Genomic DNA, 57671 nt, shown 5'->3' on the forward strand with positions numbered 1-57671 from the left:
ATCGTGCTTCTGATTGCGAGTCTTGTCCTTAAACCTCTGCAAATCATCGTAATGACCCATAGTTATTCTCATGATTTACAAAATAAAATTGCGTCCATCACCGTCAGGATCGGTATCCTGATAGCATCAAGTGATGGGTTTTTTTTAATTGCGGCGGTGCTGTTTTACGCGGGTACGAAGTCATGCTTCAGCGATGGTTTTCAGCGTGGTTTTACGCGCTAAAGTTTAGTAGTGCTAACACGCTGTTTAATTGCAGCAAATATATAAACATTGGCTATACATGCGCCATCTTTTTTTTGCACAAAATCTATTAAAGTAGAAATATCTACACAGAAAACAAAATGACATAGAAAAACATACGCTTAAGGCAAATTAATCCATTTAAATAGCATGGTTAATTAAATTAAAAGAATAACAAGCTATACCTCATTAAATTGCCGTTAATTTTCTCTTATCAGTAGAAATATCCAGAAATAAATATTACTGCCATATATCGCAGATATTTCTCTAACTCATTATTCCCGTTGGAATTATTTCACGACGGCGTTTCTGGCTATTTTATTGGAAATTTCTAAATAAAACCGGAAGGTTCATAAAGGAAAGGCACCAACGATAATGCCTGATGACACCACGATTGCCGGACCTACAACAATACGTAGATCCAGTAAACGCCGTGCCACCAGGCATAACGTGGGGATTAAACGCGCGGTTTTTCGCCGTTTTCATCCTGGTCGACCGCGAAACAAGCAACCAACTGCCCGCGGTAGTCTTTCAACTGCGGTTGCAACTGCGTGCAAGGGCCGAAACGACGGCTGCAGCGGGCGTTAAAGGCGCAGCCCGGTGGCGGGTTAAGCGGGCTTGGCAGCTCGCCGGTCAGTTTGATACGTTCGCGGCGCTCGTCCGGGTTCAGGCGCGGCGTCGCGGAAAGCAGCGCCTGAGTGTACGGATGACGCGGATTCGAGAAAATCTGCTCTTTGGTGCCTTTCTCTACGCAGCGGCCGAGATACATCACCATCACTTCATCGGCAATGTGCTCAACCACCGACAAGTCATGCGAAATAAAGACGTAAGAGAGCCCTAAATCCTGCTGCAAATCCATCATCAGGTTCAGCACTTGCGCACGCACGGAGACGTCCAGCGCGGATACCGGTTCATCGGCGATCACCACATCCGGATCCAACATCAGACCACGGGCGATAGCGATACGCTGGCGCTGACCGCCAGAAAACATATGCGGATAGCGATCATAATGTTCGGTTTTCAGGCCGACTTTCGCCATCATCGCCAGCGCTTTTTCCCGACGCGCTTCTTTGCTGAGCGACGAGTTGATCAGCAGCGGCTCTTCGAGGATCTGTCCCACTTTTTTACGCGGGTTCAGCGAACCGTACGGGTTCTGAAAGACGATCTGGATTTTCTGTCGACGCAGCTTCTGCGCATGGGGATCGTGCTTCAGCAGATCCTGACCCTGGTAGTAAAGTTCACCGCCGGTCGGGGTTTCAATCATTGTCAGCAGGCGACCCAGCGTGGATTTGCCACAACCGGATTCGCCCACCACCGCCAGCGTTTTGCCGCGCTCAAGGGTAAACGATACACCGTCCAGCGCTTTCACCAGGCGTTCCGGGGCAAAAAAGCCCTTCTTCACCGGATAGTGTTTTTTCAGGTCGATAGCCTGCAACAGCGGCTGTTGCGTGGTGGCCTCGTGCGTACTCATAGTGTCGGCCTCCCGGCGTCATCGAGTGGGTAGTGACATTTGGACTGACGGCCGCCATCGACGGTGTTCAGTTCCGGTTCCTGCTCGCGGCATTTGTCCGTTGCATACGGGCAGCGCGGGTTCAGCAAGCAGCCAGTTGGGCGGTCATATTTGCCCGGCACCACGCCCGACAACGAGGCCAGACGCGCTTTATCCTGCGCAAACTCCGGCAACGCACGCAGCAGCGCCTGAGTGTAAGGATGGCGCGGCGCGCGGAAGATATCCTTCGCTTCACCGGTTTCCACCACCTGGCCTGCGTACATCACAATGATTTTGTGCGCCGCTTCCGCCACCAGCGCCAGATCGTGAGTGATCAGGATCAGCGCCATGTTTTCCTTTTGCTGCAGCTCCAGCAAAAGCTCGATGATCTGCGCCTGGATAGTCACATCCAGCGCGGTCGTTGGTTCGTCGGCAATCAGCAGTTTCGGCTGGCAGGCAATCGCCATCGCAATCATTACGCGCTGGCTCATACCGCCGGAAAGCTGGTGCGGGTAAACGTCCAGACGCGAAGCCGGATCGGGGATACCCACCTGGTTCAGCAGGTCAATCGCCCGCTGACGGCGGGTTTTCTTATTCCCGCCCTGATGCACCTTAATGGCTTCCATAATCTGGAAACCGACCGTGTAGCACGGGTTCAGGCTGGTCATCGGATCCTGGAAAATCATCGCCACTTCGGAACCCACCAGGCTGCGGCGCTCTTTTTCCGAAATGCGTTTTAGATCCTGGCCGTTAAACTCCAGTTTTTCCGCCATTACACGACCGGGGAAATCAATCAGCCCCATGATAGCCAGCGAGCTGACTGATTTACCGGAGCCGGACTCACCCACAATACCGACCACTTCGCCCTGGCTTACGCTATAGCTCACGCGGTCTACAGCGCGGAATTCGGAGCCAACGTCGCCGAAATGCACCGATAATTTATCTATATTTAATAACGCCATCTCGAGCCTCTTACTGCTTCAGTTTGGGGTCGAGCGCATCACGCAGGCCGTCACCCATCAGGTTAAATGCCAGCACCGTCAGCAGAATCGCAACACCGGGGAAGGTCACGACCCACCAGGCACTTTGTGCGAACTGCAAAACGTCGGAGAGCATGGTGCCCCACTCCGGCGTTGGCGGCTGCGCACCCATGCCAAGGAAGCCAAGGGCGGCCATATCGAGAATGGCGTTGGAAAAACCGAGCGACGCCTGAACAATCAGCGGCGCAAGGCAGTTAGGGAAAATATTGACGAACATCTGGCGCATCGCGCCTGCGCCCGCCACGCGGGAAGCGGTGACGTAATCACGGTTCACTTCCACCAGCACCGCCGCGCGCGTCAGACGCACATAATGCGGCAAGGCAACGAACGTTAGCGCCAGCGAGGCGTTAACTATCGACGGGCCAAAAATAGCCACCAGTACCAGTGCCAGCAGCAGGCTTGGCAACGCCAGCATGATATCGACGATACGCATGATGATGTTGTCGACAATACCGCCGAAGTAACCGGCGACCAGACCGAGGACAATCCCGGCGATCAGCGACAACACAACCACCAAACAGCCGACCAGCAGCGACAGACGTGCACCGAACATCAGGCGCGACAGCGTATCGCGGCCAACATCATCGGTACCGAGAATGTGCGTCCAGGTGCCGCCATCCTGCCAGACCGGCGGCGCAAGTAGCGCATCGCGGAACTGATCCGCCGGGTTGTGCGGAGCCAGGAAGTTGGCGAAAACGGCGATAATCAGCATGATCACCACGTAAGCCAACCCGACGACCGCGCCTTTGTTGCGTTTGAAATAGTGCCAGAACTCCTGCAGCGGGGTCATCGGCACCGGTGCGGAGACAACTTTATTTTCAGTGACTTGTGACATGATGGCCCCTTACTTCTTATGCCGAATACGCGGGTTCACCACGCCGTAAAGCAGGTCGACCAGCAGGTTGACGAGGATAATCATCGTCGCGACCAGCAATACCCCGCCCTGCACGACCGGATAGTCTCGGCGTTGCAGTGCATCAATCAACCAGCGCCCCAGGCCAGGCCAGGAGAAGATGGTTTCCGTCAGGATCGCGCCCGCCAGCAGCGTACCGACCTGTAAACCAATCACCGTCACCACCGGCAGCATCGCGTTGCGCAGGGCGTGAACGATGATCACGCGCATACGGGTCAGCCCCTTCGCGCGCGCAGTGCGGATATAATCTTCACCCAGCACTTCCAGCATCGAAGAGCGCGTCATACGCACAATCACCGCCAGCGGAATCGTACCGAGCACGATGGCGGGCAGGATCATGTGCGCAACGGCATCGATGAAGTTTCCATCCTCGCCCCAAATGGCGGTATCAATCAGCATAAAGCCGGTCAATGGGTTGCTGTCGTCGAGGAACACCATATCGCTGACGCGCCCGGAAACCGGGGTCAGGTTCAGTTGTACCGAGACCAGCATAATCAGCATCATGCCCCACCAGAAGATAGGCATGGAGTAACCGGTCAGCGCGAGGCTCACGGCGGTGTGATCGAAGATGGAACCGCGCTTCACAGCGGCCATGACGCCCACCGGAATGCCTACGGCCACCGCAAAAATCATGGCGCAGATGCCGAGTTCCAGCGTCGCTTTAAAACGCGGTACGAACTCGTCCCACACCGGAAGACGGCTTTTCAGCGACATACCTAAGTCACCATGCAGCACGCCCCACACATAGTTGACGTATTGCTCCCACAGCGGCTTATCGAGACCAAGCTCGGCCAGCAACTGGGCGTGACGCTCAGGAGAGATACCACGCTCACCCGCCATGATCATTACCGGGTCGCCGGGGATCATATGGACAAAGGCAAAGGTGAGAAGGGTGATACCGATAAACGTTGGGATAACCAGCCCCAAACGTCGGAGAATGAACTGCAACATAACCCGGATTCTCAGTAGTGACGCTACGCCTGGCGACGGCGCGTCTGTATTGCTCACAAATGTAAATTCCCCCTCCCCAAAGGGGAGAGGGAAAAGGCACCGTGCTTATTATTCAACAGACACGTTTTCGAAATGGTGTTTGCCTAACGGATCAACCACATAGCCTTTGACTTCTTTACGCACTGGCTCGTAAACGGTGGAGTGAGCGACGATCAGCGCCGGAGCCTGGTCATGCATCACCACCTGAGCCTGTTTGTACAGTTCAACACGCTTGTTGTGGTCGTCGGTGGCGCGAGCCGGTTGAATCAGATCTTCAAACGGCTTGTAGCACCAGCGAGAGTAGTTGGAACCGTCTTTTGCCGCAGCACAGCTGAACAGGGTCGCGAAGAAGTTATCCGGATCCCCGTTGTCGCCGGTCCAGCCCATCATTACCGCCTGGTGTTCGCCCGCTTTCGCGCGCTTCAGGTATTCACCCCACTCATAGGTAACGATTTTGGCTTGTACGCCCACTTTCGCCCAGTCAGCCTGAATCATCTCTGCCATGCGGCGAGCGTTCGGGTTGTACGGACGCTGTACCGGCATTGCCCACAGTTCAACGGTAAAGCCTTTATCCTGGCCGGCTTCTTTCAGCAGCTGTTTCGCCTTCTCAGGATCGTAGGTGTAGTCTTTAACGTCGTCGTTATAGCCCCACATGGTCGGCGGGATCAGGTTTTTCGCCGCAACGCCTGCGCCCTGGTAAACCGCTTTGATGATCGCTTCTTTGTTCACCGCGTAAGTCAGCGCCTGACGCACTTTCACGTCATCAAACGGTTTCTTCTCGGTGTTGAAGGACATGTAACCGACGTTCAGGCCAGCCTGTTCCATCAGGTTAATGTTTTTGTCCTGCTTCATACGCGCGATGTCAGCCGGGTTCGGGTACGGCATAACCTGGCACTCGTTTTTCTGCAGTTTGGCATAACGTACGGACGCGTCAGGGGTGATGGAGAAGACCAGGCGATCGATTTTCGGCTTGGTGCCCCAGAAACCTTCAAACGCTTTGTACAGAATGCGGGAGTCTTTTTGGTATTGCAGCAGCTGGAACGGACCGGTACCGATCGGGTCCAGGTCAACTTTATCCGGCGTGCCCGCTTTCAGCATGTTATCTGCGTACTCTTTGGACAGAATGGATGCGAAATCCATCGCCAGGTCAGCCAGGAACGGTGATTCCGGACGAGTCAGCACGAACTGAACGGTGTTGTCGTCGACTTTCTTCACTTCGCTAATCAGGTCTGGCAGACCCATGCCTTCAAAGTACTCATAGCTGCCGCCAGAGATTTTGTGGTACGGGTTCTGATCGTTTTTCTGACGATCGAAGGAGAAGACGACGTCATCGGCATTGAAATCGCGCGTTGGTTTGAAATCTTTGTTGTCCTGCCACTTCACGCCTTTACGCAGGTGGAAAGTGTAGATTTTGCCATCGGCGCTGATATCCCACTTCTCAGCCAGACCCGGAATCACTTCCGTGGTGCCGGTTTTGAATTCTACCAGGCGGTTATAGATTGGCACGGAGCTGGCATCGTAAGTGGTACCAGAGGTGAAAAGCTGTGGGTTAAAGCCTTCAGGCGAGCCTTCAGAACAATAAACCAGGGTTTTAGCCTGCACGCTTGCCGCGACGGTCATGGCCACCAGGCTAAGACCGAGCTTCAGCATCCCTGACTTCTTCAAGGAAATACTCATTGATTCTGCTCCAATGTGATATGTGTTGTTACCCATGCAGTGGGTATATCCGACAGGCCTTTATTAGATTTTTACCGGTCTGGTCGGTTGTGCCCGAAGGCGTTATGAGAGATGGGGATTCCTTTCACAAGGTTGACTGAGTTGCAGTGCAGATTCTCCTTGAAATGCCCCTCACGCCCTACAATCTGTCAACAGAATGTCAAAACGTCAATACAGGTAACCGGGATTTACAACGACGGTGAGAATCGGTAAACAAAGTTAAAAAAAACTTCAGGCACCTGTTTTCAGCAGGGAAATTTGTGCTAGCGGCAAGATGCCAGAATAATTCGCTTATTAATTCACCGTAATCAGTGATTAACATTCATGCATATAATGAAAAAATTCTTACGAAATGCTGAATATCTGAGCGATTAATGCCACGAACGTTAAAACGCACAGGTGAAAATGCTGCCTCTATCCATAAGCAACGCGAAAAAAGATTCAAACATATATAAAAAAATACAATGGAATATCGCACAAAAGAGTGATCTGGCAGCGGGAAATGGGGATAAGGGAGATTTTGGATAAAATTACAGGTTTCGCTGTTATGGTCGCATCTCTTCCCTGGGATGCTTATCCTCTTTCGGGTTCGAATGCAGAAAGCAAAAAACCCAACCTTACGGTTGGGCTTTTTTGAATTTGGTCGGTGATGGAGGATGATTCGCCACTGCGTGGCTCACCCTGCGGGCCGTTGCTGAAGCAACGTTCTCTCGCTACGCTCGAGTCGAACCTCTGCCCCCGGAGGTTCTCATCCTCTTTCGGATGCAGAAAGCAAAAAACCCAACCTTACGGTTGGGCTTTTTTGAATTTGGTCGGTGATAGAGGATTCGAACCTCCGACCCCTTCGTCCCGAACGAAGTGCGCTACCAGGCTGCGCCAATCACCGAATGCGGGGCGCATCTTACTGCCGCCGACATGCCCCGTCAATCCTTTCATGTAAAAAAGCTAACTGACTGGTGATAAAGCCAGCAAGCGGCTTATTTCGCCGCCTGTGACGGCAAATGGCACCAGTTGTTGTTCTCATTAATCCCGCCGTTCGGCGAGGTATAACCCAGGCATCCCATGATGGTGTCATACAGCTCAACATGGCGGCGCGGCGTTTTAAATGCCGCCTGCTGCTTGAGCTGCGCGAACATTTGCGCCTTCTGCGGATCCTGCAAATATTTGTCCGACATCCAGACCATCATCGGCACACGGAATTGCTCCGGCGGTGCCATTTTGCGCGGAGTACCGTGCAGATGCTCTTTCTCATTGATCGACTCACCATGATCGGCCGCATAGAACACAATCGCTTTGCGATCGCGCACCTTATCAATCACCGTATCGATAAAGTTGTCCACATACGTCACCGAGTTATCGAAGGAGTTAATCAGCTCTTCCTTACTGCACTTATCATCCACGCTGACACACTCCGGCGTCCATTTCGCAAAGCTGCGCGGATAGCGTTGCGTGTAGTTAAAGTGCGAGCCTTTGGTATGCATAATAATCAAGCGTTTACCGCGAATACCTTTATCCAGAGAAGCCTGCATCTCATTAATCAGCAGCATGTCATCGACGTTTTTGCCACGGTTGCGCGGCTCGGCGCCAATCTGCTCGCGGTACGCGATGTTATCGGCCATGGTGTTGCTGTAGAACCACATCTCGCTCTGCATGGCGTATAAATCGCTGGAAAAGCCGAGCTGTTTCAGCACCGAGAAAACGTTTTGCTCTTTCAGCGTACGCTGCGGATTATCTTCCACACCGCCCTGGCGCACAAACATACAGCGCAGAGAGAGTTTGGTCGCGGTATCACAGGAATAACCGCGGAACGCCACCAGGTTTTTCTCCTGTGACAGTTTCGGCGTGGTATCGCGGGAGTAACCCAGCATTCCCATATGATCCCAACGCGTCGTCTCGCCGATAATAAACACCACCATGGTGTCATCAATATCTTTCGGCGCAACATAGGTAAACTTTTTCGCCGGGTTGATCAGCGATCTGTAGTCGGAAGATTCGTCCACCTGCGCCCAGGCGTACAGGCCCAGCGCTGAAAGCCAGTTCGACGGCAAGTAAGAGTTTGCCACCACACCGCCATAGCTCGGCATATCGACGCCTGAGGTCCGCTCCGAGTTTTTCTGCTGTAAATCAAGCAGGCGAATCGGCCCCCAGACCATTAAACCCGCCAGCAGCACTATACCGACACTGCGAATGCGCACGCCTGGTGTGCTTACCTGGCGCAGCAACGTATCGCGGCAGCGGTTACTCCAGATGAAAAGCAACGGCAGCGCACTGACCAGCACGACCCACACGATAAGCTGCCAGCCCACCACTTCTTTGGAGAGATCGATATCCGTGGTCATGACCGAGGCAATAATGCCGTAACCAATCACCACGTTGAGAAACGTCATGTAATAGCTGGCCGCAGCGGAGAAAATAACAACCAGCGATGCCAGCATCCGCCAAACCCGGCGGCCCAGCAACGACAAAATGCGTAGCAAAAAGAAGGTGACCAGCACCGTACCAATGAGTTCGACAGCCGCAGAGAGTCCTTTCAAAACGGTGAACGCTTGTGCATAGCCATCAAATCGACGGTAGAACACAGCGCTATTCATAAACAGACCGATATATATCGCCAACAAGAAGCTCAGCTTCTGCTGCGTCATCGCTTTGATATAAGTCATGCAAGTACTCTGAAAAAAGAAAAAAACACCAGGCGACGCGTTGTTCGATAACGTCCGCAGGGTGGTAAGTCGCGAAGGAAGTTTTTCCAGGAAACTTCAAATGCGCGCTAAGTAGACCATAGCGGCAAAGAAAAGTGTCATGAGGAAGTGCTAACCGGCCATATATTTACAAAAAAATATGGCCGGGGTCAGAAAACCGTAATAGAGATGAGCTATCAGGAGGTGATCACGTTTAACTTCACATCAATATTGCCGCGGGTCGCATTCGAATACGGGCAGACGATATGCGCTTTCTGCACCAGTGCTTCCGCTTCCTGGTGATCCATGCCAGGCAGGTGAATATCCAGTTGCGCTTCAATGCCAAAACCGGTCGGCAACGGGCCAATGCCTACTTGGCCTTCAATATAGGCATCTTGCGGCACTTTCTTTTTCTCTACCGACGCAACATGTTTCAGCGCCCCGAGGAAACAGGCGGAGTAGCCTGCGGCAAAAAGCTGCTCGGGGTTGGTCACTTCACCGCCCGCACCGCCCATCTCTTTTGGCACGCCCAGCTTCACATCCAGCACGCCATCAGAGGAGGTTGCATGGCCATCGCGTCCCCCGGTTGCTTTCGCTTTCGCACGATAAACCACTTTTTCTAAAGACATTTGAGACTCCTTTAGTAGGTAGAACCTGACCAATAAGGATAGTCGCTCTGGCGGGAGTGTGCGGCAGATACAGAAAAACCGCCGACGTTGCGGCGGTTTCTGCACAATTTTACCTTCAGGCGTGCGCTTCTTTATAAACGCGGCGTTGCGGCTGGCGAATGGTGGTAGAGAGCGCCAGAGAAACAATCAGCAGCGCGAAGATGACGCAGAAAGTGACATAGAAGCCGCCAAACAGCGAAGCAATAATCGACCCGCAGATACTGCCGATACCAAAGCCCAGATAAATCACACCGTAGTTTTTCGCCAGATTGTTCAGGCCGAAGAATTCACTCACCAGCGACGGGAACACGGTGAGATTACCGCCAAAGTTAAACGCTACGCAGGCGATAGCGGCGAAAAAGGTCATGGCGTTCAGCGGTGCGAACAGCAGCGCCGCCATACCGACCAGAGAAATCACCTGGCCCAGCGTAATTACACGGATGCGGGAAATTTTGTCAGACAGCACGCCCAGCACCAGACGTCCACTCAGGTTAGCGATGGCAATAACGGTCACCGCACTTGCCGCTGTCAGCGAATCTAAATGCACCATGCCCTGTGCGATATCTTTCGCCACACCAATCACATACAGGCCGCTCATGCAGGAGGTCAGGAACATCACCGCCAGCATCCAGTACTGCGGTTTACGCATTGACTGGGCCAGCGTGAAGTCGTTTTCCACCACGCCATTAACCGTCGAGACTTTTTGCAGCGGCGCATCGGTCATCAGCATCGCGCCAAACACGATCATCACCAGCACAATCGCGCCCCAGATCATAAATGTGCTTTCCAGGCCAACGGTGGCTAATAGCTGGCTGTCGATAAATTTAAAACCCAGGCTGCCAAGGCCGTAAGAACCGATGGAGAACGCGGAGATCAACCCTTTGCGCTCCGGGAACCACTTCACGCAGTTGGAAAGCGTCAGCAAGTAACCCGCGCCGTCCGCCAGCCCCACCAACACACCGGCGCTCAGCCACAGCATCAAAAGGTTGCTGGAGTGCGCAGTCAGGAAGAAACCCAGCCCCAGCAGCAGGCCGGATGCGATGGTGACGCGTTTTACGCCAAAACGTTCCTGTAATTTCCCGGCAACCGAAGAAGAAAGCGCCAGACCAAGGCTCAGCAGGCCAAACGAGAAAGCCACCTGGCTTACCGGCTCACCCAGCTTTTCCGAAAGCGAGCTATTAAACAGGCTCCAGGTATAAACGGACCCTAATGCAAACTGCGTAATAATGGTGCCGAACAGTGTCAGCCAGCGAGTGCGATTAGCAGATGGTGTATTCATGGCAGTCGTCCTGCAAAGAAAGAGAAGGGATTCACTGCCGACAACAATAACGAAGCGCATTTCATGCCTGGCTAAAAAAGGCATGAAATGCGCGTCAGAAGGAATGAAATGCACGTAAGCGGGAATGAATGGCACGGGCATCGCTTCCCGCGCCGAATCGTAAATGTGAGTTAGTACATACTATCGTGATAAAACGCGCGGGGATTGTTTCTTAAGTGTAAAAAGTTTGTTTTAAATAGAATCAGAACCGCGCGCTTACGCCCATGCTATAGAGGTAATTTTGCCCAAAGGTGGCATTTTCCGACTGCGACATCGCAGCATAAGCCGCCAGGTGCGGATTCAGCAGCATGTCCGCGCCGAGTGTCACATCCATCCAGTTACCGTATTGGTTGGCGGCGGTTAAGCGGTAAAGCCCGGACTGGCTCTTCCAAACATTTTCACCAAATTGCTGGTTGAAACTGAGTTGTGCCCACGGGCGAAGGTCGCCAAAGCGGCTATTCACGCGCCAGCCGAGCGAACTCACGCTGGCGTGCCACAGCGGATCGCTGTACTGGATGGTGGTCGCGCTGTCGCCAAATTCGTTATACATTGAGGTCATTGAGCCATCGTAGTGCCACGCCGCAACCGGGCCGGTAGTCACGCTGCTTGCCAGCGGAATATTCAGGCCAATGCTCATGGTGCTGATGGAATCCAACGGGGTTTCATCGGGCAGATTAAACGCCACGCCGGGCAAATTTTGCGTCGAGCGGATGCGCTCTTCGAGAACGTCGTTATAGCGCGGCTGCCGATCGCTATCCCAGATGTAGCGTTCGGCGGTCACATTCAGTTTGTCGCTGCCACTGTATTCTTGTTGCCAGGCCGCCGCCGTCTGGCAAAAAAGCAGACAAGCAGGCAGCAGCACCAGCGAAAGGCCACTGCGGGTTATTTTCATCAAGTTGCGACTCCAGAGAAGAGCCGAATTCGGCGTAATTGTTATCGTTGTTTTTTAGGGTCAAGACCCTTTAATAAATATTGTCTTTCTGGGGTGCGCGTCAAGACAAGCAGAGGTTTATTTTACATATCACAGACGGAGTAAGGATATGCAGCGTTGTGGTTGGGTTACTCAGGATCCGCTTTATCTCGCTTACCATGATACCGAGTGGGGTGTTGCGCAAAAGGACGGGAAAAAGCTGTTCGAGATGATCTGCCTTGAGGGGCAACAAGCGGGGTTATCGTGGATTACCGTTTTGAAAAAAAGGGAAAACTACCGCAAAGCTTTCCACCAATTTGATCCTGAACGCGTCGCGGCGATGACGCCGGAAGAGGTGGATATTCTGCTGCAAGACGCCGGAATTATCCGCCATCGTGGCAAGATTGAAGCCATCATCGGCAATGCCCGCGCATACCTGGCGATGGCGCAAAACGGCGAGCCATTTTCAGAATTTGTCTGGGGTTTTGTTGATAACACCCCGCAACTCACTCAGGCCGCCACGCTTGCGGAAATCCCCACCTCAACCCCGGCGTCAGATGCGTTATCAAAAGCGCTGAAAAAACGCGGCTTCAAATTCGTCGGCACCACGATTTGCTACTCATTTATGCAGGCATGTGGGCTGGTCAACGACCATATTACCGGCTGTTTCTGCCACCCTGGAGGAAAGCATGATCCGCGCGTGGCATAGCAAAGATCTGTCGCCGCTGCTCACGCTGTGGATGGAGAGCACAAGCTTTGCCCATCCGTTTATTGATGTGCGCTACTGGCAGGACAGCGAAGCGCTGGTGCGCGACGCTTATTTGCCGGTCGCAAAAACCTGGGTCTGGGAAGAGTACGGCGAGCTGCAAGGCTTTATCAGCGTGATGGACGCACAGTTTATCGGGGCGCTGTTTGTGCGCCCCGCCGCGATTGGCCGTGGCATTGGCAAAGCGCTGATGGATCACGCCAAACAGCGTTTTAACTGGCTAAGCCTGGAGGTGTATCAGAAAAACGTCCGGGCAGTGAATTTCTACCATGCGCAGGGCTTTCGTATCGAAGATAGCGCCTGGCAGGAGGAAACGCACCACCCGACGTGGATCATGAACTGGCAGGCGGATCAAACGCCGTCAGCGTAAGCGCCGGTCCCTGATATTTTTCCACCCATGCAAGCGCCGTATTCCCGGCGCAACCATTGCCCAGCCGCGAGCTGGGCAGATCTTTGGTGAGCACATTCACCGCGCCATTTTTACAGATGCCGCCCGCTGCGTGGTCGAGATCCGGCCACGCGCCTTCGTGAATACAAATCACGCCGGGTTTAATCCCTTCAGTCACTACCGCGCCGGCCAGCACTTGCCCGCGAGAGTTCCATACGCGCACCACATCGCCCGCAACAATCCCTCTAGCCTGCGCATCAACAGGATGCAGCGTGACAGGTTCGCGGCCAGAAACGGCATACGTTTCCCGTAAGCGGGAATAGTTAAGCTGGCTATGCAGGCGATGCGCCGGATGTGCGGACAACACCTGTAACTGCTGCGGCTGTGCGTTGCCGTGCCATTCGTCCGGCTCCAGCCACATCGGGTGCGGCGGGCAATCGGCATAACCGAAGCTATTAATCCGCTCGGAGAAAATTTCGATTTTTCCGCTCGGTGTTTTTAAGGGGTTGGCTTGCGGATCGCGACGGAAATCCGCAAAACGAACGAAGCGCGCGTTCTGTTCACTCTCCGGCATTTCGATAAGCTGGTTCGCCTGCCAGAACTCGGCAAACGGCGGTAGCGTTACCTGCTGGCTGGCGCCACGCTCGGCAGCGATGTTGTAAAACGTCTCCAGCCATTGCAGATCGTTTTTGCCTTCGGTAAAACGCTCGCGACCGCCCGCTTCCCAGCGCTCGCTCAGCTCGGCAAACACCTCCCAATCATCGCGCGCTTCATATTGCGGCGCGACGACGCGCTTCATCGGCACCAGATGCTGATTGCTGTAATCACCGGTCATCGTCAGATCGTTACGTTCAAACGAAGTGGTCGCCGGCAACACAATATCCGCGTGTTTCGCCGCGGCTGTCCAGAAGCATTCGGAAATCACCACCAGCTCCGGTTTCTGCCAGGCGCGAATCAGCCGGTTGGTATCCTGATGATGGGTAAAGTTAGCGCCACCCGCCCACCAGACAAAACGAATATCCGGGAAGTGGCGGTCCAAACCGTTGTGCTGATACGGCGCGCCGGGGTTTTCCAGCGCTTCGACAATGCGCGCAACGGGGATTTTATCCACCGCGTCGATGCCGTCTTTCACCGTGCCCTGCATGGATGCCAGCACCGCCGCGCGGCGCGTTGGGTTGCCGCCGTTGGCGAAATGGTAAGAAAGACCAAAACCGCCGCCGGGTGTGCCGATTTGCCCCAGCATGGCCGCCAGCGTCACCAGCATCCAGTGTTTTTGTTCGCCGAACTGCTGGCGCTGCATTCCCCAGCCGGACATCAACATGGTGGTGTTTTCGTGGAAAAGTGCCGCCAGTTCGCGAATTTTGTCCGCATTAACGCCACAAATCTCTGCGGCCCACTCGGCGGTTTTTGCCACGCCGTCACGTTCACCGGTCAGGTAAGCGGCGAAGGTGTCGTAACCGACAGTGCAGCGGGAGAGGAAATCCGCATCCTGCCAGCCATTTTCCACCAGCGTATGCGCAATACCGAGCATCAGCGCCACATCCGTTCCCATGTGTGGCGCAATCCACTCCATGCTGTCGCCAAAGAAATCAACGGTTTCCGAACGCATCGGATCGATGCAGATCACCCGTTTGCCGCTTTTGCGCAACGCATCGAAATAAGGGATGCCTTGCTCGTCGGTGGCGTTCCAGGCAATTTTCAGCGTGTTGAGCGGGTTGGCGCTCCACAGTACGACCACTTCGCTATGCTCAAGAATAAGCGGCCAACTGGTCTGCTGCTGATACACTTCGTTGCCGCCAACGACATGCGGCATGATCGCCTGCGCCGCGCCGGTGGAGTAATCCCCCAAATGGCCGGTATATCCTCCCGCCAAGCTCATATAGCGTTGCAGCAAGGTCGCCGCTTTGTGCAGCACACCGTTGGAGCGCCAACCATAAGAACCGGCGAAAATCGACGAGGGGCCGTAGGTTTCGCGAATGCGCTGATGCTGCTGATGAATCAGCGTCAGCGCATCATCCCAGCTCACTCGCACGAACTCATCCTGGCCGCGCACGCCCTGTGGGCTGGAAGGCGACGCGAGAAAACCTTTACGCACCATCGGGTAGCGCACGCGCGTTGGGCTGTGCACCTGATCCTGCACAACAGTTTGCAGTGAGTTGGGGTGACGCGTCGGCAGTGCACCGCGCGAAGCGAGCACGTTTTCGCCGTCAGTGTCGACCAGCATTGGCCCCCAATGGGCAGCCGTGAGAACAGTTTTGATTGCAGAGTTTGCCAACGCGCGCTCCTGGATTGATTGCAGGTGGTGTCGATTTTGTTTTGCGCTCTATCATCCACAGCAGCAGCGCGATCGCAAAGAATTAAACGTCATTACGCTCTCACTGCGGGTGATAAGCCTTGCTTAGTGCTTGATTGCGTGCCATTTCGCGCTAAGGTGTGGGCAACCATTCACGGCGAGGGAAGCAACCATGGCGAAAACGGCGCGGCCAACAATCAGCGATGTCGCGAAAGCGGCAAAAACAGGGAAAACAAGTATTTCACGCTATCTGAATGGTGAAAAACATCTGCTTTCCGCCGCGTTGCTGGCGCGTATCGAGCAGGCTATTGCCGATCTCGACTACCGCCCAAGCCTGATGGCGCGCGGCTTAAAGCGCGGTCGCACCCGCTTGATTGGCCTGATCATTGCCGATATTACCAACCCCTACTCCGTGCATGTGCTGAGCGGCATTGAAGCCGCCTGCCGCGAAAAAGGATTTACCCCGCTGGTATGTAATACCAACAACGAAGTGGATCAGGAGCTGCATTACCTCGACCTGCTGCGCAGTTACCAGGTGGAAGGCATTGTGGTTAACGCCGTGGGGATGCGTGAAGAAGGGCTAAACCGCCTGCAACAATCCTCGCTGCCGATGGTATTGATTGACCGTAAAATCCCCGATTTCGCCTGCGATGTGGTCGGGCTGGACAACACCCAGGCAGCGACCACCGCCACCGAGCACCTGATTGAACAGGGTTTCGAAGCGCTTCTGTTCCTGAGCGAACCACTGGGTTCGGTGAATACCCGCCGCGAGCGGCTGGCTGCGTTTCGCGCGACACTAGCCCGCTACCCAGGCATGGTGGCGGAAAACGCCGAAATTGTGCTCCATGAAGCCGCGCAGCTCGACAATACTCTGCGCCAGTTCCACGCCAGCCACCGGGGAATGCGCAAAGCCGTTATCTCCGCTAACGGCGCACTCACGCTGCAAGTGGCGCGTTCACTAAAACGCATCGGCCTGAACTGGGGCAGCGATATTGGTCTACTCGGTTTCGATGAACTGGAGTGGGCCGAGCTGGCAGGTGTGGGCATCACCACCCTCAAACAACCGACCTGGCAAATCGGCTTTGCCGCCGTTGAGCAAGTCGTGCGGCGCATTGAAGGCCACAGCGATACGGTTCGCGAACAGGTTTTTTCCGGCGAACTGATTGTGCGTGGTTCGACGGCGCGTTAAATAACCTTCGTGATGACGATCATACTTCCGGCACAGTGACCTTTTCTTTGGAACCGGTTCCATCTAGCGTTAAAGACACACGAAAGCGAGATAATCGCCCGGGAGTCGAACAATGCAGAGAAAAATTATCGTCGTCACCGCCGCTTACGGCCACCCGCAAATCGAGGCGCTGGGCGGGCAAATCGCCTTGCTGCCCATTATCGCCGAAGCCGGAGCCGACGGTGTTGAGATCCGCCGCGAGCTGTTAAGCGAAGACGCGTTAACCCATCTGGCCTCACTGGCCTTCGCCATCGACCTGCATAACCTGCAAGTCTGTTACTCCGCGCCTGAGGCGCTGTTCGAACCGGACGGCGTACTGAACCCGCGCTTACCGGCCTTGCTGGCAGAAGCGCAGACGTTGAAAGCCCAGTGGCTAAAAGTTTCGCTCGGCCACTTTCGCCATAACAGCGAGCTGGAAACACTGCGCGACTGGCTGGCGACCAGCCCGGTGCCGCTGGTGGTGGAAAACGACCAGACCATATGCGGCAAACTCGCGCCAATGCTGCGCTTTAAAGCTGCCTGCCACACGCTCGCTTTACCGGTGAGTTTGACGTTCGACACCGGTAACTGGCTGTGGGTTGGCGAACATCCCGAAGAAGCCGCACGCCAGTTAGCGCCTGCGGTCAGTTATATCCATGTCAAAGCCGCCGTGACGCATGGCGACAGTTTCCGCGCCGTACCGCCGGACTCTGCCGATGCCCGTTGGCTGGCGCTGCTGAATAACTTACCTGCCGATGCACCGCGCGGTATCGAATTCCCACTGGAAGGCGAAGATCTGACCGCCGTTACCCGACATTACGTTAATTTGTTACGCGAGGAGCCGCATCATGCATAAACCGCTGGATGTCATCACGATTGGCGAAGCGATGGCGATGTTTGTTGCCTGCGAAACAGGCGATCTGGCCGATGCCGGTCAATTTATCAAGCGGGCGGCAGGCGCGGAGCTGAATGTCGCCACCGGGCTGGCGCGCCTGGGTTTGCAGGTGAGCTGGGTAAGCCGCGTCGGCGATGACAGTTTCGGGCGCTTTATCCTCAATACGTTGCGTAAAGAAAACATCGATACCACTGGTGTGACACTTGACGGGCGTTATGCCACCGGCTTTCAGCTGAAATCTAAAGCCGAAAATGGAACCGATCCCATTGTGGAATACTTCCGTAAAGGCTCGGCGGCAAGTCACCTCTCGACAGAAGATTTTCATGCGGCGCTGTTTAACGACGCCCGCCATTTGCACCTTAGCGGCGTGGCGGCGGCACTGTCGGCATCGTCTTATGCACTGCTTGAGCATGCGGCGCTAAGCATGAAAGCACAGGGCAAAACCATTTCGTTTGACCCGAATCTGCGACCGGTGCTGTGGAAAAGCGAAGCGGAGATGGTGGAAAAACTCAACCGTCTCGCCTTCCAGGCTGACTGGGTTCTGCCTGGGTTAAAAGAGGGATTCATCCTCACTGGCGAAAAAACGCCGGAAGGGATTGCCGATTTCTATCTACAACGCGGCGTAAAAGCCGTGGTGATCAAAACCGGTGCCGATGGTGCGTGGTTTAAAACCGCCAGCGGTGAACAGGGCGCCGTTGCGCCAGTAAAAGTGGAGAACGTCGTCGATACGGTCGGAGCCGGGGACGGTTTCGCCGTAGGCGTGATTAGCGCCCTGCTGGAAGGCAAAACCTTGCATGACGCGGTGCAGCGCGGTAACGCCATCGGCGCACTGGCTATCCAAGTGCCGGGCGACAGCGAAGGATTGCCTACCCGTGCGGAGCTGGGCGCGTTGTAACGCACCCTGCCGCCAAAACATGACTCACCGCCCTGTACCCTACAAACAGGCGGTCACCACCTCAACCACAGAGGCAACCTTATGAACGCTACAAATTCAACAAAACGCTGGCTGTATATCATGCCGATCGTGTTCATTACCTACAGCCTGGCCTATCTCGATCGCGCCAACTTTAGCTTTGCTTCCGCTGCTGGCATTAACGATGATTTAGGCATTACCAAAGGTGTTTCCTCACTGTTAGGCGCGCTGTTCTTTCTTGGTTATTTCTTTTTCCAGATCCCGGGCGCGATGTACGCTGAACGGCGCAGTGTACGCAAACTGATCTTCATCTGCCTGATCCTGTGGGGCGGTTGTGCCTCGTTAACCGGCATGGTGAGTAATATCCCGATGCTTGCCGCCATCCGCTTTATCCTCGGTGTGGTGGAAGCGGCCGTGATGCCCGCGATGCTTATCTATATCAGCAACTGGTTTACCAAATCCGAACGTTCACGCGCCAATACCTTCCTGATCCTCGGTAATCCGGTCACTGTGCTGTGGATGTCGGTGGTTTCCGGTTACTTGATCCAATCCTTTGGCTGGCGCGAAATGTTCATTATCGAAGGTATTCCGGCGGTGATTTGGGCGTTCTGCTGGTGGGTGTTGGTAAAAGATAAACCCGCGCAGGTGAACTGGCTGTCGAGTGATGAAAAAACCGCGCTGCAAACCCAGCTTGATAAAGAACAGCAGGGCATTAAAGCGGTGCGTAATTACAGCGAAGCCTTCCGCTCACGCAATGTCGTGCTGCTGTGCCTGCAATATTTCGCCTGGAGTATTGGCGTCTATGGGTTTGTCCTGTGGCTGCCGTCAATTATTCGCAGCGGCGGTGAAAACCTGGGCATGGTCGAAGTTGGCTGGCTCTCCGCCGTACCTTACCTGGCGGCGACGCTGGCAATGATCCTCGCCTCGTGGGCATCCGATAAGCTGCAAAACCGTAAACTGTTCGTCTGGCCGCTGCTGCTGATTGGCGCGTTTGCCTTTATCGGCTCGTGGGCAGTTGGCGCGAACCATTTCTGGGTCTCTTACTCACTGCTGGTGGTGGCTGGCGCGGCGATGTACGCCCCTTATGGGCCTTTCTTCGCCATTATTCCTGAAATGCTGCCGCGCAATGTCGCCGGTGGGGCGATGGCGCTCATCAACAGCATGGGCGCGCTGGGCTCCTTCTGCGGCTCCTGGGTGGTGGGTTATCTCAACGGCGCAACCGGCAGCCCGTCCGCGTCGTACATTTTCATGGGGGTAGCGCTTTTCGCCTCCGTGTGGCTTACTTTAATTGTTAAGCCTGCTAACAATAAGCAGATTCCGGCAGGCGCACCATCACAAGGGAGAACCGCATGAAGCCATCCATCATCCTGTATAAAGCCTTGCCCGATGATTTGCTGCAACGTCTGGAAACGCATTTCACCGTGACCCGCGTGGCGAACCTGAAACCGGAAACGGTGGCGCAACACGCCGACGCCTTCGCCAGCGCGCAAGGGCTGCTAGGTTCCAGCGAAAAAGTGGACAGCGAGCTACTGGAAAAAATGCCGCAGCTACGCGCCACGTCGACTATCTCGGTAGGCTATGACAACTTTGATGTGGATGCGCTGAACGCACGTAAAATCCTGCTGATGCATACCCCGACCGTGCTCACGGAAACCGTCGCCGATACCATGATGGCGCTGGTGCTGAGCAGCGCGCGCCGCGTGGTGGAAGTTGCCGAGCGGGTGAAAGCGGGCGAGTGGACATCGGGTATCGGCGCAGACTGGTTTGGCATTGATGTGCACCATAAAACGCTGGGCATTATCGGTATGGGACGTATTGGTCTGGCACTGGCGCAGCGCGCGCACTTCGGTTTCGGCATGCCGATTCTTTACAACGCGCGTCGCCACCACACCGAGGCGGAAGAGCGCTTTCAGGCCCGTTATTGTGATTTAGAGACGCTGCTGAAAGAGTCCGATTTTGTTTGCCTGGTGCTGCCGCTGACGGACGAGACCCATCACCTGATCGGTAAGGCGCAGTTTGAGATGATGAAAAAATCGGCCATCTTTATCAACGCCGGCCGCGGCCCGGTGGTTGATGAAGCAGCGCTGATCGACGCGCTGCAAAACGGTGAGATCCACGCCGCCGGGCTGGATGTCTTTGAGCAAGAGCCGTTGCCGGTTGATTCGCCGTTGCTGTCGTTGCCAAATGTTGTGGCGCTGCCGCACATCGGTTCTGCAACTCATGAAACCCGCTACAACATGGCGGAGTGCGCGGTAGAAAACTTAATCGACGCGCTGAACGGCAAGGTCGAGAAAAACTGCGTCAACCCGCAAGTGGCGAGCTAACGCAAAGCGCAATAAAAAAGAGGCGAACATGTCGCCTCTTTTTTTTGCCTGCGCCGGATTACTGCTGCGTGGCGGCGACGGTTGCCGTCCAGGCCTGATTGAACGCCTGATGCTGCGCCGCCAGCGGGGCAATCAGCGCGTTATACTGGCTGGCCTGCTGCGACGTCGGGAACTGAATGCCGTTGGCAACAAAGCTCACCTGCGTGTCCTGTTGAGCAATAAAATCACCCACCTGAACCAGTTGCTGTGTGAACACCTGTGCTGCCGGGATCAGCGGTTGCAACGCGTTGGCCGGGTTGGTGACCACTTTGGTAAACACCTGATCATAAACGGGTTTAAGATCATCAGCCTGTTTTAACGCAGCATGAGACGCATCGGCCTGCATTTTTGCGTTTTGCAGTTGCTGGCTCAGCACACCCAGCGAACCATTAGCCTGGCGAAGCGGTTCACGCTGCGTCATATAATCCTGCGGTACGCGGATAGCATTAACGCTGTCCACCACCGGACGCAGACCAGAATCCATCGCCTGGTTAACCTGCTGGGAATAGCCATAAATCACAGCGTAGTCAGAGACAAACGGGCCAAACTGTTTTTTCTGATCCGCCGTCAGCGCGGGCAGTCGTTCGCTGCTGCGCATGGCCGTATTTTGCAGGAAATCGATAAACGCCTTGCGCTGATCGCCCTCTTTGTCAAAACACCCACTCAGGCTTACTACCATTAATAACGCCGCAAGAGACGCGAACCAGCGAGAGCAGGACTTTCCTGTCGCCATTTTGTTACTCCTTTCACCCATAAAAGCGCATACCGGCACACGCGTGCCTGAAGGCTTACAAGGATAGTCCAGGTCTGCTTCGCAAGATACCCCTTCAATGCATTCTTAAACGCGCGAAACCGACCTGGCATGAAATTTTCCGCGAATCGGTACAGATTATTCTTAATCGAAAATTCTGCTGAAGGTTTACAAAAATATACTGAATAAATGCAGCCTGAGAGTAATCAAGCAATTAAGCGGTAACCCAGTGTCAAAACGTGTATTTCAACAGCATCAAAACGTTTCGACGCATAAATAATCACTGGCGCAACCACCACACCAGGAATTTTCACGACTATTCTTAATGAGCTGTATCACGATCCCGCTGTGTGATTTTACGAGGAGTGCTCGATGGAATATAAAGATCCAGAATTTGAGCTGCTAAGCAGCCTGGAACAAATTGTTTTTAAAAAAGACGTAACGCAGCCGGTAACCCTGAGCAAAAAGCCGAATTTCTTTAGTGACTTTGAACAATTGCGACGTGGAACCGGGCTTAAAATTGATGACTTCGCTCGTGCCATGGGAGTCTCTGTATCGATGGTGCATGAATGGGAATCACAACGAATAAAACCCACAGTCACCGAGATGAAACTGATGCGTCTGATTCATGCGAACCCAACGCTCAGTAAGCAGTTAATTGAATAAATAGTGATGTTAGAACCCCCGATAATCCGGGGGTTAATAGCCACCTTACTCCGCTTCGCAGTGCCAACCCTCTTCCCGCCATACCAGACTGTGCGTAAGCGTTAATCCCTGAAGAAATGCCTCGTCATGAGACACCACCAGCATCGCGCCAGGAAATGTCGCCAGCGCGGCTTCAATCGCCTGCGTTGATGCCAGATCGAGGTGGTTGGTCGGCTCATCCAACAGCAGCAACTGCGTGGCATCGCGCCGCCACAATACGCACGCCAGCGCCGCTTTTAACCGCTCGCCGCCGCTGAGCGCCGCCAGCGGCAGCATCACTTTATCTGCGCCCAGTTGCAGTTGCGCCAGGCGGCTGCGCAGTGCGCCCTCCTCCATCGGCGTATCGCCAGAATTGAGATGCGCCAGCACCGACAGCGAGAGATCGAGCTGTGATAAATGCTGATCAAGATACGCGCAGGTGACCGCGCGCTGACACAGACCGGCGCGGGGAGCCAGCTCGCCAAGGATCACTTTCAGCAGCGTCGATTTACCGCAACCATTCGGCCCGCGCACTGCCACGCGCATTGGGCCATCCATACGCCAGTTAAGCGGAGCAAGCGCCACGTGTGGCAGCAGCAAATCCTCCGTAACCAGCACCTGCTTACCGTCGGGAAGATGGCTGCCGGGCAGCGTAAACAGGACCGGCATTTCCTCTTCCACCCGCTCGCGCGCCTGGTTAACAGCGGTGTTAAGCGCTTCATTCTGGTCGCTGTGCTGCTTGCGCCAGCTCGCGGGCCGTTCTTTCGCCGCGTTCTTGTATTTCACGCGTTCAAACGAGGCAATATTTAACGTATCAACGGTTCGCAGCGTCTGCGCCGAGCGTCGCTGGCTGGCATCATGCTCTTTTTGCATCCTGCTACGGGTACGCCGACGCTCATTGGCGGCGTGTTCAAGCCCTGCTCGCGCGGCTTGCTGCTCCGCATCGCGTTGCCGCTGGTAGTCATCATAATTGCCGCCATAACTACGCAGCCCACCGGGTGTGAGCTCCAGAATGCGCAGCATCAGCGCCAGTAATTCACGATCGTGGGTCGCCACCAGCGTGCCACCGTTTCGCTGCGCCAGTTGCGCGTAAAACCACTCGCATCCCTGTCTGTCGAGGTGATTTGTGGGTTCATCCAGCAGCAAATAATCCGTCCTGGCGATAAACGCACTGCACAATAATGCCCGCACACGCTCGCCGCCACTGAGGGTAATGGCAGGTCGATCCGGGGCGAAAGTGGGAAGTCTGGCGTTTGCAAACGCTACATCCAGGCGTTCTGGCAGATCCCAGTGCCCTTCAAGCCTGTCGAGATCGTCGGGTTGGTAAGCGCCCTGTTCGATGCGCTGACGGGCAGCGAAAACATCGCCGTAACCAAGCAGTTCCGCCAGCGTAGTCTGCACAGAAAGCGCGTGCTGCTGTGCAATATACGTATGCGTACCGAAGCGTTCGATATGCCCGTGGGCGGGTGTTGCCAGGCCGGCCAGCAGACGGAGTAATTGCGTTTTGCCCACACCGTTGCGCCCCACCAGGCCGCACAGCGACGGTTCAAGGGAGAGATTAAGCGGGCCAAAAAGCGTCTCGCCCGTCGCAAACTGACAGGTGAGCTGATGCAAAATAAAAGCGGGGACTTGGGCGCAATGAGCCATAAGCACTCCTGAATGAAATCAATACATCCCCTGCCGACGCCTGCGCGTTTAGCAAGGATCCGAGTTCATCAGTCGTGTTTGTTCATTTTTAGAGAGCGCTCCGGTGAGACGAGATATTCGTCGGCGCAAAGGATAGCCGCATCATTTCTCCTCTTCAAGATTAAATTTTCATCACCTCGTCATAAAGACGCTAATCATTTGCATGTTATTGCCGATGAATAAGGTGACTTAACTAAAAGTAGCAGGCCGTGCGTGTAAACCGGGAAGAGAATTTCACAAAGGAAACAACGAAACAGCGCGTGATGTGAAAACACAACGATGTTGAAACGTTAAGCCGCATTCATCAGGGAAGAGAGCGACCCGGGCGCTTTGCATTGTCCTTTTTAGACAATGAATAACCAGACGAGAATGAATGATGTCGAAATATATCCTGATTGTCGATGACAGCCGCCTGTCACGCATGATTTCACGCCAGTATGTGCTCAACCTGCACGGGGACTGGAAAATCGACGAAGCCGGGACGGGCGAAGAGGCGATCGAACTGGCATCAGCAAACACACCTTATGCGATTTTACTGGATGTAAACATGCCGGGTATTGGCGGCATGGAAACCGCTTCGCGCATCCGCCAGACACACCCAGGCACACATATCATTCTGCTCACCGCCAACGTTCAGAACTCTATACAAACCGCTGCACAAGCGCTTGGTGTTGGCTTCCTGCCAAAACCGCTGAAAGAGCCGCAACTCCACGTGTTGTTGAACGGACTGGAGGCACATCCATGAGTGAATTGCCGGATATCAGCGAAATTGAAACCGACAGCCTGATGGAGATCTTCAACATCGGTGTCGGCCAGGCCGCCGCCGCGATGAGTAATATCGTTAATGAAGAAGTGCGGATGTCGGTGCCGACAATCCGCTTTACGCCACGCTCTGAAGCCGCTGATGAGCTGGGGGCGGGCATATCGTTATTCGGCATTAGCCAGCATTTTGAGGGCGCTTATGCTACCGAAGCGATTTTGATGTTTCCTGAAGCCGCCAGTTTTGAAATTGTGCGCATGATGGTGGGCGATCTGATCCCAGCGCATGAACTGGGCGAGATGGAACGCGAAGCGATGAGCGAAATTGGCAATATTGTGCTCAACGCCTGTGTCGGGACGCTGGCCAATATGTTCCAGAAAGAGCTACAAGGTTCGCTACCCGTGGTTCGCGTGGGCAGCAGCAAGCAGATCCTCAACCCAAACAAAGATGACAACGACCCGCTGGTGATGATGTTGCGCATCGATTTTGCGCTTGAGCGCCAGCAGATTCAGGGATACCTCGCCTTTATCCTTGATATGTCTGCGCTGCGTGACTTACGTGAACAGATCCGGCTTTATATCAGCCGTTTAGAAACAGGCAGTGTTCCAGACGGAATGCATTGAAAATGAAAGATAAGTTGTTGTTTGATGCCTTTTCATCCTTAAGCCTCGGCGTGATCATTGTTGACGCGCAGTACCGTATCGCCCTGTGGAACGCGTGGTTAGAAATGCACACCGGGCGTGCAGCCTGCGACACGGTTGGCGAGGATTTTTTTAGCGTATTCCCCGATCTGGCCTGTCACCGCGTCGGCGATGCGATTCGTCAGGCTATTGACCACAATTTATCTGCCCTGCTTTCGCAATCTTTGCACCGTTCACCCTTCCCGCTCTACGCCGAACCTTCACGCCCCGGCGCGCGCCTGAGCCAGGCGGTAACGATTGTGCCATTAGGCGATAGTGAACGGTATTGCCTGATTCAGATAGCCGATGTCACCGCCGCCGTGCGCCGCGAATCATTACTGCGCGAACAGGCGCATGAGCTGCTGTCACAATCGCTTTCGGATGGGCTTACCGGCGTTGGCAACCGCCGTTATTTCGACCTTTGCATTGAGCGTGAATGGCGCGCCAGCAAGCGCAATAACAAGCCGCTGTCGCTGCTGCTGATTGATGTGGATTACTTCAAGCTTTATAACGACTGCAATGGCCACCAGCGCGGCGATGAGTGTTTACAGCAAATTGCTATGGCGATGCGCGGTGCGCTGAAAAAACCTGCCGATGTCCTGTTCCGTTATGGTGGAGAGGAGTTCTGCGCCCTGCTACCCGAAACCCGCTGTGCCGATGCCGTTGAGCTCGCCGAGACACTCCGCACCAGCGTACAGCTACTGGATTTGCCCCACACCAGTTCCCCCGGTGGTATCGTCAGCGTCAGTATTGGTGTCGCCAGTCTCTGCCAGAAAAACCACACCGAGTACGGGCAGCTTATCCAGAGCGCCGACAATGCGTTGTATGAAGCTAAGCGCGCAGGCCGTAACAACGTTCGCGTCAATTCCACGTTTACGCCGTTCGTCCCTTACCCCGGCGAGCAAAACACGCCGTAACCCTGATTCCAGACATAAAAAAACCCGCCGCAGCGGGTTTTTCATAGCAATGATAATTACTGCAACAGAGAGATATCCGCAACTTGCAGGAACAATTCACGCAGTTTAGACAGCAATGTCAGACGGTTGATACGCACGTCTTTGTCGTCAGCATTCACCATCACGTTCTCAAAGAACTCATCCACCGGCTCGCGCAACTGCGCCAGTTCGATTAATGCGTCCTGGTAACGGCCTTCAGCAAAGTACGGCTGCAGTTTATCGCGCAGCACCACTAAGTTGCCCGCCAGCTTGATTTCCGCTGCTTCTTTCAGCACCGAGGCGTGAACGATGTCGTTCAGCGTCTCGTCGGATTTCGCCAGGATATTGGAAACGCGCTTGTTTGCTGCCGCCAGCGCCGCCGCTTCGTCGAGCGTACGGAAGTGCGAAACCGCCTTCATACGCGCATCGAAATCGGCCGGTTTGGTCGGACGACGCGCCAGCACCGCCTGAATGGTATCAACGCTGTAACCTTCGTCCTGATACCAGGCACGGAAACGACCCAGCATAAAGTCGATCACATCATCGATCACTTTCGCGTTGGTCAGCTTGTCGCCGTACAGACGCACCGCTTCTTCGGTCAGGGTTTGCAGATCCAGCGCCAGGTTCTTCTCAACGATAATACGCAGTACGCCCAGCGCGGCGCGCCGCAGTGCGAACGGGTCTTTATCGCCTTTCGGATGCTGGCCGATACCGAAGATCCCCGCGAGGGTATCCATCTTATCGGCAATCGCCAGTGCGCAAGCAATCGGGTTCGACGGCAGTTCATCACCGGCAAAACGCGGCTGGTACTGTTCGTTCAGCGCCACAGCAACGTCTTCTGCTTCACCGTCGTGACGCGCATAGTGCATGCCCATCACGCCCTGGGTGTCGGTGAATTCGAACACCATGTTGGTCATCAGGTCGCATTTGGAGAGCAGGCCCGCGCGCGTGGCGTGATTTACATCCGCGCCAATCTGCCCGGCAATCCAGCCCGCCAGCGCCTGAATACGGTCGGTCTTATCGCGCAGCGTACCCAGCTGTTGCTGGAACAGCACGGTTTGCAGACGCGGCAGATGATCTTCGAGGCGTTTTTTGCGGTCGGTATTGAAGAAGAACTCGGCATCCGCCAGACGCGGACGCACCACTTTTTCGTTACCAGAGATAATCTGTTGCGGATCTTTCGATTCGATGTTAGCGACGAAGATAAAATTCGGCAGCAGTTTGCCGTCATTGCCATACACCGGGAAGTACTTCTGGTCACCCTTCATGGTGTAAACCAGCGCTTCCGCCGGAACGGCGAGGAATTTCTCTTCAAACTTCGCGGTCAGCACCACTGGCCATTCAACCAGAGAAGTCACTTCTTCCAGCAGGCTGTCGCTCAGATCGGCATTGCCGCCAATCTTACGCGCCGCTGCTTCAGCATCCGCTTTGATTTTCGCTTTACGCGCATCGTAATCGGCAACCACTTTGCCGCGCTCCAGCAGAATTTGCGGGTACTGATCGGCGTTGTCGATGGTGAACTCCGGCTCACCCATAAAGCGATGGCCGCGAATCACGCGATCGGACGCAATACCCAGAATGGTTGCCGGAATCACGGTGTCGCCCAGCAACAGCGTGACGGTGTGAACCGGACGGACAAAAGTCACGTCCGACGCGCCCCAGCGCATCAGTTTCGGGATCGGCAGCTTGCCAAGCGAGTTGGCAATCATGCTCGGCAGCAGCGCTTCTACGTTTTCGCCTTTAACATGCGCGCGATAGAGCAGCCATTCACCTTTGTCGGTGGTCAAACGCTCGGCCTGATCGACAGTGATGCCACAACCGCGCGCCCAGCCTTCAGCCGCTTTGCTGGGCTTACCTTCAGCGTCAAACGCCTGGGCGATCGCCGGGCCGCGTTTTTCAACTTCGCGATCCGGCTGGGATGCCGCCAGTTTGGCGACTTTTACCGCCAGACGCCGCGGCGCGGCGAACCACTGCACGTCGCCGTGGGTCACACCCGCTGCATCCAGCTCAGCGGTAACGTTGGCAGCGAAGGACTCGGCCAGGCTGCGCAATGCTTTTGGTGGCAGCTCTTCGGTGCCGATTTCCACCAGGAAAGTTTTCTCAGACATGGCCGCCTCTTATTTATTTCTGTTACACATCGGGAAGCCAAGGGCTTCACGGGAAGCGTAATACGCTTCAGCCACTGCTTTGGTCAGCGTGCGGATGCGCAGAATATAGCGCTGACGTTCCGTCACGGAGATGGCTTTACGCGCATCCAGCAGGTTGAAGCTATGGGCGGCCTTCAGAATGCGCTCGTAGGCAGGCAGCGGCAACGGGTTTTCCAGCGCCAGCAGCTGCTGAGCTTCTTTTTCATACTGCTCGAAGCAGCTGAACAGGAAGTCGACATCCGCGTATTCGAAGTTGTAGGTGGATTGCTCCACTTCGTTCTGATGGAACACGTCGCCGTAAGTGGTTTTACCCAGCGGGCCGTCGCTCCAGACCAGGTCGTAAACACTGTCCACGCCCTGAATGTACATGGCCAGACGTTCCAGACCGTAGGTGATTTCACCGGTAACCGGTTTACACTCCAGACCGCCAACCTGCTGGAAGTAGGTAAACTGCGTTACTTCCATGCCGTTTAACCACACTTCCCAACCCAGACCCCAGGCACCCAGCGTCGGGTTTTCCCAGTTGTCTTCCACGAAACGAATATCGTGAATGGTCGGATCCATACCCAGCTCTTTCAGTGACCCGAGGTACAGCTCCTGAATGTTATCCGGAGACGGTTTAATCACCACCTGGAACTGATAATAGTGCTGTAAACGGTTCGGGTTTTCGCCATAGCGCCCATCGGTCGGACGGCGGGAAGGTTGCACATACGCGGTAGCCATCGGTTCTGGCCCCAGTGCACGCAGGCTGGTCATCGGGTGTGAGGTACCGGCGCCCACTTCCATGTCCAAAGGTTGAACAATGGTACAGCCCTGACGAGCCCAATAATCCTGTAAGGTCAGGATCAGACCCTGAAAGGTCCTGGTATCAAACTTTTGCATATTCTTTCGTGCTGGATACGTGTGGATTTATAGGAAGCGCCCAGTATACCCGCTGGCTGCAAGATATACAGTACGAAACGGATTTGTTTAAGGAAAATTGGGGAAAGCGCGCGCCGCCGGACGGGAATCAGGCGGTCTAGCGCATCGAAAGGTGTAAAAATTGGCCTTCCGCGTCAAAAGTGCAGACAAAGGCTTCCCGGCGCGGTGTCATACCCCGCATTTCATAGCTGCCCTGAAATTGCTCAAAGCCGGTGACATTAATTTGCTGTACGCCCGTGTTGTAGCGGCGCGCGGCATTTTGTCTGCACAAATTTTCCATATCCAGCGAATGTTCCGGGCCAGGCCGCGCTTTTTGCGCTTTCTGCGCGGGAATATCCGAAGAGGCGCTGCAGCCAGCTAATAGCAGCACCAGTGCGGGAACAATACACTTCATCATTTTTATCACTGTCTGCTTGCGGGCTGTTATTTTTAAAGGCGTGGGACGCAAATTTTGCAAATCTGCGCGAAACGCACAAGCGAGAGCGGGAAAACTCAGAATTATCTAATGAGATAGGTAGATAATCTAACAGTCAGAGAGGATTTGTCTTTAACGTGAAAACAGAGGAACTGATGCAGTCGAAAATTTACTGGATAGATAATCTGCGAGGGATAGCCTGTTTAATGGTAGTGATGATCCATACCACTACCTGGTACATTACGAACCCTGCCAGCATCACCACTTTCGACTGGAACATCGCTAATATTCTCAACGCCGCTTCCCGCGTCAGCGTGCCGCTGTTTTTTATGATTTCCGGCTACCTCTTTTTTGGCGAACGCAGCGCACAACCGCGCCACTTCTTGCGCATCGCCCTGTGTCTGGTGTTTTACAGCCTGGTAGCCCTGCTCTATATCGTGCTGTTCACCTCGATCAACAGTGAGCTGTCGTTGAAAAATCTGCTGCAAAAACCGGTTTTCTATCACCTGTGGTTTTTCTTCGCCATTATCGTCATTTATCTGGTGTCGCCGCTGATTCAGGTGAAAGCGCTCAGCGGCAAAATGCTGCTGGCGTTAGTGGTGGTGATTGGCATTGTGGCGAACCCGAATACGGTGCCGCAGAAAATCAGCGGTTTTGAGTGGCTGCCGGTCAATCTTTATATTGGTGGGGATACGTTTTACTACATTTTGTATGGCATGCTCGGGCGCGCCATCGGCATGATGGAGACACAAAAACGGGCGCTCACCTGGACCTGCGCCGTCCTGTTTTTAGCCGCTGTATTTGTGATTTCACGCGGCACGCTCAATGAGCTGAAATGGCGTGGTAATTTCGCCGATACCTGGTATCTCTACTGTGGGCCGATGGTCTTTCTTTGCGCCATTGCACTGTTTACGCTTATCAAAAATACGCTTAATAGCCGCACGCTGCCGGGGCTGACGCTGATTTCTCACCATTCGCTGGGTATTTACGGTTTTCATGCGCTGATTATTCACGCCCTGCGTACGCGCGGCATTGAAATCCACGCTTCACCGCTACTCGACATTGTATGGATTTTCACCGCCACACTGCTGGCGAGCCTGGCGCTATCGATGCTGGTGCAACGTCTCGACAGACGCCGTTTTGTCAGTTAATCGCCCGTTGGCGCGCCCGCTGTAGCTGGCGCGGCGAGGAGAACCCAGCAGCAAGCGCGGCCTGCTCTGCGCCGCGCCCTTGCAACAGACATTGCTCGGCAATCACCAGTCGCAATTGTTCAAGATAATCTCGCACGCTGATCCCCAGGTGCTGCTGGAACAAACGTGTTAAATGCCGTGGGCTAACGTGCGCCCGCTCGGCAATGTCGCTCAGTTGCCAGGCTTTTTGCGGCTCCGCCGTCAGCGCATCTTGCGCGCGGTGCACCGCCGGATGCAGGTGGTTACGGTAGCGCAGCCATGGTGAGATTTGCGGATCTTCCCCGGAACGGCGGAACCAGACCACCATTTCCCGCGCGACCGCCAGCGCCATTTCCGGCCCGCACAGCCGGTTAATCAAATGCAGCGCTAGATCGATACCCGAGGTGATACCCGCGCTGGTCCAGATGCTGCGATCCTCAATGAAAATACGGTTCTCTTTGACCTGTGCGGCAGGTGCCACCGCGCGTAAACGGCCAATGACATCATGGTGGGTGGTGCACTGAATGCCGTTCATCAACCCGGCTTTCGCCGCCAGTATCGCGCCGGAACAGACGCACATCAACGCAATGCTCTGGCTGTGGATCAGTGGTTGCAGGCGCATCAGCCAGTGCCGCACAGCGTTCGCCTGTGGCGTATCGAATAACCGTGAGGAATCTGACACGCCCGGCAGCACCAGCAGGCTGCCTTCCGGCAAGGTGTCCGGTAACGGTGCGATGTTGCTCATCGTCAGGCCAATCGAGGTCAATACGTTCTCTTCCGGGCCAATGTAGTGAAGACGAAAGGCGTTATCTGCCAGCGCGAAAGTTTCCGCCGGGCCGGTCATATCCAGCGCCAAAACGCCGGGCAACATCACAAACCAGACATCTGTGGTCATTACAGTTCCAGAATTTCGTGGACGGTTTTAATGGCGGCAAAGCGGCCTTCGAGCACGGTTTCGGTGCGATGGCGCAACGCGTTGCAATCCAGCGTAACCCCTTTATGCGTCATCGGGAAGGTCAGTGTCGCTTCGCTAACAAAGGTCACACGATATCCCAGATCCGACGCAACGCGCGCGGTGGTTTCGCAGCACTGCTCGGTGCGAATACCGCAAATAATCAGATGATTGATGTCGCGGCTACGCAGCCAGTGATCCAGCCCGGTATCCGTAAATGCGTTGTGTACGTGCTTATAAAACGTTACGGCGGCGCGGTGTTGCAGGAACGGCATCGGCGTGACAAAACCACTCTCCAGCGAAAACGGCCCGTTGTCGGCGACATGAAAGATATCAACTATCGGCACGCCGTGTGCTTCACAGCCAGCGATAAGCGTGGAGATCGCCTGCTGAAACGCAGCGAAATCCGTATCTTGCCAGTAGTCGCGATGGAAAAAAGATTGCTGTGTGTCGATATTAATCAGCGCGGTGCGGGACATTTCAGGACTCCTTGCTCAGTGAGGTTAACACCATTGTGGCAAGGAGTTTTGCGCCTGCTAAGACCAAAAAAGGACAACATCATGGTGATTCCGGCCCACCTGAACAGTGAGCCGGATAAGCAGGAAAAATCAGGACATCAACGGCAGTAGCTGCTGATAGATGCGCCGGAACGTTTCACGACGTAGCGCATAATGGGCGTGTCGGTCGGCATCCGGTGTGTGCTGTTGCTCAACCGGCAGTTGCGGCAGCAGCGTCGCCAACGGCGTTTGCGGATTGATGGCAATTTGCGCCAGCCGCGCCGCACCAAGCGCAGGCCCAACATCGCCGCCGGTGCGGTAATCCAGCTGCAATCCGCTGATGTCAGCCAGCATTTGCCGCCACCATGCACTGCGCGCACCGCCGCCGATAAGCGTAATGCTCTGCGGTGTTACGCCGCAGGCGTGGACAACATCCATACCATCCGCCAGTGCGAAACCGACACCTTCCAGCACAGCGCGGGCAAGTTCTTCGCGGCCATGCTGATGCGTCAGACCAAAGAACACGCCTTTCGCCTGCGGGTTGTTATGCGGCGTGCGTTCTCCGGAAAGGTAGGGTAAAAACCACAGATCCCCGGCGTTATCGTTCGCTTGTTGCGCGGCGTTAATCAATGCCGGAACCGACTCCAGCCCCGTCAGCTTCGCCGCCCAGTCCAGGCATGACGCTGCGCTAAGCATCACCGACATCAAATGCCAGCGCCCCGGCAGTGCGTGGCAGAAACTGTGCACCGCGCTTTCAGGTTTACTGAGGAACCCTTCGCTGACGGCAAAATAAACCCCGGATGTGCCCAGCGACAACATCGCCTGGCCTGCATCGGCCATACCGACCCCAACAGCACCTGCGGCGTTGTCCCCGCCACCCGCCACAACCGGAACTACCGGCATCGTCCAGCGCCGGGCAACCTCCAGTAGTAACTCGCCGGTGATTTCGCTGCCTTCAAACAGCGCAGGCATCTGCGCACGCGAAAGCGAGCACGCAGCCAGCATGTCATCGCTCCAGTCGCGGTTTGCCACATCCAGCCACATTGTTCCCGCCGCGTCGGACATGTCACTGGCGAATACGCCGGACATTTTCAAACGCAGAAAATCTTTGGGCAGCAGCACTTTCGCCACATGGGCAAATATTTCTGGTTCGTGACGCTGCACCCACAAAAGCTTCGGCGCGGTAAAACCGGGCATCATCAGGTTGCCGGTAATCGCACGGGAATTGTTGACCTTTTCTTCCAGCAGCGCGCACTCTTCGCCGCAGCGACCGTCATTCCACAGAATGGCCGGGCGCAACACCTGGTTGTTTTTATCGAGCAGCGTCGCGCCGTGCATCTGCCCGGCGAGGCCAATCGCTTTCACCTGATGTAACGAGTGCGCCTCGCCCAATGCCAGAATGGCGCGGTCCGTCGCCTGCCACCACGCTTCGGGATCTTGCTCCGACCACAGCGGATGCGGTCGCGACACGCTGAGTTTTTCCGTATGCGAGGCCAGCACCTCACCCTGCTCGCCGAGCAGAATCGCCTTCACACCAGAGGTGCCGAGATCGATCCCGATATACATAGTGACCACTCCTTTTTAGTGCGCCGCGTTATCCGCGGCGCAGAACGGTTTACTTATCAAACAGGTAGTAGTTAACCAGGTTTTCCAGTTGCTCCTGATGACCGCTCTGGTGGTGCGGTGCCAGGTTCTGCTGCTCAGCGTACTTCGCCAGCTCCGCGAGGCTAAGCTGTCCCTGCAAAATTTGCTGACCCAGCTCACCATTCCAGCCCGCATAGCGCTTCGCCACACGTTTATCCAGCTCGCCCTCTTCCACCATGCGAGCCGCCACTTTCAGCGCCAGCGCCATGGTGTCCATCGCGCCAATATGGCCGTAAAAGAGATCGTATTTATCGGTGCTCTGGCGACGCACTTTGGCGTCAAAGTTCAGGCCGCCGGTGGTGAAACCGCCCGCTTTGAGGATTTCATACATCACCAGTGCGTTCTCTTCGACGCTGTTCGGGAACTGGTCGGTATCCCAGCCGAGCTGCGGATCGCCGCGGTTCGCGTCCACTGAACCAAACAGCCCCAGCGCGATGGCCGTGGCGATTTCATGATGGAAGGAGTGACCTGCAAGCGTGGCGTGGTTGGCTTCGATATTCAGTTTAATCTCTTTCTCCAGACCAAACTGTTTCAGGAAGCCATAAACGGTGGCAGCGTCATAATCGTACTGGTGCTTGGTCGGTTCCTGCGGTTTTGGCTCGATAAGCAACGTGCCGCGAAAACCGATTTTGTGTTTATGCTCAACCACCATATGCATGAAGCGGCCAATCTGCTCACGCTCCTGGCGCAGATCGGTATTCAGCAGGGTTTCATAACCCTCGCGACCGCCCCACAGCACATAGTTTTCACCACCCAGTTTGTGCGTGGCGTTCATTGCGGTAACCACCTGCGTCGCCGCCCAACTGAACACTTCCGGATCCGGGTTGGTTGCCGCGCCAGCGCCGTAGCGCGGGTTGGTAAAGCAGTTCGCTGTGCCCCACAGCAGCTTCACGCCGCTCTGCTGCTGTTTTTCCGCCAGCACGTCCACCATCTGTGCAAAATTGTTCAGATACTCTTTCAGCGACGCGCCTTCTGGCGAAACGTCCACATCGTGGAAGCAGTAATAGGGCACATTGAGTTTATGAAAAAACTCAAACGCGACATCGGCTTTACGCTTCGCCATCGCGATGGCTTCGCCAGGCTGTTGCCATGGGCGATTGAAGGAGCCCACACCAAACATATCTGCACCGTTCCAGCAGAAGGTGTGCCAGTAGCAGGCAGCAAAACGCAGGTGATCTTCCATGCGCTTACCGAGCACTAGCTCATCCGGATTGTAATGACGAAACGCTAAAGGATTCGTGGTTTTTGGACCTTCAAAACGAACCCGATCCAGCTGGTCGAAATAAGCTTGCATAATGAGCTCCATTGGCGAGTGTACAAATCTGACGTTAATACTGGATTCTCTCTCTGGCTCGCTCAATTACGTTATTTCACACTGCTATTAAGAGAATGCACAAACGTGCGCTAGCTCGCAAATAATGCTCTCTGCCGCTGCGACAAGCCTTCCTGTTTTTTATGCAAAATCGGTTTTGCTTTTTTTAAAATAAGATCGCGGTCATAAATCAGCAAATAAACCAAAAAACGTAACGCCCGGATAAAAATCTGTAATTGCCAGCAAACAATTCTGCGTTAAGAATTTGCTCGTCTATAGCAGTGCATGTTTCTTTTATCTCGCCCTTCACCCTACAAAAGGTATTACTATTATGAAGATAAAGAACCTTTGCCTTACACTCTGCGCCTCCCTGCTGCTGGCAAGCGCTTTCGGCCATGCCAAAGAGGTGAAAATCGGCATGGCGATTGACGATTTGCGCCTTGAACGTTGGCAAAAAGACCGCGATATTTTTGTGAAAAAAGCCGAGTCGCTCGGTGCTAACGTGTTTGTTCAATCCGCAAACGGAAATGAAGAAACGCAGATGTCGCAAATTGAAAATATGATCAACCGTGGCGTTGATGTACTGGTTATTATTCCCTACAACGGTCAGGTATTAAGTAACGTAATAAAAGAAGCCAAACAGGAAGGAATTAAAGTTCTGGCTTACGATCGCATGATTAATAATGCCGACATCGATTTCTATATCTCTTTCGATAATGAAAAAGTCGGGGAATTACAGGCGCAAAGCCTGGTAAGCAAAGTCCCGCAGGGAAATTACTTTTTAATGGGCGGTTCGCCGGTAGATAATAACGCCAAGTTATTCCGTGCCGGGCAGATGAAAGTATTAAAACCCTATATTGATAGCGGGAAAATTAAAATTGTCGGCGATCAATGGGTCGATGGTTGGTTACCCGAAAACGCACTGAAGATTATGGAAAACGCCCTCACCGCTAACAATAACAAAATTGATGCGGTGGTCGCTTCCAACGATGCGACCGCTGGCGGCGCAATTCAGGCTCTGAGCGCCCAGGGTCTGGCCGGGAAAGTGGCGATTTCGGGCCAGGATGCCGACCTCGCAGGGGTGAAACGGTTGATTAACGGCAGCCAGACCATGACGGTTTATAAGCCAATCACCCAACTGGCCAATACCGCTGCGGAAATCGCCGTCGAACTGGGCAACGGCAAGACGCCAAAAGCGGACGCCTCGCTGAATAACGGCCTGAAAGATGTTCCTGCCCGCCTGTTGACACCAATCGAAGTCACCAAAGACAACATCGACGCTACTGTCATCAAAGACGGATTCCATCAGAAAGATCAGCTCTAAAACCGTCGGCGCGCCGGCCATTAGCCAGCGGGCGCGTCGGCTGCCATCTCTTTCAGGCGCTGTATATCAGCGAATGACGTGGAGCAGCCATGCCTTATTTACTTGAAATGAAAAATATCACCAAAACCTTTGGTGTCGTAAAGGCGATAGATAATGTCAGCCTGCACCTTAATACGGGTGAGGTGCTCTCGCTGTGTGGTGAGAACGGTTCGGGTAAATCCACGCTGATGAAAGTGCTGTGTGGGATTTACCCGGCTGGCAGTTATGAGGGAGAAATCATTTTTGCGGGCGAAACCCTGCAAGCCAGCCATATCCGCGATACCGAGCGGAAAGGGATCGCCATCATCCACCAGGAGCTGGCGCTGGTGAAACATTTAACCGTGCTGGAAAACATTTTCCTCGGTACGGAAATCACTCGCCACGGGGTGATGGATTACGACCTGATGACGCTGCGCTGCGAAAAGCTGCTCAAACAGGTGAGCCTGACAGTATCGCCCAATACCCGGGTTGGTGATTTAGGGCTTGGGCAACAGCAACTGGTCGAAATCGCCAAAGCGCTGAACAAGCAGGTACGACTGCTTATTCTGGATGAACCCACCGCTTCGCTGACCGAGCAGGAAACCGCCGTGCTGCTGGATATCATCCGCGACCTGCGCAACCACGATATCGCCTGCATTTACATTTCCCACAAGCTGAATGAAGTCAAAGCGATATCGGACACCATCTGCGTTATCCGTGATGGCAAGCATATCGGTACGCGTGATGCAGCGGGCATGAGCGAAGACGACATCATCACAATGATGGTAGGCCGCGAACTGACCGCGCTCTACCCCAATGAACCGCACGCGACAGGCGACGAAATCCTGCGCGTTGAACACCTTACCGCCTGGCACCCGGTAAACCGCCATATCAAACGCGTGAACGATATTTCATTCAGCCTGAAGCGCGGCGAGATCCTTGGCATCGCCGGGCTGGTCGGCGCAGGGCGAACCGAAGCGGTGCAGTGCCTGTTTGGCGTCTGGCCGGGGCGCTGGGAAGGGCAAATCTTTCTTGATGGCAAAGCGGTACAAATTCACAACTGCCAGCAGGCTATCGACTTTGGTATTGCAATGGTGCCGGAAGACCGCAAAAAAGACGGCATCGTGCCGGTGATGGCGGTGGGCAAGAACATCACGCTAGCAGCGCTTAACCAGTTTACCGGGGCGCTGAGCAGCCTGGATGACGCCGCCGAGCAGGCGTGCATTTTACAGTCACTCCAGCGGCTAAAAGTGAAAACGTCCTCTCCGGAGCTGGCCATTGGCCGCCTGAGTGGGGGCAACCAGCAAAAGGCCATTCTCGCCCGCTGCCTGTTACTCAATCCGCGCATCCTGATCCTCGATGAACCTACACGCGGCATCGATATCGGCGCGAAATATGAAATCTACAAACTGATTAATCAACTGGTGCAGCAGGGGATCGCCGTCATCGTTATCTCATCCGAGCTCCCCGAAGTTCTGGGGTTAAGCGATCGGGTGCTGGTGATGCATGAAGGCAAGCTAAAAGCCGATCTCATCAATCGTAATCTGACCCAGGAGCAGGTCATGGAAGCGGCGCTGAGGAGCGAACATCATGTCGAAAAGCAACCCGTCTGAAATCAAGTTAACTACCGCCTCGCCAGGGGCTTTTTCCGGGCTGAAGTCCCTTAATTTACAAGTATTTGTGATGATTGCCGCCATTGTGGTGATTATGCTCTTTTTCACTGGCATGACAGATGGTGCCTACCTAAGCGCGCGTAATATATCCAACCTGCTGCGCCAAACCGCGATCACCGGCATCCTGGCGGTGGGAATGGTGTTTGTCATTATCTCCGCCGAAATTGACCTTTCCGTCGGCTCCATGATGGGTTTGCTCGGCGGCGCGGCGGCGATTTTCGACGTCTGGCTGGGTTGGCCGCTGCCGCTGACCGTGGCGGTGACACTGGTGCTCGGCCTGCTGCTCGGTGCCTGGAACGGCTGGTGGGTGGCGTATCGCAAAGTTCCGTCGTTTATCGTCACGCTGGCCGGGATGCTGGCTTTTCGTGGCGTGCTGATTGGTATTACCAACGGCACCACGGTTTCCCCCACCAGCGCGGCGATGTCGCAAATTGGCCAAAGCTATTTACCGGACGGCGTGGGTTTCGGCGTGGGTCTGCTGGGCCTGGTGGCCTTTGTGTTCTGGCAGTGGCGCGGTCGCATGCGCCGCCAGACGCTGGGACTGGCAACATCTCCCTCCACGGCAGCAGTCGGCCGCCAGGCGATTATCGCAGTGATCGTACTTGGAGCTATTTGGCTGCTGAATGATTACCGTGGCGTCCCCACGCCGGTACTGCTGCTGGCGTTTTTGCTGCTGGCAGGCATGTTTATGGCGACGCGCACCGCGTTTGGCCGCCGTATTTACGCCATTGGCGGCAATCTGGAGGCCGCACGGCTCTCCGGCATTAACGTTGAGCGCACCAAACTTGCGGTATTCGCGATTAACGGACTGATGGTGGCGATTGCCGGTTTGATTCTCAGCTCGCGCCTCGGAGCGGGCTCACCTTCCGCCGGGAACATCGCCGAACTGGATGCCATTGCCGCTTGTGTGATTGGCGGCACCAGCCTTGCAGGCGGTATTGGTAGCGTCGCGGGTGCGGTGATGGGCGCGTTTATTATGGCCTCGCTGGATAACGGCATGAGCATGATGGATGTGCCGACGTTCTGGCAATACATCGTTAAAGGAGCCATTTTGCTGCTGGCCGTATGGATGGATTCAGCCACCAAACGGCGGGTCTGAAAATTGTGAATTAAGGCGCGATCACACTGCCGGATCTCTTTTATTCATTAGTTTGATGAATATGATAATGAGATCGGATGGAAAGTCAGGAAGCAAACCAACATGTTTGAGAAGCGCCATCGCATCACGTTGTTATTTAATGCCAATAAAGCCTACGACCGCCAGGTTGTCGAAGGGGTCGGCGAGTATTTACAGGCGTCGCAATCCGAGTGGGATATCTTCATTGAAGAGGATTTTCGCGCCCGCATTGAAAATATCAAAGAGTGGCTGGGCGATGGCGTGATCGCCGATTATGACGACCGGGACATTGAGCGGCTGCTGGCGGATGTCGACGTGCCGATTGTCGGCGTAGGCGGTTCGTATCACACACCGGAGCACTACCCGCCGGTGCATTACATTGCAACCGACAACTACGCGCTGGTGGAGAGCGCGTTTCTGCACTTGAAAGAGAAAGGTGTGCACCGTTTTGCGTTCTACGGCCTGCCGGCCACTGGCGGCAAGCGCTGGGCGGCAGAACGTGAGCACGCCTTCTGCCAGCTAGTGGCGCAAGAAAAGTACCGCGGTGTTGTTTACCAGGGGCTGACTACCGCACCAGAGAACTGGCAACATGCGCAGAACCGGCTGGCGGACTGGCTGCAAACGCTGCCGCCGCAGACCGGGATTATCGCCGTTACCGACGCCCGCGCTCGCCATGTTCTGCAAGTGTGTGACCATTTACATATTCCGGTGCCGGAAAAACTGTGCGTGATCGGTATCGATAACGAAGAACTCACCCGCTATCTTTCGCGCGTGGCGCTCTCTTCCGTGGCGCAGGGAACCCGACAAATGGGTTACCAGGCGGCGAAGCTGCTGCATCGTCTGCTGGATAACGAAACGATGCCGTTACAGCGGTTACTGGTTCCACCGGTGCGTGTGGTGGCCCGACGCTCCACGGATTACCGCTCGCTAAACGACCCGGCGGTGATTCAGGCGATGCATTACATCCGTAATCACGCCTGTAAAGGCATCAAAGTGGATCAGGTGCTGGATGCCGTCGGCATCTCACGTTCAAACCTGGAAAAGCGCTTTAAAGAAGAGGTGGGAGAGACGATTCACGCAATGATTCATGCGGAAAAACTGGAAAAAGCCCGCAGCCTGCTGATATCGACATCGCTCTCGATCAATGAGATCTCACAGATGTGCGGCTACCCGTCGCTGCAATATTTCTACTCCGTGTTTCGCAAAGAGTACGACAGCACGCCAAAAGACTACCGCGACCGCTACAGCGAAATCCTTATTTAGCACAAAAGAAAAACGCCTTCCGGCTGGAAGGCGTTTACAGGGCTGACATTACATATGGGCGGCGATTAGCTGCTGATTGTCCTGATACATGGCAAACAGATAGTTGTTGTAGCTCGCACCACGGGTTGAGTAACCCTTCAGCTTATGGATCATGTTGGTCGCCGTCACTTCCTGGTCCGCTTTACGCAACTGCGCACGGGATTTACGGAATGACGCATACGCGGCATGAGTGTTCAGGTTAACGACATACGCCTCAACCGACTCCTGTACGGAGTTAAAGTGAGAGTAGCCTTTCACTTTGCCAGCACCGTTTTTACAAGCGCCTTTCGCACATTTCATACCAAACAGATTATTGTTGGTACGCGCCAGTTTTGACGTGCCCCAACCACTTTCCGCTGCCGCCATGGTAGCAACCATGCTGTCCGGGATAATGTCTACACGCTCCAGCAGCGCGTTCCATGGAATACGACGCGTATTCCCGTTCCAGCTGATTTTGTAGCGTTGCGTAATATCCTTCAGGCGCGTGCGCTCGGCAGGCGACCATTGGCTGTTGTACTGTTTTGACAGCAACCAGTTACGCTCGGCGGTAATCGCAGAGTTTTTGCTGGTGATATAAGGCATTACCGTCCGGAGAAACGCTTTTTTCCTTGGTGTTCCGGAAGGGTATTTTCGCAAATCAGGAAGTGAACTGCTATTTACACTATTGCGAGAATACTCTTGTTTACTGCTTGCCTGTTTTTTTACGCTTGCCTTAGTGACGTGGGCTTTGTGACTCGCTGTTTCTGTGTGCGTCTTTGCCAGCACCCCACCTGAAAATATCAAGGTGGAAAACATGAGTATCGTGGCCCCAAGTCGTCGCATGGGTATCGATATCATTAGGTCTCCTGGTCGGATATGAACATTCCAACACCTTCTTTTTTGCATAATTTTGAGAGCTGAATCTCAAATCATACCAAAAATAGCCTGCAAGAGCACGTACAGAAATAATCCAATTCTGAAATCATGTCACCAGGAAACTGCACATAAAACGGACAATCTCTTCTAAATGTGGCGGTTATCGCAAATCCACATTAACAATATGTGCGCGATCGCTCACCCTACCCCCTCCCCCCTGGCGATTACGACCAGGGAGGAGTTCCCCCGCCAGGCGGAGTGGCAAACTGAGTAAAATCGCCATCACTGAGACATCCGATGAAACACTCCGCACTGTTACTGCTGTTGCTTCCCGGCATCGCTCTCGCCGACTGGTCCGCCACCGGTTTTCCCCCTTTAACCGACGACGGCACCGGTCTCTGGCGCAGCCAGGCTGCGCTGAAAAAAGGCGAGTATCCGGTCGCGTTACAGCAGGGTCAGCAATGTTGGCAGCCCGCCAGCAATATCAAACTGAACCAAATGCTTTCGTTGAAGCCTTGCAGCGGCAGCGCGCCGCAGTGGCGGATATTCCGTGATGGCGATTACCAAATACAGCTAGACACCCGTTCCGGCACGCCAACATTGCTGCTTAGTGTCAAAAGCGAGGCCAGCGAAACGCCGGTTAACGTTGCGCGCCAGTGCCCGGTGCGTGACGATAAGCCGCTGACCGTGCCTGTTGGCAGCACCTTCCCGGAAGGCAGCGTGGTACGCGATTTCTACAGCCAACAAACCGCCACCGTACGCGACGGGAAAATCACGTTGCAACCCGCACCGGAAAGTGACGGTCTTCTCCTGCTGGAAAAAGCGCAAACGCAGGGCGCAGCCCCCTTTCAGTGGCATAACGCTACGGTCTATTTTGTCCTTACCGATCGCTTTGTGAATGGCAATCCCGCCAATGACAACAGCTACGGGCGGCATAAAGATGGCATGCAGGACATTGGCACCTTTCACGGTGGCGACCTGCAAGGGCTGACCAGCAAACTTGATTACTTGCAGCAGCTGGGCGTCAACGCGTTATGGATAAGCTCGCCGCTGGAGCAGATCCACGGCTGGGTTGGCGGCGGTACGAAAGGCGATTTCCCTCATTATGCCTACCACGGTTATTACACGCAGGACTGGACGCGACTCGACGCCAATATGGGCAGCGAAGATGACTTGCGTAAGCTGGTTGATGAAGCGCACCAGCGCGGCATCCGCGTGCTGTTTGACGTGGTAATGAATCACACCGGCTATGCGACGCTGGCCGATATGCAAACCTTCCAGTTCGGCGCGCTGTATTTGAAAGACGAAGAGCGCAAAAAGATCCTCGGCGAGCACTGGACTGACTGGCGTCCCGCCGCCGGGCAAAGCTGGCACAGCTTCAATGATTACATCAACTTTAGCGATAAAAGCGCCTGGCAAAACTGGTGGGGCAAGAACTGGATCCGCACCGATATCGGCGACTATGACAACCCCGGTTTTGACGACCTCACCCTGTCGCTGGCGTTTTTACCGGATCTGAAAACCGAATCCACCACGCCTTCAGGTTTACCGGTGTTTTATCGCCACAAACCGGATACACACGCTCGGGAAATCGCAGGTTATACCCCGCGCGATTACCTCACCCATTGGCTCAGCGAGTGGGTGCGTGAATACGGCATTGACGGTTTTCGCGTTGATACTGCCAAACATGTCGAGCTGGCGGCCTGGCAACAATTAAAAACCCAGGCCACAGCGGCACTTGCAGAATGGAAAAAGGCCAATCCGCAGAAAAAAATCGATGACGCCCCTTTCTGGATGACCGGCGAATCCTGGGGGCATGGCGTGATGCAGAGCGATTATTACCGCCATGGCTTTGATGCGATGATCAATTTTGACTATCAGCAACAAGCCGCCGACGCGGTATCGTGCCTGGCGAATATGGATAATGTCTGGCAGCAGATGGCGGACAAACTGCAAAGTTTTAATGTCCTGAGCTACCTCTCCTCCCACGATACCCGGCTGTTCCGCGAGGGCGGCCAGCAAGCCGCAGAGCTTTTGCTGCTTGCCCCCGGCGCGGTGCAGATCTTTTACGGCGATGAAAGCGCGCGGCCTTTTGGCCCGACAGGATCGGATCCATTACAAGGTACGCGATCGGATATGAACTGGCAGGATCTCGACGGCAAGAGCGCCGCCAGCCTGCAGCACTGGCAAACCCTGGGGCAGTTCCGCGCGCGCCATCCGGCGCTGGGCATGGGCAAACAAACCACGCTTACGCTACCGCAGGGCTACGGTTTTGTTCGTGAGCAAGGCGAAGACAAAGTGATGGTGGTCTGGGCGGGTGCTGCGCGCCGCTGAGCCATAAAAGCAAACATCAGCATAATATATCGCTCAACTGTCATTGATAAGAATTAAGAGTGGAAAAGGCGCACCGGCGGCGATTTGCACCTCGCCGTCTGGAGCGCTATGGTTAGCCACTTTGATCCGCAGCCCGACAGAGCAGTAGCGATGACATTTTCACTTTTCGGCGACAAATTTACCCGCCACGCAGGCATCACACGCCTGATGGAGGATCTCAACGACGGTTTACGCACCCCTGGCGCGATCATGCTTGGCGGCGGTAACCCGGCACAAATCCCGGCGATGACCGATTACTTCCACAACCTGCTTGCAGACATGGTGGAAAACGGCAAAGCGACTGATGCGCTGTGCAATTATGACGGCCCGCAGGGTAAAACGGAGCTACTGACGGCGCTGGCAGCTATGCTGCGTGAAGAGTTAGGTTGGGATATTGAGCCACAGAATATTGCACTGACAAACGGCAGCCAGAGCGCGTTTTTCTACTTATTCAACCTGTTTGCTGGCCGTCGCGCCGATGGAAGCACCAGGAAAGTGCTTTTCCCGTTGGCACCAGAGTACATTGGCTATGCCGATTCCGGGCTGGAAGAAGATCTGTTTGTCTCCGCGCGCCCCAACATTGAACTGTTGCCGGACGGGCAGTTTAAGTACCACGTCGATTTTGAACACCTGCATATTGGCGAAGAGACCGGCATGATCTGCGTCTCGCGCCCGACCAACCCGACCGGCAACGTGATCACCGACGAAGAGTTGATGAAGCTGGATATGCTGGCGAACCAGCACAACATTCCGCTGGTGATTGATAACGCTTACGGCGTCCCTTTCCCGGGCATTATCTTTAGCGAAGCGCGCCCGCTGTGGAATCCAAACATCATTCTGTGTATGAGCCTGTCGAAGCTGGGCCTGCCGGGCAGCCGCTGCGGCATTATTATCGCCAGCGAAAAAGTGATCTCTGCAATTCGCAATATGAACGGCATTATCAGCCTCGCGCCAGGCGGCATTGGCCCGGCGATGATGTGCGAAATGATTAAGCGCAAAGATTTACTGCGCCTCTCTGAAGAGGTGATCAAGCCGTTTTACTACCAGCGGGTACAGGAGACGATTGCCACGCTGCGCCGCTATTTACCGGAAGAGCGCTGCCTGATCCACAAACCGGAAGGGGCGATTTTCCTCTGGCTGTGGTTTAAAGACCTGCCGATCAGCACCGAGCTGCTGTATCAACGGCTGAAAAAACGCGGTGTGCTGATGGTGCCAGGCGACTACTTCTTCCCGGGGCTGGATAAACCCTGGCCGCACACCCATCAGTGTATGCGCATGAACTATGTGCCGGAGCCGGAGCTTATCGAAGCAGGCGTGAAAATCCTCGCCGAAGAGATTGAAAAAGCCTGGCAAGAAAACTAAAGCGAACACGCTGAATTAAGCCCTCTGTCGAGGGCTTTTTTATCGCCAACGAACAAGGGCGCGTTACCTCGACCTGATGCCTTTGGGCTTAACGCTTGCAGAACTGGCAGCGGCTTTTCTTTATGATTTGCGAATCACTGCTTTGAGGGTTGATTTTTAGTGCAATGCACGCCGATTTGCTGGCTAGAGCCGCTGGCTTTGCAGCCGATTCTCGCGAAGCTGCACCGGGTTTAGGCAACTCAGCGCGTTGGTCGGGCAAGCCTCGACACAAGCCGGACCGTTTTCACGATGCTGGCACAGATCGCACTTCAGCGCCTGCGCCCGGTCATCAACACGCATCACCTGCATGGCGCCAAACGGGCAGGCAATCATGCAACTTTTACAACCGATACAGCGCGCTTGCTCAACCAGCACCGCGCCGTTGGCCCGACCAATCGCGCCGACCGGACAGACATTAGCGCAGGGAGCGTCTTCGCAATGATGGCAGGTGACGGCAGTAGAGAAATCGCCTGTTTTCACCACGCGGATGCGCGCGGAAAAGGTCGCGGGTTTCACACCCGAGCAGTCCTGATTATCTTCATGCGACACCACACACGCCACTTCGCAGGTGCGACAGCCAATGCATTTGGCCGGATCAGCGATAATAAAACGGTTCATTCCCCACTCCACCTGGGCACGAAAACGACAAGGGTGCCAGAAAAAACCGCCGCAATGCTTTGATCGCAAGCGGGAAAGCCGCCAGTTTTGTCATTTGCCTGAACATTTCTGGCAACCTGCATCAGGCGTGCAGGAGCCGCTCGCCAATGAGCATTGAATCTGCTATCACGTTCCAGTTTGATTCCACAGGTTTCGCATCCGCTGCCGGGCTGCTTGCGCTTAACGTCAAATCTTCCGCTGGGTTCGGGGAGACATTGAAGGTTATGACCGGCGTTTCCTTGCGGTAAATTGCTTTGCGAGGGTTGATGCGGCTGGCGAAAAATCGCCAGCCCGAGAGTTGATCACTCTTTGAGGAATAACGCCTTGTCGCGCAGGATGTGGTCATTGCCACGGCGACGGGTAAAACCAATGCGGTCGAAATACTCGAGGATCTGAATCGCCAGTTTGCGCCCCACATTCAGCGTATCGCGAAAGTCCGCTGCGCTGGTCGAACCGCGCGCCTGATCAAGATCGCGGATCATGCTGGCAAAGGTCACAATGCGATCGTTGCGGTAATAACGATCTTTGACGATCGCCGTAATCAATCCCTGCTGCGCCGCCTGGCGCAGTACGCCGCGCATTGCCTGTTCATCAACACCGATTTCCCGGGCTAAATCCCGCACCCACCAGGGTTCGTCACCAAACAGCGGCGCGGTTTTTTGCCACAACTGCGCCTGCTCGTCGCTGAAACCGGCTTTATGCTCCGGCAAGTGCAGCCAGCCGTGGTGGCTGTGGATATCGCCGCTCTCACGCATACGTTCAATCAGCGTTAATACCAGCGCTTCATCTTCCATGGGCAGCGCCATGCGTCGCAGGCGTTCGCGCCCAGGACCCGGCTCTTCGCGATGCTGTTCATGGTAAGTCGCCAGCGTGTCCAGCAACTTGCGCTGCCAGCGCGCGGCTACGGGCGCATTGAGCAGGTTATCACCCGCGCGGATAAAACCGGGGTTATCGAGTAGCGCCGCCAGACCGTTGCTGCTTAACTGGCGAGCCCAGCCAAACGCGCGCAGATCCACCGCCCCGCGCGATAAATGCACGGCCAACGCCTGGGCATCATCTTTGGCTTGCGCCAGTTCGCCAATCCACGCCAGGTAATCCACCTTGCGCTTGCCGCGACGTGGTGAGTTCAGCGTCACCACGCGCGCACCCGCCAGCGTGCTGCGCGCGGAGATATCACGCAGCACCAGTAAGTCGTTGTCCGCCAGCCACAGCGGCGTATCAAGCACCAATTCGGCAAGGCCATTTTCCAGCAGCGACACGCGCCCGGTAACGTGGCTGGCGGCATGATGAATATGCAATGGCTGCCATTGCGTCAGCGGAACGTGAGTTTGCAGGGAGACAATCAGCCGCTCGGTGGGTTCGTCGGGCTGCTGCGACAACAGCCAGTCACCGCGGCTAAGCGCTTCTTTTTCTGCATCACCGGCAATATTCAGTGCGATACGCTGCCCGGCATGGGCGTGATCGACAGGTTGGTTCTGCGCATGCAACCCGCGCACACGCATCAGTTTATTCGCCCCGGTCAGCCACAGCGTATCGCCTACGCGGACATCGCCGGACAGCGCCGTTCCCGTCACCACCAGCCCCGCGCCTTTTACCGTGAAAGCGCGATCCAGCGCCAGGCGGAAACGTTGATGCTCCGGATGCGCGCGTTCTGGCAATTGCAACAGGTGTTCACGTAACTCAGCAATACCGCGCTGTTCCGTGGCGGCAGTGACAAACAGCGTCGCCTGCGGGTAACCAAAGGCCAGGAGCGTGTTTTGTACTTCCGCGCGCACCTCGGCAATGCGTGCCTCATCCACACGGTCTGCCTTGGTCAGTGCCACCGTCAGCGCCGGGTTGCCGGTCAATTGTAAAATCGCCAGATGCTCGCGCGTCTGCGCCATTACGCCATCATCACATGCCACCACCAGCAGCGCATGGTCGATGCCGCCAACACCCGCGAGCATATTAGAGAGGAATTTTTCATGCCCAGGCACATCAATAAAACCCGGCACACGGCCATCCGGCTGTGGCCAGTAGGCGTAACCGAGATCGATGGTCATGCCGCGTTTTTTCTCTTCCGGCAGACGATCCGCATTCACGCCGGTAATCGCTTCAATCAAGGTGGTTTTGCCGTGGTCGACGTGCCCGGCAGTAGCAATAATCATTTCAGCAACATCTCCAGCAAGCGGGATTCATCATCAATACAGCGGCAATCCAGCCACAGGCGACCATCGTAAATACGACCAATCACCGGCTGTGGCAGCGCCCGCCACTGCGCGGCCAGCGCCTCCAGACCTCGGCCACTGCCATCGCGCGGAGTAAACGTCAGCGCCGCGCCCGGCAGCCTGTCGACCGGCAGCGAACCACTACCAATTTGTGACAGGCAGGCTTCCACACGCAGCTCAAACGCGTGATAACGCGCCGTCAGCGCCACGCACAAGCGCTGCGCTTGCTCACGAATTTCCGCCTCCGGGCGGATTAAGTAACGCAGCGTCGGCAGGTTCTCAGTGAGTTTTTCCGGGTGCAGATAGAGGCGTAACGTCGCCTCCAGCGCCGCAAGCGTCATTTTATCCGCCCGCAATGCGCGTTTCAGCGGGTGCTGCTGCAACTGTTCAATCAGCGGTTTTTTACCCACGATAATGCCCGCCTGCGGGCCGCCGAGCAGCTTATCACCGGAGAAACTCACCAGGCTCACACCGGCAGCAATCAGCGCTTGCGGCATCGGTTCCTGCGGCAAACCGTAGCGGCTTAAATCGACCAGTGAACCGCTACCCAGATCGACAATCACCGGTAGCGCATGCTCTTCGCCTAGCGCGACCAGCTCGGCTTCATCCACCGCTTTGGTAAAACCTTCGATATGGTAATTACTGGTGTGGACTTTCATCAGCAGCGCGGTGTTATCGTTAATCGCCTGGCGGTAATCCTTCGCATGCGTGCGGTTAGTGGTGCCCACTTCGTGCAGCACACAACCCGCCTGGCGCATCACATCCGGAATGCGAAACGCACCGCCAATTTCCACCAGCTCACCGCGTGACACCACCACTTCGCGACCAGCCGCCGTGGCCGCCAGCATCAGCAACACCGCTGCGGCATTGTTATTAACGATGCAGGCATCTTCCGCGCCGGTAAGCTGACAGAGAAGATCGGCCAGGGCGCGATCGCGATGACCGCGCCCCGCGCCATCGAGGTCATACTCCAGCGTCACCGGCGAGCCCATCACCTGCGCGACGGCGTCGATGGCGGCCTGCGGCTGTACCGCGCGGCCTAAGTTTGTGTGCAGCACCGTGCCGCTCAGGTTAAACACCGGGCGCAGCGCGCTGCTGTCGCACTGTTCCAGCCGCTGTTGCGCCGCCGCTGCCCAGTCGAGGCACCAGTCGGGTAACGTTTGTGCTTCACGGATCTGCGCGCGCGCCTCGTCCTGAAGCTGGCGCAGCGTTTGCGCCACGCGACTGTGGCCGAAAGTGGTTAATAAAGTGGCGAACGCCTCGTCACGTAACAGGCGATCGGTCGAAGGGATCTGGCTGTAAAGAGTTGTCATGAAAAGGCCTGGCTATGAGTTGCCCCCTCCCGTCAGGGGGTTTGACGTGAGGGGATTGTACAGTGACTTGCTCAGGCGGACATCATGCTTATCAAGCCTTCGGTGGTTCGGTACGGGCGAAACTCTCGCGCTGAAACAGGTTTTCCACCAGCTTTACCAATAAGGGGCGATCAACACACCAGCCGGGCGAAACATGGCGGAAGTTGAGGTAACCAATGGCGCAGGCGATTGCCACCGTCGCCAGGTTCAAGGTATCCACACTCAGCGTGCCATCTTTAAGATAGCTTTCCAGCGCGTCCAGCCCGCGCGAGACTTTTTCCCGCTGGCGTAACAGCTCCGTTTCCGATTGTTGTTCGACCGGGCGCGCCAGCTCGCGAACCGAGACCAGTGCGGCATCCATAATGCCGTCGGCCAGCGCTTCCAGTTGGCGAACTTTTAACGCCGCTTTGGGATCAGTAGGTAACATAGCCGGGGCGATATTCAGCAAATCAATGTATTCCGCAATGATCGGCGAGTCGTACCACACTTCACCGTCATCGGTTATCAGCGCCGGAACTTTGCCAAGCGGGTTGTACTGCGCCACGCTATTAACAGCGTTATAGGGCTGTTCATTGATAAACTCAAAGGTAATGCCCTTTTCCAGCAGGATCACCGAAATTTTGCGTACAAAAGGGCTGGTATAGCTGCCGATCAGTTTCATTGCCTTCTCCGTTTTCGCCAACAAAAACCTAAGTATGAACGAGCGGGCGCAGATTGTTTCATCAAGATGAAAACTTCTGCCGCTACAGTGAGTATCACTTTCGGCAGTGAAAGGAAGTTACAGGTTATGCGGCTCGCCAAAAACACAGGTTGCTGGCGATCACACTCGGAAAAGTCCTGACGAAAATATCTTGTGATCCATATCACAAATACATAACAAATCATCGAGTTAAAAATGTGAATAACATCACACTTACAGGCTCATAACGTGTGGTTTTTGCGCTTTGTTCTTTTTTTACACTGATTTTTTGTGATAAATATCACACTAATAGGTGGCATACCCCCTACATTAGTGTGATCTAAATCACACTAATGTGCGTCATCTGGACAGCTACGCGATTCGGTGCGAGATTTCGCCTCACAGATAACCCAGGTCCGGCTACCTCTGCCGCCACGTTAACAACAAACCTCGGGCTTCCGGCCTGTGCGATAGCAAACATAAGAAGGGGTGTTTTATGTCATCCGATATCAAGATCAAAGTGCAAAGCTTTGGTCGTTTTCTCAGCAATATGGTGATGCCGAATATCGGCGCGTTCATCGCGTGGGGGATCATCACCGCATTGTTTATTCCTACAGGGTGGTTGCCTAACGAGACGCTGGCGAAACTCGTTGGCCCAATGATTACTTATCTGCTGCCTCTGCTCATCGGTTACACCGGTGGTCGTCTGGTAGGCGGCGATCGTGGCGGCGTAGTCGGCGCGATCACCACAATGGGGGTTATCGTCGGTGCGGATATGCCGATGTTCCTCGGTGCAATGATCGCGGGTCCGCTTGGCGGCTGGGCGATTAAACACTTTGATAACTGGGTCGACGGTAAGATCAAATCCGGTTTCGAAATGCTGGTGAACAACTTCTCCGCTGGCATCATCGGTATGATCCTCGCCATCCTGGCGTTCCTTGGCATTGGTCCTGCGGTTGAAGTGCTGTCCAAAGTTCTGGCAGCGGGCGTTAACTTCATGGTTGCGCACGAAATGCTGCCGCTGGCGTCTATTTTTGTTGAACCGGCGAAAATCCTGTTCCTCAATAACGCGATCAACCACGGTATCTTCTCACCGCTGGGTATCCAGCAATCGCATGACCTCGGCAAGTCCATCTTTTTCCTGATTGAAGCGAACCCGGGCCCGGGTATGGGCGTTCTGCTGGCGTATATGTTCTTTGGTCGCGGCAGCGCTAAACAATCTGCTGGCGGCGCGGCTATCATCCACTTCCTGGGTGGTATCCACGAAATTTACTTCCCGTATGTGCTGATGAACCCGCGTCTGCTGCTTGCCGTTATCCTCGGCGGTATGACTGGCGTGTTCACCCTGAGCGTGCTGAACGGCGGCCTGGTCTCTCCGGCTTCTCCAGGTTCCATCCTGGCGGTGCTGGCAATGACGCCAAAAGGCGCGTACTTCGCCAACCTGGCGGCTATTTTCGCTGCGCTGGTGGTTTCTTTCGTGATCTCTTCCATCCTGCTGAAAACCAGCAAAGTGAAAGACGACGAAGACCTGCAAGAAGCGACCCGTCGCATTCACGAAATGAAAGCCGAGTCTAAAGGCGCAACCCCGCTGGCGGCGGGCGACGTGACCAACGACCTGAGCCATGTGCGTAAAATCATCGTCGCATGTGACGCCGGTATGGGTTCCAGCGCCATGGGCGCAGGCGTGCTGCGTAAGAAAGTGCAGGATGCAGGTCTGAGCAACATCTCTGTGACCAACAGCGCGATCAACAGCCTGCCGTCTGACGTTGACCTGGTGATTACGCACCGCGATCTGACCGAGCGCGCTATGCGCCAGGCACCGCAGGCGCAGCATATTTCGCTGACCAACTTCCTGGACAGCGGCCTGTACACCAATCTGACCGAACGTCTGGTTGCCGCACAGCGCCACACTGACAACGAAGCCAAAGTCACCAGCAGCTTGCAGGACAGCTTTGATGCCCCGAACACCAACCTGTTCAAGTTGGGTGCGGAGAATATCTTCCTGGGTCGCACAGCGAGCAACAAAGAAGAAGCCATCCGTTTTGCCGGTGAGCAACTGGTCAAAGGCGGCTACGTTCAGCCGGAATATGTGGAGGCCATGCTGGAACGCGAAAAACTGACCCCGACCTATCTGGGTGAGTCCATCGCAGTACCGCACGGCACGGTGGAAGCGAAAGATCGCGTGTTGAAAACCGGCGTGGTGTTCTGTCAGTATCCGAACGGTGTTCGCTTCGGTGAAGAAGAAGACGACATCGCCCGCCTGGTGATCGGCATCGCGGCGCGTAACAACGAGCACATTCAGGTGATCACCAGCCTCACCAATGCATTGGACGATGAGACGGTGATTCAGCGTCTGGCGCATACGACCAGCGTTGAAGAAGTGCTGGCACTGCTCGGCAAGTAATCGGTTTTCCTCCCTCTCCCCACGGGGAGAGGGCTAGGGTGAGGGGAAATATTTGCGGTTCCTCACCCCAGCCCTCTCGGGTAAAAACATTGATGAAGGTTAAGACTATGAAAGCATTACATTTTGGCGCAGGTAATATCGGACGTGGCTTTATCGGCAAATTGCTCGCCGACGCGGGGATTGAACTGACGTTCGCCGATGTGAATCAGGTGGTGCTCGACGCCCTTAATGCCCGTCATAGCTATCAGGTGCATGTGGTTGGTGAAAAAGCGCAGGTCGATACCGTCTCCGGCGTTAACGCCGTGAGCAGCATTGGTGATGAAGTTGTCGACCTGATTGCACACGTTGATCTGGTGACCACGGCGGTCGGCCCGGTGGTGCTGGAACGCATCGCCCCGGCTATCGCCAAAGGTCTGGCAAAACGTAAAGCGCAGGGCATTAACACGCCGCTGAATATTATCGCGTGTGAAAACATGGTGCGCGGTACCACGCAGCTGAAAGGGCATGTCATTAACGCACTGGCGGACGCCGACAAGGCCTGGGTTGAAGAACATGTTGGCTTCGTGGATTCCGCCGTTGACCGTATTGTTCCGCCGGCTGAATCCGCGACTAACGATCCGCTGGAAGTCACGGTGGAAACCTTCAGCGAGTGGATTGTTGATAAAACCCAGTTCAAAGGCGCGCTGCCAACCATTCCGGGCATGGAATTAACTGATAACCTGATGGCATTTGTTGAACGTAAGCTCTTCACGCTGAATACCGGGCATGCTATAACCGCGTACCTTGGAAAACAGACCGGCCATCAAACCATTCGCGACGCAATTCTGGATGCCAGCATCCGTGCGGTTGTGAAAGGCGCAATGGAAGAGAGCGGCGCGGTGCTGATCAAACGTTATGGCTTCGATGCCGACAAGCATGCCGCGTACATTCAGAAAATCCTGGGTCGTTTTGAAAACCCCTATCTGAAAGACGATGTTGAGCGCGTAGGTCGTCAACCGCTGCGTAAACTGAGCGCGGGCGATCGCCTGATCAAACCATTGCTCGGCACGCTGGAGTACAACCTGCCGCACGCTAACCTGGTGAAAGGAATTGCCGCTGCCATGCATTACCGCAGCGAGCAGGATCCGCAGGCGCAGGAGCTGGCTCAGCTTATCGAAGAGAAAGGCCCGCAAGCCGCTCTGGCGCAGGTTTCCGGCCTGGATGCTAACAGCCCGGTCGTTAACGAAGCCGTCAGCGTCTATAACGCCAGGGCATGATGCCGACGATGGCGCGGGAAACCCCGCGCCAGTTAACGAAATTGTCAGATATGCAGGCAATAATGGAAAAAACGCAGGCTTTCGAAAACCGTGTTCTCGAGCGTCTGAATGCTGGCAAAACCGTGCGAAGCTTTTTGATCGCCGCCGTTGAGTTGCTCAACGAAGCTGTCAATATTCTGGTATTGCAGGTATTTCGCAAAGATGACTACGCGGTGAAATACGCTGTAGAGCCGCTGCTTGACGGTGATGGACCGCTGGGCAATTTGTCCGTGCGTTTAAAGCTGATTTACGGTCTTGGGGTCATTTCCCGCCCGGAATATGAAGATGCCGAGCTGTTGATGGCGCTGCGTGAAGAGCTCAATCACGATGGCACCGAGTACGCGTTTACCGATGATGAGATCCTCGGGCCATTTGGTGAACTGCACTGCGTTGCTGCCCTGCCGCCCACGCCGGTGTTTGATACCAGTGACGCAAGGCTTTTGGCCATGCAAAAACAGCGCTACCAGCAAGTTGTGCGTTCAACCATGGTGCTCTCTCTGACCGAGCTTATTTCCCGTATCAGCTTAAAAAAAGCATTCCAGAAATAACCTTCGCCATAAATACTGTATCCTTATCGTTTTACTCCCCAACGAACTGAGCCTCATGAAAGAAGTCGAAAAGAACGAAATTAAGCGCCTGAGCGACCGCCTCGACGCTATTCGCCACCAGCAGGCGGATCTCTCCTTAGTTGACGCAGCAGAAAAATACGCTGAGCTGGAAAAAGAGAAAACCACGCTGGAAACCGAAATCGCCCGGCTGCGCGAGCTGTACACTCAGAAGCTGAGCAAAGAAGCGCAGAAGCTGATGAAAATGCCATTTCGCCGTGCGATCACCAAGAAAGAGCAGGCCGACCTCGGCAAACTGAAAAAAAGCATCCGTGGTCTGGTGGTTGTACACCCGATGACCGCGCTGGGCCGCGAAATGGGTCTCGATGCGATGACCGGCTTCGCTAACATCGAGTTCTGATCCTTTCTTAATAGCTCTGGCCGCTGAATAGCGCCAGGGCTGCACAATTGGCCCTACCAATTTCCATCGTTCCTCTCCCTGGTTCACAAATCCATCAAATCCCGTCACAGATGCATTGCCAGTTGGCAACATTTGGATAACCATTCGTTATCACAACCCCTACACAACCCAACTGGCAGGACCACTTTTACAAAACATGTGACGCAGAGCTAAGCGTAGACTTGCCGCTCGCCGGTTTTGTTGTGGTTCTCAGGAGACCTGCATGAATCTCTGGCAACAGAATTACGACCCGGCTGGCAACCTTTGGCTTTCCAGCTTAATTGCATCGCTACCGATCCTGTTTTTCTTTTTTGCGCTGATAAAGCTCAAACTGAAAGGCTATGTCGCCGCCAGTTGGACTGTCGCCATCGCCCTTGGCGTGGCGCTGCTGTTTTACCGTATGCCGCTCGATCACGCGCTGGCCTCGGTGGTTTATGGCTTCTTCTACGGATTGTGGCCGATTGCGTGGATCATTATCGCCGCCGTTTTTGTCTATAAAATCTCGGTCAAAACCGGGCAGTTCGACATTATTCGATCTTCGATTCTGTCGATTACGCCAGACCAGCGTCTGCAAATGCTGATTGTCGGCTTCTCTTTCGGCGCGTTTCTGGAAGGGGCCGCCGGATTTGGCGCGCCGGTCGCCATTACCGCCGCGTTACTGGTGGGTTTAGGTTTTAATCCGCTGTATGCCGCGGGCCTGTGCCTGATCGTCAACACCGCGCCAGTCGCCTTTGGCGCAATGGGCATTCCGATTCTGGTCGCCGGGCAAGTTACCGGGCTGGACAGCTTTGAAATCGGCCAGATGGTTGGCCGCCAGTTACCGTTCCTGACCATTATTGTGCTGTTCTGGATCATGGCGATTATGGATGGCTGGCGCGGCATAAAAGAGACCTGGCCGGCGGTGATGGTTGCGGGCGGCTCGTTTGCTATCGCCCAATATCTAAGCTCCAACTTTATCGGCCCGGAGCTGCCGGACATCATCTCGTCGCTGGTTTCGCTGGTCTGCCTGACGTTGTTCCTCAAGCGCTGGCGTCCGGTGCGCATCTTCCGCTTTGGCGATATGGGCGCATCGCAGGTGGATCTCGATTTAAAACGTACCCAATACAGCGGCGGGCAGATCCTGCGCGCCTGGTCGCCGTTCCTGTTTTTGACCGCCACCGTGACGCTGTGGAGCGTGCCGCCATTTAAGGCGCTGTTTGCCCCTGGCGGTGCGCTGTATGACTGGGTATTCACTGTTTCTGTACCGCATCTCGACAAGCTGGTCGCGCGTATGCCGCCGGTGGTCAGCGCCGCCACGCCTTACGCTGCGGTGTATAAATTTGACTGGTTCTCCGCCACCGGCACCGCCATTCTGTTTGCCGCCATTTTGTCGATTGTCTGGCTGCGCATGAAGCCGAAAGATGCCGTCACTACCTTCACCAGCACGCTGCGTGACCTGGCGCTGCCGATTTACTCGATTGGTATGGTGCTGGCATTCGCCTTTATCTCTAACTATTCCGGGCTGTCATCAACGCTGGCGCTGGCACTGGCGCACACCGGCAGCGCCTTCCCCTTTTTCTCGCCGTTTCTCGGCTGGCTGGGCGTCTTTCTGACCGGTTCAGATACTTCATCGAACGCGCTGTTCGCCGCACTGCAAGCCACCGCTGCGCAGCAAATTGGTGTGTCGGATGTACTGATGGTCGCAGCGAATACCACTGGCGGCGTTACCGGCAAGATGATTTCGCCCCAGTCGATCGCCATTGCCTGTGCGGCGGTGGGGCTGGTAGGTAAAGAGTCTGACCTGTTCCGTTTTACTGTTAAACACAGCCTGATTTTCACCTGCATGGTGGGGGTGATTACGACACTTCAGGCGTATGTTCTTACCTGGATGATCCCATGAAAGTGTTACCCAGACGCCTGACAGACGATGTCGCCGACCGTGTGCGGGCGCTGATTGCCGAACAACAGCTGGAAGCGGGCATGAAATTGCCTGCAGAACGCCAGCTTGCCGTACAGCTTGGTGTATCGCGCAACTCATTGCGTGAAGCGTTATCGAAACTGGTCAGCGAAGGCGTGCTCCTCAGCCGCCGTGGCGGCGGCACATTTGTGCGCTGGCAGCATGATGACTGGTCGGAGCAAAACATCGTCCAGCCGCTGAAAACGCTGCTGCATGATGACCCGGATTACAGTTTCGATATTCTTGAAGCGCGCCACGCCATTGAAGCCAGTACCGCCTGGCACGCGGCGATGCGCGCTACCGAGGCCGATAAAGAGAAAATTGTGCTGTGCTTTGAAGCCACGCAATCCGATGACCCGGATCTCGCTTCGCAGGCGGATGTGCGTTTCCATCTCGCCATCGCCGAGGCCTCGCATAACGTGGTGTTATTGCAAACCATGCGCGGGTTCTTCGACCTGCTGCAATCCTCGGTAAAACAGAGCCGCCAGCGCATGTACCTCGTTCCGCCCGTTTTTTCACAACTGACCGAGCAGCACCAGGCGGTGATGAACGCCATTCTTGCCGGCGACGCCGATGGCGCGCGTCAGGCGATGATGGCGCACCTCGGTTTCGTGCATACCACTATTCGTAAATTCGATGAAGATCAGGCCCGCCAGGCACGCATCACCCGCCTGCCCGACGAGCAGCACATTCATTCCGGGGAGAAAAAAGCATGATTATTTCCGCAGCCAGC

At 55.1% G+C, this 57671-nt stretch carries 51 protein-coding genes, 1 tRNA gene and 1 other RNA gene (2 of these 53 cut by a window edge); 26 read left to right on the forward strand and 27 right to left on the reverse strand.

What is annotated here, in order from left to right:
* The 12 genes from bcsO to ACFX4O_RS12620 form a co-directional block, all read right to left on the reverse strand.
* Window positions 1–60: the 5' portion of a cellulose biosynthesis protein BcsO gene (gene bcsO, locus ACFX4O_RS12565; RefSeq protein WP_380209595.1), read on the reverse strand. The gene continues 471 nt to the left of window position 1, outside the view; 60 of the gene's 531 nt are visible here — the first part of the coding sequence; its start codon is at window positions 58–60; the stop codon falls past the left edge of the window.
* A 637-nt stretch (window positions 61–697) separates the two neighbouring features.
* A complete protein-coding gene (gene dppF / locus ACFX4O_RS12570) occupies window positions 698–1711 on the reverse strand; it encodes a dipeptide ABC transporter ATP-binding subunit DppF (protein ID WP_380209593.1) in 1014 nt (337 codons plus the stop codon).
* Window positions 1708–2691: a dipeptide ABC transporter ATP-binding protein gene (dppD, locus tag ACFX4O_RS12575; protein WP_131411358.1), complete on the reverse strand. Its 984-nt coding sequence runs from the start codon at window positions 2689–2691 to the stop codon at window positions 1708–1710. The genes dppF and dppD overlap by 4 nt, the downstream gene beginning before the upstream one ends.
* Before the next feature lie 10 nt (window positions 2692–2701).
* Window positions 2702–3604, reverse strand: a complete 903-nt coding sequence (gene dppC, locus ACFX4O_RS12580; protein ID WP_131411360.1) for a dipeptide ABC transporter permease DppC — start codon at window positions 3602–3604, stop codon at window positions 2702–2704.
* 9 nt (window positions 3605–3613) lie between these two features.
* On the reverse strand, window positions 3614–4633 hold the full coding sequence (gene dppB / locus ACFX4O_RS12585) for a dipeptide ABC transporter permease DppB (RefSeq protein ID WP_017458244.1): 1020 nt from the start codon (window positions 4631–4633) through the stop codon (window positions 3614–3616).
* Window positions 4634–4741: 108 nt separating this feature from the next.
* Entirely contained in the window at window positions 4742–6349 is a 1608-nt protein-coding gene (gene dppA / locus ACFX4O_RS12590) for a dipeptide ABC transporter periplasmic-binding protein DppA (RefSeq protein ID WP_131411362.1), read from the reverse strand.
* Window positions 6350–7028: 679 nt separating this feature from the next.
* Window positions 7029–7161, reverse strand: a non-coding RNA gene (locus ACFX4O_RS12595) — RtT sRNA.
* A 36-nt stretch (window positions 7162–7197) separates the two neighbouring features.
* Window positions 7198–7274, reverse strand: a tRNA-Pro gene (locus tag ACFX4O_RS12600).
* 91 nt (window positions 7275–7365) lie between these two features.
* A complete protein-coding gene (eptB, locus tag ACFX4O_RS12605; RefSeq protein WP_380209567.1) occupies window positions 7366–9048 on the reverse strand; it encodes a kdo(2)-lipid A phosphoethanolamine 7''-transferase in 1683 nt (560 codons plus the stop codon).
* Window positions 9049–9263: 215 nt separating this feature from the next.
* A complete protein-coding gene (locus ACFX4O_RS12610) occupies window positions 9264–9695 on the reverse strand; it encodes an organic hydroperoxide resistance protein (RefSeq protein WP_131411366.1) in 432 nt (143 codons plus the stop codon).
* 115 nt (window positions 9696–9810) lie between these two features.
* Window positions 9811–11013, reverse strand: a complete 1203-nt coding sequence (locus ACFX4O_RS12615) for an MFS transporter (RefSeq protein WP_380209565.1) — start codon at window positions 11011–11013, stop codon at window positions 9811–9813.
* A 241-nt stretch (window positions 11014–11254) separates the two neighbouring features.
* Window positions 11255–11944 (reverse strand): autotransporter outer membrane beta-barrel domain-containing protein, encoded by a 690-nt coding sequence (locus tag ACFX4O_RS12620; RefSeq protein WP_380209563.1) that lies wholly within the window; start codon window positions 11942–11944, stop codon window positions 11255–11257.
* A gap of 148 nt (window positions 11945–12092) precedes the next feature.
* On the opposite strand from ACFX4O_RS12620, the gene tag reads away from it, so the two are divergent.
* Complete coding sequence (gene tag, locus ACFX4O_RS12625; RefSeq protein ID WP_131411372.1) at window positions 12093–12671, forward strand: DNA-3-methyladenine glycosylase I; 579 nt, start codon at window positions 12093–12095, stop codon at window positions 12669–12671.
* Window positions 12652–13098: an N-acetyltransferase gene (locus tag ACFX4O_RS12630; protein WP_380209561.1), complete on the forward strand. Its 447-nt coding sequence runs from the start codon at window positions 12652–12654 to the stop codon at window positions 13096–13098. The genes tag and ACFX4O_RS12630 overlap by 20 nt, the downstream gene beginning before the upstream one ends.
* On the opposite strand, the gene ACFX4O_RS12635 is transcribed toward ACFX4O_RS12630, so the two are convergent.
* A complete protein-coding gene (locus ACFX4O_RS12635) occupies window positions 13061–15391 on the reverse strand; it encodes a molybdopterin guanine dinucleotide-containing S/N-oxide reductase (RefSeq protein WP_380209559.1) in 2331 nt (776 codons plus the stop codon). The genes ACFX4O_RS12630 and ACFX4O_RS12635 overlap by 38 nt on opposite strands.
* 190 nt (window positions 15392–15581) lie before the next feature.
* Here ACFX4O_RS12635 and ACFX4O_RS12640 point away from each other — a divergent pair, with 190 nt between their 5' ends.
* From ACFX4O_RS12640 to ghrB, 5 genes are all read left to right on the forward strand, one after another.
* Window positions 15582–16598, forward strand: coding sequence for a LacI family DNA-binding transcriptional regulator (locus ACFX4O_RS12640; RefSeq protein ID WP_131411378.1), 1017 nt, complete (start codon window positions 15582–15584; stop codon window positions 16596–16598).
* Window positions 16599–16710: 112 nt separating this feature from the next.
* The gene (locus ACFX4O_RS12645) at window positions 16711–17472 is read left to right on the forward strand and encodes a sugar phosphate isomerase/epimerase family protein (protein WP_380209556.1); all 762 of its coding nucleotides are present in this window, start codon (window positions 16711–16713) and stop codon (window positions 17470–17472) included.
* Window positions 17465–18406 carry a sugar kinase gene (locus ACFX4O_RS12650; protein WP_380209554.1) on the forward strand — a complete coding sequence of 314 codons (942 nt, stop codon included), beginning with the start codon at window positions 17465–17467 and terminating at the stop codon, window positions 18404–18406. The genes ACFX4O_RS12645 and ACFX4O_RS12650 overlap by 8 nt, the downstream gene beginning before the upstream one ends.
* Before the next feature lie 81 nt (window positions 18407–18487).
* Window positions 18488–19777 (forward strand): MFS transporter, encoded by a 1290-nt coding sequence (locus ACFX4O_RS12655; protein ID WP_131411382.1) that lies wholly within the window; start codon window positions 18488–18490, stop codon window positions 19775–19777.
* The gene (gene ghrB, locus ACFX4O_RS12660; protein WP_380209552.1) at window positions 19774–20748 is read left to right on the forward strand and encodes a glyoxylate/hydroxypyruvate reductase GhrB; all 975 of its coding nucleotides are present in this window, start codon (window positions 19774–19776) and stop codon (window positions 20746–20748) included. The genes ACFX4O_RS12655 and ghrB overlap by 4 nt, the downstream gene beginning before the upstream one ends.
* Before the next feature lie 58 nt (window positions 20749–20806).
* On the opposite strand, the gene ACFX4O_RS12665 is transcribed toward ghrB, so the two are convergent.
* Window positions 20807–21520, reverse strand: coding sequence for a DUF3053 domain-containing protein (locus ACFX4O_RS12665; protein WP_065369626.1), 714 nt, complete (start codon window positions 21518–21520; stop codon window positions 20807–20809).
* Between the two features lie 390 nt (window positions 21521–21910).
* Between ACFX4O_RS12665 and ACFX4O_RS12670 the strand changes: the two genes are divergently transcribed.
* Window positions 21911–22204, forward strand: a complete 294-nt coding sequence (locus tag ACFX4O_RS12670) for an HTH-type transcriptional regulator (RefSeq protein ID WP_131411386.1) — start codon at window positions 21911–21913, stop codon at window positions 22202–22204.
* A 45-nt stretch (window positions 22205–22249) separates the two neighbouring features.
* On the opposite strand, the gene ACFX4O_RS12675 is transcribed toward ACFX4O_RS12670, so the two are convergent.
* Window positions 22250–23869, reverse strand: a complete 1620-nt coding sequence (locus ACFX4O_RS12675) for an ABC-F family ATP-binding cassette domain-containing protein (RefSeq protein WP_380209550.1) — start codon at window positions 23867–23869, stop codon at window positions 22250–22252.
* A gap of 412 nt (window positions 23870–24281) precedes the next feature.
* On the opposite strand from ACFX4O_RS12675, the gene ACFX4O_RS12680 reads away from it, so the two are divergent.
* Genes ACFX4O_RS12680 through ACFX4O_RS12690 form a run of 3 tightly spaced genes read left to right on the forward strand, consistent with a single transcriptional unit; the run spans window position 24282 to window position 26265 of the window.
* Window positions 24282–24653 carry a response regulator gene (locus ACFX4O_RS12680; RefSeq protein ID WP_380209548.1) on the forward strand — a complete coding sequence of 124 codons (372 nt, stop codon included), beginning with the start codon at window positions 24282–24284 and terminating at the stop codon, window positions 24651–24653.
* Window positions 24650–25291 (forward strand): chemotaxis protein CheC, encoded by a 642-nt coding sequence (locus tag ACFX4O_RS12685; RefSeq protein ID WP_131411391.1) that lies wholly within the window; start codon window positions 24650–24652, stop codon window positions 25289–25291. Before ACFX4O_RS12680 ends, ACFX4O_RS12685 begins: the two co-directional genes overlap by 4 nt.
* Window positions 25292–25293: 2 nt before the next feature.
* The gene (locus ACFX4O_RS12690; RefSeq protein ID WP_131411393.1) at window positions 25294–26265 is read left to right on the forward strand and encodes a GGDEF domain-containing protein; all 972 of its coding nucleotides are present in this window, start codon (window positions 25294–25296) and stop codon (window positions 26263–26265) included.
* A gap of 56 nt (window positions 26266–26321) precedes the next feature.
* Here ACFX4O_RS12690 and glyS read toward each other — a convergent pair whose 3' ends face one another.
* From glyS to ACFX4O_RS12705, 3 genes are all read right to left on the reverse strand, one after another.
* On the reverse strand, window positions 26322–28391 hold the full coding sequence (gene glyS, locus ACFX4O_RS12695) for a glycine--tRNA ligase subunit beta (protein ID WP_380209545.1): 2070 nt from the start codon (window positions 28389–28391) through the stop codon (window positions 26322–26324).
* A gap of 9 nt (window positions 28392–28400) precedes the next feature.
* Complete coding sequence (glyQ, locus tag ACFX4O_RS12700) at window positions 28401–29312, reverse strand: glycine--tRNA ligase subunit alpha (RefSeq protein WP_017458223.1); 912 nt, start codon at window positions 29310–29312, stop codon at window positions 28401–28403.
* Window positions 29313–29448: 136 nt separating this feature from the next.
* A complete protein-coding gene (locus ACFX4O_RS12705; RefSeq protein WP_131411396.1) occupies window positions 29449–29748 on the reverse strand; it encodes a YsaB family lipoprotein in 300 nt (99 codons plus the stop codon).
* Window positions 29749–29921: 173 nt separating this feature from the next.
* Here ACFX4O_RS12705 and ACFX4O_RS12710 point away from each other — a divergent pair, with 173 nt between their 5' ends.
* Window positions 29922–30917 carry an acyltransferase gene (locus tag ACFX4O_RS12710; protein WP_131411398.1) on the forward strand — a complete coding sequence of 332 codons (996 nt, stop codon included), beginning with the start codon at window positions 29922–29924 and terminating at the stop codon, window positions 30915–30917.
* Here the strand turns inward: ACFX4O_RS12710 and ACFX4O_RS12715 are convergent.
* The 4 genes from ACFX4O_RS12715 to xylA all read right to left on the reverse strand — a co-directional run bounded on the left by ACFX4O_RS12715 (window position 30910) and on the right by xylA (window position 35322).
* On the reverse strand, window positions 30910–31830 hold the full coding sequence (locus ACFX4O_RS12715) for a GlxA family transcriptional regulator (RefSeq protein WP_380209542.1): 921 nt from the start codon (window positions 31828–31830) through the stop codon (window positions 30910–30912). The genes ACFX4O_RS12710 and ACFX4O_RS12715 overlap by 8 nt on opposite strands.
* Window positions 31830–32366, reverse strand: a complete 537-nt coding sequence (locus ACFX4O_RS12720; protein WP_380209540.1) for an isochorismatase family protein — start codon at window positions 32364–32366, stop codon at window positions 31830–31832. The genes ACFX4O_RS12715 and ACFX4O_RS12720 overlap by 1 nt, the downstream gene beginning before the upstream one ends.
* Window positions 32367–32495: 129 nt before the next feature.
* Window positions 32496–33950 carry a xylulokinase gene (gene xylB / locus ACFX4O_RS12725; protein ID WP_380209538.1) on the reverse strand — a complete coding sequence of 485 codons (1455 nt, stop codon included), beginning with the start codon at window positions 33948–33950 and terminating at the stop codon, window positions 32496–32498.
* 49 nt (window positions 33951–33999) lie between these two features.
* Window positions 34000–35322: a xylose isomerase gene (xylA, locus tag ACFX4O_RS12730; RefSeq protein ID WP_131411406.1), complete on the reverse strand. Its 1323-nt coding sequence runs from the start codon at window positions 35320–35322 to the stop codon at window positions 34000–34002.
* 349 nt (window positions 35323–35671) lie between these two features.
* On the opposite strand from xylA, the gene xylF reads away from it, so the two are divergent.
* The 4 genes from xylF to xylR all read left to right on the forward strand — a co-directional run bounded on the left by xylF (window position 35672) and on the right by xylR (window position 40735).
* Window positions 35672–36664, forward strand: coding sequence for a D-xylose ABC transporter substrate-binding protein (gene xylF / locus ACFX4O_RS12735; RefSeq protein WP_131411408.1), 993 nt, complete (start codon window positions 35672–35674; stop codon window positions 36662–36664).
* An 89-nt stretch (window positions 36665–36753) separates the two neighbouring features.
* Window positions 36754–38295: a xylose ABC transporter ATP-binding protein gene (locus ACFX4O_RS12740; RefSeq protein ID WP_131411409.1), complete on the forward strand. Its 1542-nt coding sequence runs from the start codon at window positions 36754–36756 to the stop codon at window positions 38293–38295.
* Window positions 38273–39454, forward strand: a complete 1182-nt coding sequence (gene xylH / locus ACFX4O_RS12745) for a xylose ABC transporter permease XylH (protein WP_380209535.1) — start codon at window positions 38273–38275, stop codon at window positions 39452–39454. The genes ACFX4O_RS12740 and xylH overlap by 23 nt, the downstream gene beginning before the upstream one ends.
* A gap of 102 nt (window positions 39455–39556) precedes the next feature.
* Window positions 39557–40735, forward strand: a complete 1179-nt coding sequence (xylR, locus tag ACFX4O_RS12750; RefSeq protein WP_131411411.1) for a D-xylose utilization transcriptional activator XylR — start codon at window positions 39557–39559, stop codon at window positions 40733–40735.
* 48 nt (window positions 40736–40783) lie between these two features.
* Here the strand turns inward: xylR and ACFX4O_RS12755 are convergent, their stop codons facing one another.
* Complete coding sequence (locus tag ACFX4O_RS12755) at window positions 40784–41611, reverse strand: protein bax (protein WP_131411413.1); 828 nt, start codon at window positions 41609–41611, stop codon at window positions 40784–40786.
* A 315-nt stretch (window positions 41612–41926) separates the two neighbouring features.
* On the opposite strand from ACFX4O_RS12755, the gene ACFX4O_RS12760 reads away from it, so the two are divergent.
* Window positions 41927–43963 carry an alpha-amylase gene (locus ACFX4O_RS12760; RefSeq protein ID WP_380209532.1) on the forward strand — a complete coding sequence of 679 codons (2037 nt, stop codon included), beginning with the start codon at window positions 41927–41929 and terminating at the stop codon, window positions 43961–43963.
* A 150-nt stretch (window positions 43964–44113) separates the two neighbouring features.
* A complete protein-coding gene (gene avtA, locus ACFX4O_RS12765) occupies window positions 44114–45364 on the forward strand; it encodes a valine--pyruvate transaminase (protein WP_380209583.1) in 1251 nt (416 codons plus the stop codon).
* A 183-nt stretch (window positions 45365–45547) separates the two neighbouring features.
* Here the strand turns inward: avtA and ACFX4O_RS12770 are convergent, their stop codons facing one another.
* A complete protein-coding gene (locus ACFX4O_RS12770; protein WP_380209530.1) occupies window positions 45548–46021 on the reverse strand; it encodes a 4Fe-4S dicluster domain-containing protein in 474 nt (157 codons plus the stop codon).
* 146 nt (window positions 46022–46167) lie between these two features.
* Between ACFX4O_RS12770 and ACFX4O_RS12775 the strand changes: the two genes are divergently transcribed.
* Window positions 46168–46308, forward strand: a complete 141-nt coding sequence (locus tag ACFX4O_RS12775) for a hypothetical protein (protein WP_165501922.1) — start codon at window positions 46168–46170, stop codon at window positions 46306–46308.
* Between the two features lie 54 nt (window positions 46309–46362).
* On the opposite strand, the gene selB is transcribed toward ACFX4O_RS12775, so the two are convergent.
* From selB to ACFX4O_RS12790, 3 genes are all read right to left on the reverse strand, one after another.
* On the reverse strand, window positions 46363–48207 hold the full coding sequence (selB, locus tag ACFX4O_RS12780; RefSeq protein WP_380209528.1) for a selenocysteine-specific translation elongation factor: 1845 nt from the start codon (window positions 48205–48207) through the stop codon (window positions 46363–46365).
* A complete protein-coding gene (gene selA / locus ACFX4O_RS12785; protein ID WP_380209526.1) occupies window positions 48204–49580 on the reverse strand; it encodes an L-seryl-tRNA(Sec) selenium transferase in 1377 nt (458 codons plus the stop codon). The genes selB and selA overlap by 4 nt, the downstream gene beginning before the upstream one ends.
* 91 nt (window positions 49581–49671) lie before the next feature.
* Complete coding sequence (locus tag ACFX4O_RS12790; protein ID WP_380209524.1) at window positions 49672–50280, reverse strand: glutathione S-transferase; 609 nt, start codon at window positions 50278–50280, stop codon at window positions 49672–49674.
* Window positions 50281–50794: 514 nt separating this feature from the next.
* Here ACFX4O_RS12790 and ACFX4O_RS12795 point away from each other — a divergent pair.
* From ACFX4O_RS12795 to lldD, 7 genes are all read left to right on the forward strand, one after another.
* The gene (locus tag ACFX4O_RS12795; RefSeq protein ID WP_380209522.1) at window positions 50795–52702 is read left to right on the forward strand and encodes a PTS mannitol transporter subunit IICBA; all 1908 of its coding nucleotides are present in this window, start codon (window positions 50795–50797) and stop codon (window positions 52700–52702) included.
* A gap of 92 nt (window positions 52703–52794) precedes the next feature.
* Complete coding sequence (gene mtlD / locus ACFX4O_RS12800; protein WP_380209520.1) at window positions 52795–53958, forward strand: mannitol-1-phosphate 5-dehydrogenase; 1164 nt, start codon at window positions 52795–52797, stop codon at window positions 53956–53958.
* Window positions 53958–54545, forward strand: coding sequence for a mannitol operon repressor MtlR (gene mtlR, locus ACFX4O_RS12805; protein ID WP_131411455.1), 588 nt, complete (start codon window positions 53958–53960; stop codon window positions 54543–54545). The genes mtlD and mtlR overlap by 1 nt, the downstream gene beginning before the upstream one ends.
* Before the next feature lie 55 nt (window positions 54546–54600).
* Window positions 54601–54963: a YibL family ribosome-associated protein gene (locus ACFX4O_RS12810; protein ID WP_380209518.1), complete on the forward strand. Its 363-nt coding sequence runs from the start codon at window positions 54601–54603 to the stop codon at window positions 54961–54963.
* 262 nt (window positions 54964–55225) lie between these two features.
* Window positions 55226–56881, forward strand: a complete 1656-nt coding sequence (gene lldP / locus ACFX4O_RS12815) for an L-lactate permease (protein ID WP_380209516.1) — start codon at window positions 55226–55228, stop codon at window positions 56879–56881.
* A complete protein-coding gene (gene lldR, locus ACFX4O_RS12820) occupies window positions 56878–57654 on the forward strand; it encodes a transcriptional regulator LldR (RefSeq protein ID WP_380209514.1) in 777 nt (258 codons plus the stop codon). The genes lldP and lldR overlap by 4 nt, the downstream gene beginning before the upstream one ends.
* Window positions 57651–57671, forward strand: the beginning of a protein-coding gene (lldD, locus tag ACFX4O_RS12825) for an FMN-dependent L-lactate dehydrogenase LldD (RefSeq protein ID WP_380209512.1). Its footprint extends 1167 nt past the window's final position; the window shows 21 of its 1188 coding nt (coding positions 1–21); it begins with the start codon at window positions 57651–57653; its stop codon lies beyond the right edge, outside the window. The genes lldR and lldD overlap by 4 nt, the downstream gene beginning before the upstream one ends.

It is taken from the genome of Kosakonia sp. YIM B13571 (assembly GCF_042788095.1).
GTDB classification, from domain to species: Bacteria; Pseudomonadota; Gammaproteobacteria; order Enterobacterales; family Enterobacteriaceae; genus Kosakonia; species Kosakonia quasisacchari.

Coding starts and splice junctions, on each gene's coding strand:
- dppF (WP_380209593.1), bottom strand. CDS start 1,711: ATGAGTACGCACGAGGCCACCACGCAACAGCCGCTGTTGCAGGCTATC.
- dppD (WP_131411358.1), bottom strand. CDS start 2,691: ATGGCGTTATTAAATATAGATAAATTATCGGTGCATTTCGGCGACGTT.
- dppC (WP_131411360.1), bottom strand. CDS start 3,604: ATGTCACAAGTCACTGAAAATAAAGTTGTCTCCGCACCGGTGCCGATG.
- dppB (WP_017458244.1), bottom strand. CDS start 4,633: ATGTTGCAGTTCATTCTCCGACGTTTGGGGCTGGTTATCCCAACGTTT.
- dppA (WP_131411362.1), bottom strand. CDS start 6,349: ATGAGTATTTCCTTGAAGAAGTCAGGGATGCTGAAGCTCGGTCTTAGC.
- eptB (WP_380209567.1), bottom strand. CDS start 9,048: ATGACTTATATCAAAGCGATGACGCAGCAGAAGCTGAGCTTCTTGTTG.
- ACFX4O_RS12610 (WP_131411366.1), bottom strand. CDS start 9,695: ATGTCTTTAGAAAAAGTGGTTTATCGTGCGAAAGCGAAAGCAACCGGG.
- ACFX4O_RS12615 (WP_380209565.1), bottom strand. CDS start 11,013: ATGAATACACCATCTGCTAATCGCACTCGCTGGCTGACACTGTTCGGC.
- ACFX4O_RS12620 (WP_380209563.1), bottom strand. CDS start 11,944: ATGAAAATAACCCGCAGTGGCCTTTCGCTGGTGCTGCTGCCTGCTTGT.
- tag (WP_131411372.1), top strand. CDS start 12,093: ATGCAGCGTTGTGGTTGGGTTACTCAGGATCCGCTTTATCTCGCTTAC.
- ACFX4O_RS12630 (WP_380209561.1), top strand. CDS start 12,652: ATGATCCGCGCGTGGCATAGCAAAGATCTGTCGCCGCTGCTCACGCTG.
- ACFX4O_RS12640 (WP_131411378.1), top strand. CDS start 15,582: ATGGCGAAAACGGCGCGGCCAACAATCAGCGATGTCGCGAAAGCGGCA.
- ACFX4O_RS12645 (WP_380209556.1), top strand. CDS start 16,711: ATGCAGAGAAAAATTATCGTCGTCACCGCCGCTTACGGCCACCCGCAA.
- ACFX4O_RS12650 (WP_380209554.1), top strand. CDS start 17,465: ATGCATAAACCGCTGGATGTCATCACGATTGGCGAAGCGATGGCGATG.
- ACFX4O_RS12655 (WP_131411382.1), top strand. CDS start 18,488: ATGAACGCTACAAATTCAACAAAACGCTGGCTGTATATCATGCCGATC.
- ghrB (WP_380209552.1), top strand. CDS start 19,774: ATGAAGCCATCCATCATCCTGTATAAAGCCTTGCCCGATGATTTGCTG.
- ACFX4O_RS12665 (WP_065369626.1), bottom strand. CDS start 21,520: ATGGCGACAGGAAAGTCCTGCTCTCGCTGGTTCGCGTCTCTTGCGGCG.
- ACFX4O_RS12670 (WP_131411386.1), top strand. CDS start 21,911: ATGGAATATAAAGATCCAGAATTTGAGCTGCTAAGCAGCCTGGAACAA.
- ACFX4O_RS12675 (WP_380209550.1), bottom strand. CDS start 23,869: ATGGCTCATTGCGCCCAAGTCCCCGCTTTTATTTTGCATCAGCTCACC.
- ACFX4O_RS12680 (WP_380209548.1), top strand. CDS start 24,282: ATGATGTCGAAATATATCCTGATTGTCGATGACAGCCGCCTGTCACGC.
- ACFX4O_RS12685 (WP_131411391.1), top strand. CDS start 24,650: ATGAGTGAATTGCCGGATATCAGCGAAATTGAAACCGACAGCCTGATG.
- ACFX4O_RS12690 (WP_131411393.1), top strand. CDS start 25,294: ATGAAAGATAAGTTGTTGTTTGATGCCTTTTCATCCTTAAGCCTCGGC.
- glyS (WP_380209545.1), bottom strand. CDS start 28,391: ATGTCTGAGAAAACTTTCCTGGTGGAAATCGGCACCGAAGAGCTGCCA.
- glyQ (WP_017458223.1), bottom strand. CDS start 29,312: ATGCAAAAGTTTGATACCAGGACCTTTCAGGGTCTGATCCTGACCTTA.
- ACFX4O_RS12705 (WP_131411396.1), bottom strand. CDS start 29,748: ATGATGAAGTGTATTGTTCCCGCACTGGTGCTGCTATTAGCTGGCTGC.
- ACFX4O_RS12710 (WP_131411398.1), top strand. CDS start 29,922: ATGCAGTCGAAAATTTACTGGATAGATAATCTGCGAGGGATAGCCTGT.
- ACFX4O_RS12715 (WP_380209542.1), bottom strand. CDS start 31,830: ATGACCACAGATGTCTGGTTTGTGATGTTGCCCGGCGTTTTGGCGCTG.
- ACFX4O_RS12720 (WP_380209540.1), bottom strand. CDS start 32,366: ATGTCCCGCACCGCGCTGATTAATATCGACACACAGCAATCTTTTTTC.
- xylB (WP_380209538.1), bottom strand. CDS start 33,950: ATGTATATCGGGATCGATCTCGGCACCTCTGGTGTGAAGGCGATTCTG.
- xylA (WP_131411406.1), bottom strand. CDS start 35,322: ATGCAAGCTTATTTCGACCAGCTGGATCGGGTTCGTTTTGAAGGTCCA.
- xylF (WP_131411408.1), top strand. CDS start 35,672: ATGAAGATAAAGAACCTTTGCCTTACACTCTGCGCCTCCCTGCTGCTG.
- ACFX4O_RS12740 (WP_131411409.1), top strand. CDS start 36,754: ATGCCTTATTTACTTGAAATGAAAAATATCACCAAAACCTTTGGTGTC.
- xylH (WP_380209535.1), top strand. CDS start 38,273: ATGTCGAAAAGCAACCCGTCTGAAATCAAGTTAACTACCGCCTCGCCA.
- xylR (WP_131411411.1), top strand. CDS start 39,557: ATGTTTGAGAAGCGCCATCGCATCACGTTGTTATTTAATGCCAATAAA.
- ACFX4O_RS12755 (WP_131411413.1), bottom strand. CDS start 41,611: ATGATATCGATACCCATGCGACGACTTGGGGCCACGATACTCATGTTT.
- ACFX4O_RS12760 (WP_380209532.1), top strand. CDS start 41,927: ATGAAACACTCCGCACTGTTACTGCTGTTGCTTCCCGGCATCGCTCTC.
- avtA (WP_380209583.1), top strand. CDS start 44,114: ATGACATTTTCACTTTTCGGCGACAAATTTACCCGCCACGCAGGCATC.
- ACFX4O_RS12770 (WP_380209530.1), bottom strand. CDS start 46,021: ATGAACCGTTTTATTATCGCTGATCCGGCCAAATGCATTGGCTGTCGC.
- ACFX4O_RS12775 (WP_165501922.1), top strand. CDS start 46,168: ATGAGCATTGAATCTGCTATCACGTTCCAGTTTGATTCCACAGGTTTC.
- selB (WP_380209528.1), bottom strand. CDS start 48,207: ATGATTATTGCTACTGCCGGGCACGTCGACCACGGCAAAACCACCTTG.
- selA (WP_380209526.1), bottom strand. CDS start 49,580: ATGACAACTCTTTACAGCCAGATCCCTTCGACCGATCGCCTGTTACGT.
- ACFX4O_RS12790 (WP_380209524.1), bottom strand. CDS start 50,280: ATGAAACTGATCGGCAGCTATACCAGCCCTTTTGTACGCAAAATTTCG.
- ACFX4O_RS12795 (WP_380209522.1), top strand. CDS start 50,795: ATGTCATCCGATATCAAGATCAAAGTGCAAAGCTTTGGTCGTTTTCTC.
- mtlD (WP_380209520.1), top strand. CDS start 52,795: ATGAAGGTTAAGACTATGAAAGCATTACATTTTGGCGCAGGTAATATC.
- mtlR (WP_131411455.1), top strand. CDS start 53,958: ATGCCGACGATGGCGCGGGAAACCCCGCGCCAGTTAACGAAATTGTCA.
- ACFX4O_RS12810 (WP_380209518.1), top strand. CDS start 54,601: ATGAAAGAAGTCGAAAAGAACGAAATTAAGCGCCTGAGCGACCGCCTC.
- lldP (WP_380209516.1), top strand. CDS start 55,226: ATGAATCTCTGGCAACAGAATTACGACCCGGCTGGCAACCTTTGGCTT.
- lldR (WP_380209514.1), top strand. CDS start 56,878: ATGAAAGTGTTACCCAGACGCCTGACAGACGATGTCGCCGACCGTGTG.